The organism is Bordetella hinzii LMG 13501 (assembly GCF_001548475.1).
GTDB classification, from domain to species: domain Bacteria; phylum Pseudomonadota; class Gammaproteobacteria; order Burkholderiales; family Burkholderiaceae_B; genus Bordetella; species Bordetella hinzii.
The window spans coordinates 56,946-102,707 of record NZ_LRUJ01000016.1 but is presented as its reverse complement, the minus strand read 5'-3'; the positions used below and the strand labels follow the sequence as shown (position 1 = coordinate 102,707).

The 45,762-nt window shown below is 66.5% G+C and carries 40 protein-coding genes and 1 tRNA gene (1 of these 41 cut by a window edge); 28 read left to right on the top strand and 13 right to left on the bottom strand.

Features of this window, described 5'->3' with window-relative positions; genetic code table 11:
- The 7 genes from AXA74_RS12625 to AXA74_RS12595 form a co-directional block, all read left to right on the top strand.
- Positions 1-785, top strand: a 785-nt coding sequence (locus AXA74_RS12625; protein ID WP_282956251.1) for a DNA polymerase III subunit gamma/tau C-terminal domain-containing protein, incomplete at its 5' end; no start/stop codon positions are given.
- 37 nt (positions 786-822) lie between these two features.
- Positions 823-1,149 carry a YbaB/EbfC family nucleoid-associated protein gene (locus AXA74_RS12620; protein ID WP_029577483.1) on the top strand — a complete coding sequence of 109 codons (327 nt, stop codon included), beginning with the start codon at positions 823-825 and terminating at the stop codon, positions 1,147-1,149.
- 14 nt (positions 1,150-1,163) lie between these two features.
- On the top strand, positions 1,164-1,772 hold the full coding sequence (gene recR, locus AXA74_RS12615) for a recombination mediator RecR (RefSeq protein WP_029577482.1): 609 nt from the start codon (positions 1,164-1,166) through the stop codon (positions 1,770-1,772).
- Positions 1,773-1,867: 95 nt separating this feature from the next.
- On the top strand, positions 1,868-3,118 hold the full coding sequence (locus AXA74_RS12610; protein WP_032979802.1) for a CaiB/BaiF CoA transferase family protein: 1,251 nt from the start codon (positions 1,868-1,870) through the stop codon (positions 3,116-3,118).
- A gap of 91 nt (positions 3,119-3,209) precedes the next feature.
- Positions 3,210-4,250: an ABC transporter substrate-binding protein gene (locus tag AXA74_RS12605; RefSeq protein ID WP_029577480.1), complete on the top strand. Its 1,041-nt coding sequence runs from the start codon at positions 3,210-3,212 to the stop codon at positions 4,248-4,250.
- Positions 4,243-5,052 (top strand): ABC transporter ATP-binding protein, encoded by an 810-nt coding sequence (locus tag AXA74_RS12600; RefSeq protein ID WP_029577479.1) that lies wholly within the window; start codon positions 4,243-4,245, stop codon positions 5,050-5,052. The genes AXA74_RS12605 and AXA74_RS12600 overlap by 8 nt, the downstream gene beginning before the upstream one ends.
- 5 nt (positions 5,053-5,057) lie before the next feature.
- Positions 5,058-5,852: an ABC transporter permease gene (locus tag AXA74_RS12595; RefSeq protein ID WP_029577478.1), complete on the top strand. Its 795-nt coding sequence runs from the start codon at positions 5,058-5,060 to the stop codon at positions 5,850-5,852.
- Positions 5,853-5,934: 82 nt separating this feature from the next.
- Here AXA74_RS12595 and tal read toward each other — a convergent pair whose 3' ends face one another.
- A complete protein-coding gene (tal, locus tag AXA74_RS12590; protein ID WP_029577477.1) occupies positions 5,935-6,891 on the bottom strand; it encodes a transaldolase in 957 nt (318 codons plus the stop codon).
- Between the two features lie 232 nt (positions 6,892-7,123).
- Here tal and carA point away from each other — a divergent pair, with 232 nt between their 5' ends.
- The 4 genes from carA (at position 7,124) to AXA74_RS12570 (ending at position 13,315) form a co-directional block, all read left to right on the top strand.
- On the top strand, positions 7,124-8,278 hold the full coding sequence (carA, locus tag AXA74_RS12585) for a glutamine-hydrolyzing carbamoyl-phosphate synthase small subunit (RefSeq protein WP_029577476.1): 1,155 nt from the start codon (positions 7,124-7,126) through the stop codon (positions 8,276-8,278).
- 10 nt (positions 8,279-8,288) lie between these two features.
- Positions 8,289-11,528 carry a carbamoyl-phosphate synthase large subunit gene (gene carB / locus AXA74_RS12580; protein ID WP_029577475.1) on the top strand — a complete coding sequence of 1,080 codons (3,240 nt, stop codon included), beginning with the start codon at positions 8,289-8,291 and terminating at the stop codon, positions 11,526-11,528.
- A 64-nt stretch (positions 11,529-11,592) separates the two neighbouring features.
- Complete coding sequence (lpxO, locus tag AXA74_RS12575) at positions 11,593-12,489, top strand: lipid A hydroxylase LpxO (RefSeq protein ID WP_029577474.1); 897 nt, start codon at positions 11,593-11,595, stop codon at positions 12,487-12,489.
- A 67-nt stretch (positions 12,490-12,556) separates the two neighbouring features.
- Positions 12,557-13,315, top strand: a complete 759-nt coding sequence (locus tag AXA74_RS12570) for an SDR family oxidoreductase (protein ID WP_029577473.1) — start codon at positions 12,557-12,559, stop codon at positions 13,313-13,315.
- Positions 13,316-13,320: 5 nt separating this feature from the next.
- Here the strand turns inward: AXA74_RS12570 and AXA74_RS12565 are convergent, their stop codons facing one another.
- From AXA74_RS12565 to AXA74_RS12540, 6 genes are all read right to left on the bottom strand, one after another.
- Positions 13,321-13,959 (bottom strand): histidine phosphatase family protein, encoded by a 639-nt coding sequence (locus tag AXA74_RS12565; RefSeq protein WP_032979800.1) that lies wholly within the window; start codon positions 13,957-13,959, stop codon positions 13,321-13,323.
- On the bottom strand, positions 13,952-14,860 hold the full coding sequence (locus tag AXA74_RS12560; protein WP_032979799.1) for a LysR family transcriptional regulator: 909 nt from the start codon (positions 14,858-14,860) through the stop codon (positions 13,952-13,954). The genes AXA74_RS12565 and AXA74_RS12560 overlap by 8 nt, the downstream gene beginning before the upstream one ends.
- Positions 14,861-14,873: 13 nt before the next feature.
- Positions 14,874-15,959: an ABC transporter ATP-binding protein gene (locus tag AXA74_RS12555; RefSeq protein WP_029577470.1), complete on the bottom strand. Its 1,086-nt coding sequence runs from the start codon at positions 15,957-15,959 to the stop codon at positions 14,874-14,876.
- Positions 15,960-15,962: 3 nt separating this feature from the next.
- A complete protein-coding gene (locus AXA74_RS12550; protein ID WP_029577469.1) occupies positions 15,963-17,654 on the bottom strand; it encodes an ABC transporter permease in 1,692 nt (563 codons plus the stop codon).
- Positions 17,655-17,722: 68 nt separating this feature from the next.
- Positions 17,723-19,045: an ABC transporter substrate-binding protein gene (locus tag AXA74_RS12545; protein ID WP_029577468.1), complete on the bottom strand. Its 1,323-nt coding sequence runs from the start codon at positions 19,043-19,045 to the stop codon at positions 17,723-17,725.
- Between the two features lie 104 nt (positions 19,046-19,149).
- On the bottom strand, positions 19,150-19,431 hold the full coding sequence (locus AXA74_RS12540; RefSeq protein ID WP_029577467.1) for a hypothetical protein: 282 nt from the start codon (positions 19,429-19,431) through the stop codon (positions 19,150-19,152).
- 132 nt (positions 19,432-19,563) lie between these two features.
- On the opposite strand from AXA74_RS12540, the gene AXA74_RS12535 reads away from it, so the two are divergent.
- The 3 genes from AXA74_RS12535 (at position 19,564) to greA (ending at position 22,326) form a co-directional block, all read left to right on the top strand.
- Positions 19,564-20,880, top strand: coding sequence for a solute carrier family 23 protein (locus AXA74_RS12535; protein ID WP_029577466.1), 1,317 nt, complete (start codon positions 19,564-19,566; stop codon positions 20,878-20,880).
- Positions 20,881-21,063: 183 nt separating this feature from the next.
- A complete protein-coding gene (locus AXA74_RS12530) occupies positions 21,064-21,543 on the top strand; it encodes a helix-turn-helix domain-containing protein (protein ID WP_029577465.1) in 480 nt (159 codons plus the stop codon).
- A 306-nt stretch (positions 21,544-21,849) separates the two neighbouring features.
- On the top strand, positions 21,850-22,326 hold the full coding sequence (gene greA / locus AXA74_RS12525) for a transcription elongation factor GreA (RefSeq protein ID WP_029577464.1): 477 nt from the start codon (positions 21,850-21,852) through the stop codon (positions 22,324-22,326).
- Positions 22,327-22,568: 242 nt separating this feature from the next.
- Here greA and AXA74_RS12520 read toward each other — a convergent pair whose 3' ends face one another.
- Entirely contained in the window at positions 22,569-23,174 is a 606-nt protein-coding gene (locus AXA74_RS12520; protein WP_032979791.1) for a YhbY family RNA-binding protein, read from the bottom strand.
- Positions 23,175-23,192: 18 nt separating this feature from the next.
- On the opposite strand from AXA74_RS12520, the gene AXA74_RS12515 reads away from it, so the two are divergent.
- The 5 genes from AXA74_RS12515 to AXA74_RS12495 all read left to right on the top strand — a co-directional run bounded on the left by AXA74_RS12515 (position 23,193) and on the right by AXA74_RS12495 (position 29,137).
- Complete coding sequence (locus AXA74_RS12515; RefSeq protein WP_029577462.1) at positions 23,193-23,864, top strand: RlmE family RNA methyltransferase; 672 nt, start codon at positions 23,193-23,195, stop codon at positions 23,862-23,864.
- 174 nt (positions 23,865-24,038) lie between these two features.
- Positions 24,039-25,925: an ATP-dependent zinc metalloprotease FtsH gene (ftsH, locus tag AXA74_RS12510; protein WP_029577461.1), complete on the top strand. Its 1,887-nt coding sequence runs from the start codon at positions 24,039-24,041 to the stop codon at positions 25,923-25,925.
- Positions 25,926-25,955: 30 nt separating this feature from the next.
- Complete coding sequence (gene folP, locus AXA74_RS12505) at positions 25,956-26,798, top strand: dihydropteroate synthase (RefSeq protein ID WP_029577460.1); 843 nt, start codon at positions 25,956-25,958, stop codon at positions 26,796-26,798.
- Complete coding sequence (gene glmM, locus AXA74_RS12500) at positions 26,795-28,138, top strand: phosphoglucosamine mutase (protein ID WP_029577459.1); 1,344 nt, start codon at positions 26,795-26,797, stop codon at positions 28,136-28,138. The genes folP and glmM overlap by 4 nt, the downstream gene beginning before the upstream one ends.
- A gap of 183 nt (positions 28,139-28,321) precedes the next feature.
- Positions 28,322-29,137 (top strand): GNAT family N-acetyltransferase, encoded by an 816-nt coding sequence (locus tag AXA74_RS12495; protein ID WP_029577458.1) that lies wholly within the window; start codon positions 28,322-28,324, stop codon positions 29,135-29,137.
- 65 nt (positions 29,138-29,202) lie between these two features.
- On the opposite strand, the gene ppx is transcribed toward AXA74_RS12495, so the two are convergent.
- Positions 29,203-30,684, bottom strand: a complete 1,482-nt coding sequence (gene ppx, locus AXA74_RS12490; RefSeq protein WP_029577457.1) for an exopolyphosphatase — start codon at positions 30,682-30,684, stop codon at positions 29,203-29,205.
- A gap of 198 nt (positions 30,685-30,882) precedes the next feature.
- Here ppx and ppk1 point away from each other — a divergent pair, with 198 nt between their 5' ends.
- The 6 genes from ppk1 (at position 30,883) to AXA74_RS12460 (ending at position 37,227) form a co-directional block, all read left to right on the top strand.
- Complete coding sequence (gene ppk1 / locus AXA74_RS12485; RefSeq protein ID WP_032956170.1) at positions 30,883-32,961, top strand: polyphosphate kinase 1; 2,079 nt, start codon at positions 30,883-30,885, stop codon at positions 32,959-32,961.
- A 234-nt stretch (positions 32,962-33,195) separates the two neighbouring features.
- A complete protein-coding gene (gene pstS, locus AXA74_RS12480; protein WP_029577455.1) occupies positions 33,196-34,233 on the top strand; it encodes a phosphate ABC transporter substrate-binding protein PstS in 1,038 nt (345 codons plus the stop codon).
- 128 nt (positions 34,234-34,361) lie between these two features.
- Complete coding sequence (gene pstC, locus AXA74_RS12475; RefSeq protein WP_029577454.1) at positions 34,362-35,375, top strand: phosphate ABC transporter permease subunit PstC; 1,014 nt, start codon at positions 34,362-34,364, stop codon at positions 35,373-35,375.
- A gap of 14 nt (positions 35,376-35,389) precedes the next feature.
- Positions 35,390-36,247, top strand: a complete 858-nt coding sequence (gene pstA / locus AXA74_RS24165) for a phosphate ABC transporter permease PstA (RefSeq protein WP_029577453.1) — start codon at positions 35,390-35,392, stop codon at positions 36,245-36,247.
- 27 nt (positions 36,248-36,274) lie between these two features.
- Positions 36,275-37,051: a phosphate ABC transporter ATP-binding protein PstB gene (gene pstB / locus AXA74_RS24160; protein ID WP_029577452.1), complete on the top strand. Its 777-nt coding sequence runs from the start codon at positions 36,275-36,277 to the stop codon at positions 37,049-37,051.
- Positions 37,052-37,150: 99 nt separating this feature from the next.
- A tRNA-Pro gene (locus AXA74_RS12460) sits at positions 37,151-37,227 on the top strand.
- A gap of 357 nt (positions 37,228-37,584) precedes the next feature.
- On the opposite strand, the gene AXA74_RS12455 is transcribed toward AXA74_RS12460, so the two are convergent.
- Positions 37,585-38,664 (bottom strand): permease, encoded by a 1,080-nt coding sequence (locus tag AXA74_RS12455; RefSeq protein WP_029577449.1) that lies wholly within the window; start codon positions 38,662-38,664, stop codon positions 37,585-37,587.
- A gap of 810 nt (positions 38,665-39,474) precedes the next feature.
- On the opposite strand from AXA74_RS12455, the gene AXA74_RS12450 reads away from it, so the two are divergent.
- On the top strand, positions 39,475-39,873 hold the full coding sequence (locus AXA74_RS12450; protein ID WP_029577448.1) for a hypothetical protein: 399 nt from the start codon (positions 39,475-39,477) through the stop codon (positions 39,871-39,873).
- A gap of 40 nt (positions 39,874-39,913) precedes the next feature.
- Here the strand turns inward: AXA74_RS12450 and AXA74_RS12445 are convergent, their stop codons facing one another.
- On the bottom strand, positions 39,914-40,840 hold the full coding sequence (locus tag AXA74_RS12445) for a LysR family transcriptional regulator (protein ID WP_032979787.1): 927 nt from the start codon (positions 40,838-40,840) through the stop codon (positions 39,914-39,916).
- Between the two features lie 107 nt (positions 40,841-40,947).
- On the opposite strand from AXA74_RS12445, the gene AXA74_RS12440 reads away from it, so the two are divergent.
- Positions 40,948-41,865 (top strand): alpha/beta hydrolase family protein, encoded by a 918-nt coding sequence (locus AXA74_RS12440; RefSeq protein WP_407060210.1) that lies wholly within the window; start codon positions 40,948-40,950, stop codon positions 41,863-41,865.
- A 32-nt stretch (positions 41,866-41,897) separates the two neighbouring features.
- Positions 41,898-42,872 (top strand): Bug family tripartite tricarboxylate transporter substrate binding protein, encoded by a 975-nt coding sequence (locus AXA74_RS12435; protein ID WP_048939959.1) that lies wholly within the window; start codon positions 41,898-41,900, stop codon positions 42,870-42,872.
- 21 nt (positions 42,873-42,893) lie between these two features.
- Here AXA74_RS12435 and AXA74_RS12430 read toward each other — a convergent pair whose 3' ends face one another.
- Both AXA74_RS12430 and AXA74_RS12425 read right to left on the bottom strand, forming a co-directional pair.
- Positions 42,894-44,366: an aldehyde dehydrogenase family protein gene (locus tag AXA74_RS12430; RefSeq protein ID WP_048939960.1), complete on the bottom strand. Its 1,473-nt coding sequence runs from the start codon at positions 44,364-44,366 to the stop codon at positions 42,894-42,896.
- A 33-nt stretch (positions 44,367-44,399) separates the two neighbouring features.
- On the bottom strand, positions 44,400-45,762 hold the 3' portion of the coding sequence (locus tag AXA74_RS12425) for a thiamine pyrophosphate-binding protein (RefSeq protein WP_032979783.1). It continues 419 nt past the right edge of the window; only the last 1,363 of its 1,782 coding nucleotides appear in the window; its start codon lies off the right edge, out of view — the gene reads right to left on this strand; it ends in the stop codon at positions 44,400-44,402.

Sequence of the window (45,762 nt, the reverse complement as noted above, 5' to 3'; positions counted from 1 at the left end):
AGCCTCCCGCCGAACCCCGTCCGCCGGCCGCCGCCCTGGCGCGCAGTGTCCCGGCGACCGCGACACCCGTGCCGCCCTGGGAAGACAGCCCCGAACAGGCGGCCCAGGCCGCCATCGCCAAGGCCAGCGCGTCCGCCGAGCCGCCGCGGCAGGCCGCTCCGCCGCCCGCGCCCACGGATGAGCCGGCGGCCGAGGCCGCCCCGCCCGACGACGGGCCGCCCTCCTGGGTCGATGAAGCCATTCCCGACGATGCCGAAGGGGCGGGCTCCCAGGCCTATATGCAAGACCCGGACGACGATTTCGAGACCCTGGCGACCGAAGCCGCGCCCGCGCCCACGGTGCGCGCCATGGCCGAGCCACGCGCGCCGCGCCAGCCGCGCGCCCGCCTTGCCGATATGTCGGCCCAGAACTGGCCGGAGCTGGCTGCGCGCCTGCCTGTCACCGGGCTGGCCGCCGAACTGGCCCGCCAGAGCGAATGGGCCGGCGTCCAGGGCGATGCGGTGGTGCTGCGCGTGGCCGTGCGCACGCTGGCCGAGAGCGAAAGCCGGGTGCGCCTGCAGACGGTGCTATGCGAGCATTTCGGCCAGAGCCTGCGCCTGGAGATCGAAGTGGGCGTGACGGGCGACGCCACCGCCCATGCGGTGGCGCGCATCGAGCGCGCCGCGCGCCAGCAGGCCGCCGAGGAGGCCGTCGCCGCCGATCCTTTCGTGCAGGCGCTGGTCAATGATTTTGGCGGGCATGTCGTGCCGAATTCGGTGCGCGCCGTCGAGCCGCCGGCCGCCTGAGGCCGGCGTTTCCCTTATTCCCCAAGGAAGACACATCATGATGAAAGGACAACTGGCCGGCCTGATGCGCCAAGCCCAGCAAATGCAGGAAAACATGAAAAAGGCCCAGGAAGCCTTGGCCGACATCCTGGTCGAGGGCGCCGCCGGCGGCGGCCTGGTCAAGGTGACCATGTCCTGCCGCAACGACGTCAAGCGCGTGGCCATCGACCCCAGCCTGCTGGCCGACGACAAGGACATGCTCGAAGACCTGGTGGCCGCCGCGTTCAACGACGCGCTGCGCAAGGCCGAGGCGACCTCCCAGGAAAAAATGTCCGCCCTGACCGCCGGCCTGCCGCTGCCCCCGGGCATGAAACTGCCGTTCTGAGACCGCCTGTCCTGATGGACAACTCGCTTCCCGAACCCGAACCGCTGGTCGCCCTGATCGAGGCCCTGCGCCGCCTGCCCGGCGTGGGCGTGCGCTCGGCCCGGCGCATGGCCTACCATCTCCTGCAGCACGATCTGCAGGGGGCGGACCTGCTCGGCCGCGCGCTGGCCGGCGCGGTGCAGAACCTGCGCCACTGCGCGCGCTGCAACAGCTTCACCGAGGACGACATCTGCGTCATCTGCGCCAACCCCAAGCGGGATGCCACGCAGTTGTGCATCGTCGAGACGCCGGCCGACCAGAATGTCATCGAATCCAGCCATGGCTATCGCGGCCTTTACTATGTGCTGATGGGGCGGCTGGCGCCGCTGGAGGGGGTGGGCCCGCGCGAGCTGGACTTCCAGCGCGTGCTGGACCGCGCCTGTGACGGCGTGGTCCAGGAGGTCATCCTGGCGACCAACTTCACGGCCGAAGGCGAGACCACCGCCCATTTCCTGGGCGAGGCCCTGGCCGAGCGCGGCCTGCGGGTCACGCGGCTGGCGCGCGGGGTTCCCGCCGGCAGCGAGCTTGAATACGTGGATGCCGGCACCATCGCCTGGGCACTGATGGAACGCCGCTCGACCTAGGGCCCGGGCCCCGGGGTCTGCCTTTGCCTGACCATGACCGTCGGCCCGCTGGGCGGTCATGGCCACAGTCATAAACAGCCGGGGGGAAGAGACAAATGTCAGCCTTGCAAGGCCTGAAGGTGCTCGAACTGGGCACGCTCATCGCCGGCCCTTTCGCCGCGCGCATGTTCGGCGAGTTCGGCGCCGACGTCATCAAGGTCGAGACGCCGCCCGGTCCTCAGGGGCAAGGCGGCGGCGGCCCCATCCGCAGTTGGCGCCATCTGCACGAGGGCAACTCCCTCTGGTGGACGGTGCAGGCGCGCAACAAGCAGTCCATCGCCTTGAATCTCAAGGATGCGCGCGGCCGCGAGATCGCGCGCCAGCTGGCGCTGCAGGCCGACATCATCATCGAGAACTACCGGCCTGGCGTGCTCGAAAAATGGGGCTTGGGCTATGAGGATCTGCGTGCCGTCAATCCGGCCACCATCATGGTCCGCCTCTCGGGTTACGGGCAGACCGGCCCCATGCGCGACCAGCCCGGCTTCGGCGCGATCGGCGAATCCATGGGAGGCCTGCGCTATGTGTCCGGCCATCCGGACCGCCCCCCCGTGCGCGTGGGGATTTCCATCGGCGATTCGCTGGCGGCGCTGCATGCCGTGATCGGCGCGCTGATGGCGCTGCGGCATCGCGACGCCACCGGCGGACGTTGGAACGGCAAGACGGGCGAGGCTTGCCAGGCCGGACAAGGCCAGATGGTGGATGTGGCCTTGTACGAATCGGTGTTCAACGTGATGGAAAGCCTGGTGCCGGAGTTCGACGTGGCCGGCGTGGTGCGCGAGCGCACCGGCGGGGCCCTGCCGGGCATCGTGCCGTCCAATACCTACACCACCTCCGATGGGCAGAACATCGTCATCGCCGGCAATGGCGACGCCATCTTCCATCGCCTGATGCTGGCCCTGGGCCGTGAAGACCTGGCGCACGATCCGGACCTGGCGCGCAATGATGGCCGGGCGCGCCGCGTGGCCGAGATCGACGGCGCCATCCAGGCCTGGTGCGACGGGCAGACCATAGACAGCGCCTTGCGCGCGCTGCGCCAGGCCGATGTGCCGGTAGGCAAGATCTACAGCGTGGCCGACATGTTCGCCGACCCGCAGTTCCTGGCGCGCGGCATGATAGAGCAGCATTATTTTCCGGATGGCAGCCCCGTCAAGCTGCCGGCCGTGGTGCCCAGGCTGTCGGCCACGCCGGGCGGCACGCGCTGGCTGGGCCCGCGTTTAGGGGAACATACCGAGGCTGTCCTGAAGTCGCTAGGGTATGATGCAGCGGCGATTGAACAGCTGGCGCAGACCGGCGCAATCAGTACCTGAGGCGCTGGGAAGCGGACCGGCCCCGGAGACAGGCGGCCATGCCGGCTGCCCGTCCTTTCGCCGCCCGCGGGCGGCATACAGGAGACAACCGATGTCAGTCACTCGTCGTGATCTGCTCAAGCTCGCCGGCGCGGCCGGTGCCATGAGCATGGCGCCGGCCATCGTGCGTGCGCAGAAACTCGAAAAAGCCAAAGTCCAGATCGCCGTGGGCGGCAAGCCCCTGATCTACTATCTCCCGCTGACCATCGCCGAAATCAAAGGCTACTTCAAGGATGAAGGCCTGGACGTCAGCATCGCCGACTTCGCGGGCGGCTCCAAGGCCCTGCAGGCCGTGGTGGGCGGCAGCGCCGACGTGGTGTCCGGCGCCTTCGAGCACACCATCGCCATGCAATCCAAGGGCCAGGCCTATCGCGCCTTCGTGCTGCAGGGCCGCGCGCCCATGATAGGCGTGGGTGTTTCCAAAAAGGCGCTGCCCAACTACAAGGGCGCGGCCGACCTCAAGGGCAAGAAGATCGGCGTGACCGCGCCGGGCTCCTCGACCAACATGGTCGTGAGCTTCTTCCTGGCCAAGCATGGCCTGAAGGCCAGCGATGTGTCCTTCATCGGCGTGGGCGCCGGCGCCGGCGCCGTGACGGCCCTGCGCAGCGGCCAGGTCGACGCCATGTCCAACACCGATCCGGTGGTGTCCATGCTGACCTCGGGCGGCGACATGCAGATCATCGTCGACACCCGCACCCTGAAGGACACCCGGGAAATCTTCGGCGGCAACATGCCGGCCGGCAGCCTCTATGCGCCCCAGGCCTTCATCGACGCCAACCCGAACACGGTACAGGCGCTGACCAACGCCATCGTGCGCGCCGACAAGTGGATACAGAAGGCCGGCGCCGAAGAAATCGCCAAGACCGTGCCGGCCAGCTATCTGCTGGGCGATCCGGCCATCTACAAGGCGGCTATCGCGGCCAGCCTGGAAGGCCTGTCGCCCGACGGCGTCATTCCCGAGGACGGCGCGGCCACCGCGGCCAAGGCCCTGGCCGCCTACGCCGGCGAGATCGACCTGGCCAAGATCGACACCGCCAAGGTCTGGACCAACGATTTCACCCGCCGGGCCAACGAGAAGTATCCCAATGGCTGAAGCTGCACTCTCGCTGGAAGGCATCACCTGCACCTTTGTGTCGCGCGATGACCGCAAGCAGCGCTATACCGCGGTGGCCGATACCACGCTGGCGGTCGCCCCCGGCGAATTCGTCTCCGTGGTCGGCCCCACGGGCTGCGGCAAGTCCACCCTGCTGAACGTCGGCGCGGGCTTGCTTGCGCCTTCGTCGGGGCAGGTGAGGGTATTCGGCCAGACCTTGTCTGGCATCAATGCCCGAGCCGGCTACATGTTCCAGGGCGAGGCGCTGCTGCCCTGGCGCAATGCGCTGGACAACGTCATGGCCGGCCTGGAGTTCGCCGGCATGCCGCGCGGCCAGGCCGAGACCCAGGCGCGCGAATGGCTGCGCCGTGTCGGCCTGGGGGGATTCGAACACCGCTATCCGCACCAGATGTCCGGCGGCATGCGCAAGCGCGTCATGCTGGCGCAGACCCTGATCCGCGACCCCGACATCATCCTGATGGACGAGCCGTTTTCCGCGCTGGACATCCAGACCCGGCAGCTCATGGAAAACGAGGTGCTCGATCTTTGGATGGCGCGGCGCAAGGCGGTGCTGTTCATCACGCACGACCTGGACGAGGCCATCGCCATGAGCGACCGCGTGGTGGTGCTGTCGGCCGGGCCGGGCACGCATCCCATCGGCGAGTTCATCATCGACCTGCCCCGTCCGCGGGATGTGGCCGAAGTGCGCATGCACCCCCGCTTCGTGGAATTGCACGCGGCTATCTGGGGCGTGCTGCGCGAAGAAGTCTTGAAAGGCTATGCCCAGCAGAAGCGAGCCTGAAAACCATGTCTAAGTTGATCAAACCCGGTTCGGCCAGCCTGCGTTTCTGGCAGTTGCTGCTGCTGGTCGTCATCCTGCTCGCCTGGCATCTGGCCTCGCGCGACAGCAAAGTGGCCTTCTTTTTCGGCGAGCCCCTGAAGGTCGCCGACCGCATCTGGTCCTGGTTCGTGACGGCCGGCGACATCTACAAGCATCTCTGGGTCACGCTGTCCGAAACCGTGCTGGCCTTCGTGATCGGCACCGTCGCCGGCCTGGGCTGCGGCCTGTGGCTGGGCCTGTCGCCCACGGCCAGCGCCATCCTCGACCCCTATATCAAGGCGGCCAACTCTATGCCGCGCGTCATCCTGGCGCCCATCTTCGGCATGTGGTTCGGCCTGGGCATCTGGTCCAAGGTGGCGCTGGCGGTGACGCTGGTGTTCTTCATCGTGTTCTTCAACGTCTACCAGGGCGTGCGCGAGGTCAGCCCGACCTTGCTGGACAACGCCCGCATGCTGGGCGCGCGCCGCCGCCAGCTGCTGCGCCACGTCTATCTGCCCTCGGCCACCAGCTGGGTCTTCTCCAGCCTGCACACCTCGGTGGGCCTGGCCTTCGTGGGCGCGGTGGTGGGCGAGTACCTGGGCTCGGCCAGCGGCGTGGGCTATCTCATCCTGCAGGCCGAGGGCACTTTCGACGTCAATACGGTGTTCGCCGGCATCGTGGTGCTGACCGCCTTCGCCCTGGTGCTCGACTACCTGGTGGGCCTGGGCGAAAAACGCCTCATGAAATGGCAGCCGCGTTCGGGCGAGACGGAAAAGCTCTAAGAAGCCGTCCTGCCCGTGCAGGACGCCCGCGTCAACAGAAAGGCCCCGCGGCCGCCGGCAGGCGGCTGGGCCGCGCCGCCTCTCAGGCGGCGGCCTGGCTGATCAACTGATCCAGCTTGCGCGCATCGGCCACGAACAGCCGTATCCCTTCCGACAGCTTCTCGCTCGCCATGGCGTCCTCGTTGAGCAGGGTGCGGAAGGCGATCTCGCCGTCCGGCACCCGCGGCGGCGCAGCGCTGCCTTCGGCGGGCAGGGCCAGCCGCGCCGGCACATCGCCCTCGGTGGCATCGAGCTGGGCCAGCAGCTCCGGGCTGATGGTCAGCAGGTCGCAGCCGGCCAGCGCCAGGATCTGCCCCACGTTGCGAAAGCTTGCGCCCATGACTTCCGTGGTGATGCCGTAGGCCTTGTAGTAATCGAAAATGCGGGCCACGGACTGCACGCCCGGATCGTTGGCGCCGGATTGCGCGGCCTCGTCCCACTGAGCGCCGGCCGCTTTCTTGTGCCAGTCGTAGATGCGGCCGACGAAGGGCGAGATCAGCTGCACGCCGGCTTCGGCGCAGGCGGCGGCCTGCACCAGCGAAAAAAGCAGGGTCAGGTTGCACTGGATGCCTTCTTCTTGCAGCAGCCGGGCCGCCTGTATGCCTTCCCAGGTCGAGGCGATCTTGATCAGCACGCGCTCGCGCGGCACGCCGGCCGCCTCATACAGGGCAATGATGCCGCGGGCGCGCTCCACGGTGGCGCGGGTGTCGAAGGACAGCCGGGCATCGACCTCGGTGGAGACGCGGCCGGGGACGATGTCCAGGATCTGGCGGCCGAAGGCCACCAGCAGCCGGTCGGTGATGTCGCTGGGCGCGGCGCCGCGGTGCTCGCGGGCCGTCCGTTCGAGCAAGGGACGGTAGGCGTCTTTCTGCACCGCCTTCAAAATAAGGGACGGATTTGTGGTGGCGTCGGTGGGACGCAGCGCGCGCATGGTCTCGAAATCGCCGGTGTCGGCGACAACAATGGTGTGGCGGCGCAGGGCTTCAAGCTGAGAGGGCATGGGCATTGCAAGTCAGGGGTTGATCTTGACCCCTAGGGTAGCATCCGCCGCTTACCGGGCGCCGCGTCGCCGCGGAGGGCGCTTTTCCGCGGGCCGGGCGCCAGCGGACAAAAAAGACGGTTCGATGATTTCGGCCATGATTGGCGCGGTTTTTCACCGAAAAGAGCCGGAAATTGGCCGTTCAGGGTATAATCTGAAAGTTTGATTATCGATTCTGAAACCGGGGTTTACTGTGCTGCCGCAACTTTTTCCCGAGGGGATCAACCGCTTCCCTCCTGCAATTCTGGCTTTGGCGGACGGTACCATTTTTCGGGGCGTATCGATAGGCGCGCCGGGTCATACGGTAGCCGAGCTGGTGTTCAACACCGCCATGACGGGCTACCAGGAAATCCTCACCGACCCGAGCTACAGTGGTCAGATCGTGACCCTGACCTATCCTCATATTGGCAATACCGGCGTCAATGCTGAAGACGTCGAGGCCAATCGTGTCTACGCCTCTGGTCTTGTGGTGCGCGACTGTCCCGCGCGAGTATCCAATTTCCGTGCCACCCAATCCCTGCCCGACTACCTGACGGCGCAAGGCGTGGTCGCCATCGCGGGTATCGATACCCGCAAGCTGACCCGCATCCTGCGCGAAAAGGGCGCGCAAGGCGGCTGCATCCTCGTGGGCGAGGATGCCGACCGCGCCGTCGAGCTGGCGCGTTCCTTTCCCGGCATGTCCGGGCAGGACCTGGCCAAGGTCGTCTCCCAGAAGGAAACCACCTCCTGGACCCAGGGCACCTGGCAACTGGGCGAAGGCTACACCCAGCCTGCGCAAGATCGCTTCCACGTCGTGGCCTATGACTTCGGCGTCAAGCACAACATCCTGCGCCTGATCGCCGACCGTGGCTGCCGCATCACGCTGGTGCCGGCGCAAACGTCCGCCGAAGACGTCCTCAAGCTCAATCCGGACGGCGTCTTCCTGGCCAACGGCCCCGGGGATCCCGAGCCCTGCGACTACGCCATCGCGGCCACGCGCACCTTCCTGGAGCGCAAGCTGCCGGTATTCGGCATCTGCCTGGGCCACCAGATCATGGGCCTGGCCGTCGGCGGCAAGACCGTCAAGATGAAGACCGGCCACCATGGCGCCAACCATCCGGTGCAGGACCTGCAATCCAAGCGCGTCTTCATCACCAGCCAGAACCACGGCTTCGCGGTCGATGCCGCCAGCCTGCCGGCCAATGCCCGCGCCACGCACATTTCGCTGTTCGATGGCACGCTGCAGGGCTTCGAGCTGACCGACCGCCCGGCTTTCTGCTTCCAGGGCCACCCCGAAGCCAGCCCGGGCCCGCACGACATCATCGTGCTGTTCGACAAGTTCATCAGCCTGATGGCCGGCCAGAAATAAAGATTCCACCATGCCCAAGCGTACAGACATAAAAAGCATCCTCATCATTGGCGCCGGCCCGATCATCATCGGACAGGCTTGCGAGTTCGACTATTCGGGCGCGCAGGCTTGCAAGGCGCTCAAGGCCGAGGGCTACCGCACCATCCTGGTCAACAGCAACCCCGCGACCATCATGACCGACCCGGAGACGGCCGATGTGACCTACATCGAGCCCATCACCTGGCAGGCGGTCGAGAAGATCATCGAGCGCGAGCGTCCCGACGCCCTGCTGCCCACCATGGGCGGCCAGACCGCCCTGAATTGCGCGCTGGACCTGGCGCACAACGGCGTGCTGGCCAAATACGGCGTCGAGCTGATCGGCGCCAACGAGCACGCGATCGAAAAGGCGGAAGACCGCCAGAAGTTCAAGCAGGCCATGACGGACATCGGCCTGGCCTCGGCCAAGTCGGGCGTGGCGCACAGCATGGACGAGGCCTGGGAAGTCCAGCGCCGCATCGCCGCCGAAATCGGCACTTCGGGTTTCCCGGTCGTCATCCGCCCCAGCTTCACGCTGGGCGGCACCGGCGGCGGCATCGCCTACAACGCCGAAGAGTTCGAGACCATCTGCCGCCGCGGCCTGGAAGCCTCGCCCACCAATGAGCTGCTGATCGAAGAGTCGCTGCTGGGCTGGAAGGAATTCGAGATGGAAGTGGTCCGCGACAAGGCGGACAACTGCATCATCGTCTGCTCGATCGAGAACCTCGATCCCATGGGCGTGCACACCGGCGACTCGATCACGGTCGCGCCGGCGCAGACGCTGACGGACAAGGAATACCAGATCATGCGCGACGCCTCCATCGCGGTGCTGCGCGAGATCGGCGTGGACACGGGCGGCTCGAACGTGCAGTTCGCGGTCAACCCCAAGAACGGCCGCATGATCGTCATCGAAATGAACCCGCGCGTCTCGCGTTCCTCGGCGCTGGCCTCCAAGGCCACGGGTTTCCCCATCGCCAAGGTCGCGGCCCGCCTGGCCGTGGGCTACACGCTGGACGAGCTGCGCAACGAGATCACCGGCGGCGCGACTCCGGCCTCCTTCGAGCCGACCATCGACTACGTCGTCACCAAGGTGCCGCGCTTTGCCTTCGAGAAATTCCCGCAGGCCGATGCCCGCCTGACCACGCAGATGAAGTCGGTCGGCGAAGTCATGGCCATGGGCCGGACCTTCCAGGAGTCGTTCCAGAAAGCCCTGCGCGGCCTGGAAGTCGGCGTGGACGGCCTGAACCAGAAAACCACCGACCGCGAGAAGCTGCAGGTCGAACTGGGCGAGCCCGGTCCCGAGCGTATCTGGTATGTGGGCGATGCCTTCGCGCAGGGCTTCACGCTCGACGAGGTGCACAACCTCACCCACATCGATCCCTGGTTCCTGGCCCAGATCAAGGAAATCGTCGACATCGAGCTGGCGCTCGAGCAGAAGACGCTGTCCGACCTGGACTACGCCACGCTGTTCGAACTGAAGCGCCGCGGTTTTTCCGACCGCCGCCTGGCCTTCCTGCTGGACTCTTCCGAATCCGAGGTCCGCAAGCTGCGCCACCAGCTCAACGTGCGCCCGGTCTACAAGCGCGTGGACACCTGCGCGGCCGAGTTCGCCACCCGTACCGCCTATATGTACTCCACCTACGAGGAAGAGTGCGAGGCGCAGCCCACCGACCGCAAGAAGATCATCGTGCTGGGCGGAGGCCCGAACCGCATCGGCCAGGGTATCGAGTTCGACTACTGCTGCGTGCATGCCTCGCTGGCCCTGCGCGAAGACGGTTTCGAGACCATCATGGTCAATTGCAATCCGGAAACCGTCTCCACTGACTACGACACCTCCGACCGCCTGTATTTCGAGCCGCTGACGCTCGAGGACGTGCTGGAGATCGTGCACAAGGAAAACCCGGTCGGCATGATCGTGCAGTACGGCGGCCAGACGCCGCTGAAGCTGGCGCGCGCCCTGGAGGCCAACGGCGTGCCCATCATCGGCACCAGCCCCGAGTCCATCGACGTGGCCGAAGACCGCGAGCGCTTCCAGAAGCTGCTGAACAAGCTGGGCCTGCGCCAGCCGCCCAACCGCACCGCCCGCACCGAGGCCGAAGCCCTGGCGCATGCCGCCGAGATCGGCTATCCGCTGGTGGTGCGTCCCAGCTACGTGCTGGGCGGCCGCGCCATGGAAATCGTCCATGAGCAGCAGGACCTCGAGCGCTATATGCGCGAGGCGGTCAAGGTGAGCAATGACTCGCCCGTGCTGCTGGACCGCTTCCTGAACAACGCGACCGAAGTCGACGTGGACTGCCTGGCCGATGGCGAGACGGTCTTCATCGGCGGGGTGATGGAACACATCGAGCAGGCCGGCGTGCATTCGGGCGACTCGGCCTGCAGCCTGCCGCCTTATTCGCTGTCGGCCGATATCGTGGCCGAGATCAAGCGCCAGACCACCACCATGGCCCGCGCCCTGAACGTCAGCGGCCTGATGAACGTGCAGTTCGCCGTCCAGGGCGGCGACGTCTACGTGCTCGAAGTCAACCCGCGCGCCTCGCGCACGGTGCCCTATGTGTCCAAGGCCACCGGCCTGCAGCTGGCCAAGATCGCCGCGCGCGCCATGGCCGGCCGCACCCTGGCCCAGCAGGGCGTCACCGCGGAAGTCGTGCCGCCGTATTTCTCCGTCAAGGAAGCCGTCTTCCCCTTCGTGAAGTTCCCGGGCGTGGACACCATCCTGGGCCCCGAGATGAAGTCCACCGGCGAAGTCATGGGTGTGGGCCGCAGCTTCGGCGAAGCCTTCGTCAAGTCGCAGCTGGCTGCGGGCGTGCGCATGCCGGAATCGGGCACGGTGTTCATCAGCGTGAAGAACCAGGACAAGCCGCGCGCCGTCGAAGTGGCCCGCGGCCTGCACAACCTGGGCTTCAAGCTGGTCGCCACGCGCGGCACGGCCGCCGAGATCGAGGCGGCGGGCATTCCGGTCCAGGTGGTCAACAAGGTCACCGAAGGCCGTCCGCACATCGTCGACATGGTCAAGAACGGCGAAGTCTCGCTGGTGATCAACACCGTCGAAGAGCGCCGCAACGCCATCGCCGACTCGCGCACCATCCGCACGCAGGCGCTGGCCAACCGCATCACCTTCTACACGACCATCGCGGGCGCCCGCGCGGCGGTCGAAGGCATGCAATTCCTGCGCCAGGGCCTGGGCTTCCAGGTCTACCCGCTGCAGGAGCTGCACGCCTCCTTGCATCAATAAGTCCCTATCGGGACAGTGTCCAGACGGGGTCCGGAGCCATCCTCCGGACCCGGGGGGATCCGGCATGAAGTGGTTCATACTCGCCTTGTTCATCGTCACCGCCATGGTGGTGCACTACCGCGGCCGCGTGCGGCACCGGTTCTCGCGCCAGGTCCTGGATCATTCCACCTTCACGGCGCCGATCAATGTCTTCATGTACGCCTTTTCCGGCGTGCCCAACCAGCCCTACCTCGACCTGAAGAATTTTCCGCAGGTCAAGGTGCTGATGGACCGCTGGGAGGACATCCGGGCCGAGGCCGAGCAGCTGTTCGGCGAGGGCCATATCAAGGCCTCCGACAAATACAACGATGCCGGCTTCAACTCTTTCTTCAAGAGCGGCTGGAAGCGCTTCTATCTCAAGTGGTATGACACCGACCATCCCTCGGCCCGGGCCCTGTGCCCGGTGACGACGGAGCTGGTCAGCAATATCCCCGGCATGAAGGCCGCCATGTTCACGGCGCTGCCCCCGGGCAGCCGCCTGCCGCGCCATCGCGATCCCTATGCCGGCTCACTGCGCTTTCACATGGGCTTGATCACGCCCAACAGCCCGGATTGCTATATCAACGTCGACGGCCAGGACTACTACTGGCGCGACGGCGAAGCCGTGGTGTTCGACGAGACCTTTATCCATTACGCCGAAAACAAGACCGAGCAGAACCGCATCATCCTGTTCTGCGACCTCGAGCGTCCCATGAAATACCGCTGGGCGCAGGCGGTCAATAATTTCTTCGGCACCATCCTGCTGCGCGCGGCCACGTCTCCCAACCAGGAAGGCGACCGCACCGGCGGCATCAACCGGATTTTCGGCGGGGTGTACGCTGTCCGCCGTTTCGGCAAGAGCATCAAGAAAAAGAACAAGACGCTTTACTATGTCTTGAAGTGGCTGCTCGTTCTCGGTATCTTCGCGCTGATCTTCCTTTGATCGGCCCCACCGGCGACCACACCCAGCGCCCGCCTTGCCGCGGGCGTTGCCTTATCTGGAGTCAGCGATGCATGTCTTTATCACCGGCGCGAGTTCCGGCCTGGGCCTGGCGCTGGCCGAGCAGTATGCCCGGCATGGCGCGCGCCTGGGGCTGGTGGGGCGCCGCAAGGCGGCCCTGGAGGCGCTGGCCGCCCGCCTGCCCGGCGAGCATCACGTCTACGCGCTCGATGTCCGCGACCGCGCCGCGCTGCATGCCGCCGCGCGGGATTTCCTGGGCCATTGCGGCGGCGTGGATGTCGTCATCGCCAGCGCCGGCATCAGCGCCGGGACCCTGACCGAGGCGGACGAGGATTTCGCGGTCTTCAAGGCCATTTTCGACACCAATGTGATGGCGACCGTGGCCACCTTCGAGCCCTTCATCGAGAACATGAAGCAGCAGGGCGGCGGGCGCCTGGTCGGTATCGCCAGCGTGGCCGGCATCCGCGGGCTGCCCGGGGCGGGCGCCTATAGCGCCTCCAAGTCGGCTGTCATCACGTATTGCGAGAGCCTGCGCCTGGAGCTGGCCGCCAGCGGCATCAAGGTGGTGACGATCGCGCCGGGCTATATCGATACGCCGATGACGCGGCACAACCCCTATGGCATGCCCTTCCTGATGCCGGCGGGAGAGTTTGCCCGCCAGGCCAGGCGGGCGATCGCTCGCGGCGTTTCCTATCGGGTCATCCCGTGGCAGATGGGGGTGGTGAGCCGCTTGATGCGGCTCATTCCGAATGGGCTCTATGACCGCCTGGCGCGCAATGCGCCGCGCAAGCCGCGCGCCGGCGCCTGAAACGCTCAGGGCTGGATGTCGTTGCCGACCTCGTCGGCCACATGGCTGACATCGCCCCAGTCCAGGATGCGCCAGGCGCGGCCTTCGACGGCGACGCGATTGATGCTCACATTGAGCAGGCTGGCATAGCGCGGGGCGTCCAAGGGCACGCCGCTGGCCTGGCGCCAGATGATGTCCAGCGCGCCGCCATGGGTGAAAGCCAGCAGGCGCTGGCCTGCATGGCGCTGCGCGATGTCTTCGACGGCCGCCACCACGCGGGCATGGAACTGCCCCAGGGTTTCGCCGCCATCGAGCGCGCGCCCGGGTTCGCGGCTTTTCCAGGCGGCCGCGGCCGCCGGGGCCAGTTCGTCGATGCGGTCCAGGTCCAGGCCTTCGAGCACGCCGAAGCCGCGTTCGCGGATGCCGGGCTCGGGCCGCACGCGCAAGCCCAGGGCCTGGCCGACCGGCTCGGCCGTGGCCAGCGCGCGCCGCAGGTCGCTGCTGTAGAGCGCGTCAAAGGGCAGGCTCTCGCCGCGCAGCCTTTCGGCCAGGGCCTGGGCCTGCGTCAGGCCGGCGGCATTGAGCGGGATATCTTGCCAGCCCTGCAGGCGGCGTTGGCGGTTCCAGTCGGTTTCGCCGTGTCGGATGAACCAGATTTCAGTCATGTGTTGCGGTGGCGGGAGCGCCGGGTTTCCAGATTTTCTGCACCAGCGAGCTTAGCGCGACCAGCAAGGCTTCGCCAGCGCGCTCGGGCGATTGAATAAAGCCCAGCGTGGCGTCGGCGCGGGCTTGTCCCCACACGATGAAGTCGCCCGCCGCCGCGCTGGCCAGCGCGGTCTCCTCGCGCAGCAGGGCGCAGCCGGCGCCGGCGCGCACCATGGCGTCCAGGTTGGCCTGGTCATCGTTCTGCATGACCACGCGCGGGGCCAGGCCGTGGCGCTCGAACATATCGCGCAGCAGCAGATGGGTGTGGCTGCCGGCCGGCCCGTCCAGCCAGGGCAGCTGCGCGATGTCGCGCCAGCCGGCCCGGGTCAGGGCGTCGCGCATGGGCTTGGGCACGGCAATGCGGTAGCGCACGCTGCGCAGCGGCCGCCACTGCACCGCCCGGGGCGGATTGGCCACGATGAGCAGGGCGGCGGCCAGCCGTCCGCCCTGCACCTGCTCCAGCAGGGCGTCGGCGGCCAGCACATGGGTCTTGAGTTCGACCAGGGGCAGGCTTTGCATCAAGGTCGAGGCCAGGTCGCCCAGGCGCAGGAATTCCGGGCGTTCGCTGGGCACGCCCAGGTCGAGCGCGCCTTGCAAGGCGCCTTGCAGCTGTTGCGCCTCGGACTTGAGCTGGGCGCCCAGGACCAGCAGCGCCTCGGCCGTGGGCAGCAGCGCCTCGCCCGAACGGGCCAGCACCATGCGGCCGGCGCTGCGCTCGAACAGCGCCACGCCCAGGCTCTGCTCCAGCGCCTTGATCTGGGCGCTGACCGCCGGCTGGGTGAGCGACAAGGCTTCGGCCGCGCGCGTCAGGTGGCCCAGCCGGGCCACCGTGACGAAAGCGCGGATCTGATAGATTTCCATGTCCGCCGGGCGCTCAGGCGGCCAGCAGGCGGATCTGGCTGGGTTCCAGGCCGACCGAGACCGGCGCGCCGATGGGGAAGGCAGACAGGCCTGCCATATGCGTCTGGTCCGCGGTCAGGCGCTGCTCGCCCACCGACAGCTGATAGCGCGTGAACTCTCCCAGGAATTCGCTGGCCTCCACGACGGCGGGCAGCCAGACATAGCGCGCATCGCCCATGCCGTCGGCCATTTCGATCTGCACGGTATGCGGCCGGAAGCTGGCCGCCAGCCGCGCCGACTCCGGCACGTCGCCGGTGACCGGCAGCTGCAGTTCGCCCACGCCGTCGACCGCCAGCAGCACGCTGTCGCTTCTGCGCTCGCGCACCTCGCCTTCCAGCACGTTCATGGTTCCCACGAAGTCGGCCACGAAACGGTTGACGGGATAGTCGAACAAGGTGGTCGGCGTGCCGATCTGCTGCACCACGCCCCGGTCCAGCACGGCCATGCGGTCGGCCGTGGTCATGGCCTCCTCCTGGTCATGGGTGACGAAGATGGTGGTGATGCCCAGCCGGCGCTGCAAGGCCAGCAGGTCCTGGCGCATCTGCACGCGCAGCTTCTTGTCCAGGTTGGACAGCGGCTCGTCCAGCAGCAGCACCTGCGGCTCGATGACGATGGTGCGGGCCAGGGCCACGCGCTGCTGTTGGCCGCCCGAGAGCTGGTTGGGACGGCGCTTGGCAAACTGCGCCAGCCCCACCAACTCCAGCGCGTCCTGCACGCGCTCCTGGATCTGCGCGCGCGGCAGCTTGCGCTCGACCAGGCCGAAGGCCACGTTGTCCCAGACGCTCATGTGCGGCCAAAGCGCATAGTTCTGGAACACCATGCCGATATTGCGCTTCCAGGGCGGGGTGCCGCTGATGTCCTTGCCGTCGATGAGCAGCTGGCCGTGGCTGTGCTGGTTGAAGCCGGCGATCAGGCGCAGCAGGGTGGACTTGCCCGAGCCCGAGGGCCCCAGCAGGGCGAAGAATTCACCGGGCTCGATGTGGATGTTGATGTCCTTCAGGACTTCGTTCTTGCCATAGGAGAGCCGGATATTGCGGCACTCGACGCTGATTTTCTTCATGGTTCATTCCTGCGCCGGACGCTGGCGGGCCGACGCCCGCTCGACCAGCAGATGAGAAACATAAGTGCCTATGCCCACGGCCACCACGGCCAGCACGCCCAGCGCGGCGCCCGGGCCGCGGCCGGCCGCGCTTTGCATATAGAGATAGATGCCGTAGCTCATGGGCGCCTGGCTGTCGCGCGTGACCAGCATGATGGTGGCCGACAGCTCGACGGCGGCCGTCACGAAGCTGGTGACGAATCCGGCCAGCATGCCGCCGGCCATCAGCGGCACGACGACGCGGCGCAGCGTGCGCAGCCGGTTGGCGCCCAGCGACTCGGCGGCCTCTTCGAGCGAGATATTGATCTGCTGCAACGAGGCCACGCAGGCGCGCAGCGCATAAGGCAGGCGCCGCACCGAGTAGGCGATCATGATGAGCACCCAGGACGAGGTGAGCAGCACGCCGCCGATTTCCACGCCCCGGAAGGTGCGCAGATAGCCAATGGCCAGGACGATGCCCGGGATGGCCAGCGCGGCCGAGGCCAGGAAGTCCAGCCATTGGCGCGCCGGCAGCCGGGTGCGCAGCATGAGGTAGGCGATGGCCGTGCCCAGGATGACGTCCACGCCGGCGGCCAGGCCGCAATACAGCAAGGTGTTGGCGATCATGCCCTGCGATTCGGAAAACACGGCGCTATAGTGCGCCAGCGTATAGCCGTCGGGCAAGGGGGCATAGCTCCAGACGCTGGCCAGCGACAGCAGCAACACGCCCAGATGCGGCGAGAGCACCAAGGCCAGCACCAGGATGATCCAGCCATAGGCCAGCACCGACTCGGCCGGGCGCAGCTTGCGCTTCTGTATCGAGCTGCCGCCTTTTTGCAGCGTGGAGTAGTCCTTGCCGCCCAGCATGCGGGCCGACAGCCAGAGCGCGAGGATGGAAAAGCCGATCATGATGACGCTGATCACATAGCCCAGCGGATCCTCCAGGCCGACCTGGGTGATGCGCAGATAGGCCTGCGGCGCCAGCATATTGGTCGTGCCCAGCACCAGCGGCGTGCCCAGGTCGTCGAACACCTTGACGAACACCAGCGAGGTGCCCGCCACATAGCCGGGCAGGGCGAGGGGGAAGATCACGCGGCGAAACAGCCGGAAGCCGCGCGAGCCCAGGTTAAAGGCCGCTTCTTCCATCGAGCCGTCGATATTGCGCAGCGCCACCACCAGGTTCATCAGGATGAAGGGGAAGTAGTGCAGCGACTCGACGAAGATGACGCCGTTGAGCCCTTCCATGAAGGGGATGGTGAAGCCGAACCAATCGTCCAGCAGCAGGTTCACCGAACCCGAGCGGCCGAACAGCAGCTGCATGGCGACCGCGCCCACAAAAGGCGGCATGATCAGGGGCAGCACGCCCAGCGTCTGGATGAGCAGCGCGCCGCGGAAATCGAAGCGCACGGTGAAGTAGGCCAGCGGCACGGCGATCAGGGAGGCCAGCAGCGCCGACCAGCCCGCGACGTAGAGGCTGTTGAAGAAAGCCTCTTTCATCAGTGGCTGCGCGAAGAAAGCGCCGAAATGGCCGAGCGTGAAGCTGCCGTCCGCATTCACGAAGGCGGTATAGAAAACCGTGCCGACCGGAAAGATCAGGAAGAGCACCAGAAAGGCCAGCACCAGCAACGCGGCCAGCAGCGGCCCCGCGGGCAGGCGGGATCGACCCGTGAGCATCATGAGGGTTCCTGCGCAATGAAGAAAAGGGCGCCGGCTCGCCCGAGCCGGCGCATGCCCCTGCGGGGCGGTTACAGCGCGGCGGCTTCGCGGGCCAGCTTCACGGCCTGCTCATAGTTGGCGCGCGCCTTGCCGTTCCATTCACCTTCGAGCTGGGTGATCTTCTGGTTGACGGCCGCATCCTTCTTGTTGCCGGCAAAAAGCTTGAGGAACTCGGGGTCGGACGCGGCCTTGCCATCGACCACGGGCGACCAGGTCAGCTTGCGCGCCTGGGCCAGCAGCTCGGCGGCCTTGCCTTCGCCGGCGCGCTTGCCCAGCTTGGCTTCGGCGTCGTAGATGGCCTTGGTCGCGGCCTGCAGCTCCTTCAGGCGGAAGGTGATGGTCTGGTCATACACGCTTTGCACCACGTAGTAGCGCGTCTGCGAGAGGTCGGCGTCGAAGTGCACCTTGCTGCGCCGGGCGATGTCGGCCGGATCGGGATAGCCCTCGGGGATCTTGCCCTTCATATCGGCATAGGGCAGCACCGGCAGGCGCGAGATCTTGGGTTCGAGCAACAGCTCCTGGCCGGCCTGGCTGAGGGTGAAGGCGATGAATTTCTTGCCTTCCTCGGTGTTCTTGGCCCCCTCGATCAGCGCGATGTTGGCCGGCACGATGGCCGTCTCGGTCGGGTAGACGAATTCCACCGGGAACTTGGAATACTTGCTCGACAGGCCGAAGAAGTCGATGACCGGGCCGGCGCCGAACTGGCCGTTGTTCACGCCGTCGGGCACGCCGAAGGAGCGCTCGGTGACCGCGCTGCTGTTGCCCGACATGCGCAGGATGGTCTGCCAGCCCTGGTCCCAGCCTTCGCCCTGCAGAATCGTCTCGACGGTCAGGTGCATGGTGCCCGAGCGCGACGGGGCGGTGATGCCGACATGGCCGAACCATTGCGGGGCCAGCAGGTCTTTCCATTCCGCCGGGGCCGGCAGTTTGTTGGCCTTGATGTAGCGGGTGTTGTACATGATGCCGTAGCCGGCCAGGGCCTGGCCCATATAACGCCCGGAAGGGTCGTTGATCGGGTAGCTGCCGATCTTGTCCGGCACGGCCTTGTTCAACACATCGGGCGCCTGCGCCAGCAGCTTGTCGCGCGCCAGGACCTCGAAAGCGTCCGGCGCGCTGGCCCAGAACACTTCGGGACGCTGGCCCGCCGGCGTTTCGCGCACGAAGGCGATGCCCGAGACAGTGTTCTTGTTGAGGATCTCGAGCGTGATGCCGGGATGGGCTTTCTCGAAGGCGGTCTTGTAGACCTGGGTCAGGTCCTTGGGAAAGGACGTGATCACGGTCACGGTGCCGGCAAGGGCAGGGGCGGTGGCGGCCAGGAGGGCGGCCGCCAGTGCGGTGCGCACGGCGTTCATGGTCTGTCTCCTCGGTGTTTTTTATGTGCCACAGACCATAGACGCGCCCGGAGGGCGCGTCCAATCAGAAATTTTGATATGCCCGATCAGCGCGGGCGCCGCGGCTAGCCCTGCAGTTGCTTGAGCTGCTCTTGCAGGACCTTCTGGATCTGGCCCTGCAAGGCGGCCGCCTGGCTGTTCAGGGCCTGCAGCTGCTGGGCCTTCTGCTCGGCCGTGGCATTGCTGTTGCGCACGCGCTCCATCTGTTGCAGCACCAGGCGCAGCTGCTTCTGCAGTTCGCGCAGCGTCTGCTGCACGGCGCTTTCGCTCTTGCCGCTGGACGCCGCGGGCGCGCTGCGCGACAGGATGGAGGCATAGGCGCTGGAACCGACTGAAGAAATCGCCACGGGTTGTCCTTTGGAAGGGGTGAGGGTTACTCCTAGTACGGCAGCCGGCGAAGAAAACTTAAACCCGGTTGCCCCTGGCCTGACCGTGCCCTTACACTTCGCCCCGGATCCCTTCACCCTCTCCCGATTCCCATGTCCAACTCCTATTTCCCGCGCTGGCGGCTGGCCGATGATGCCGTGCCGGGCGCCCTGATCGCGCCCGATGAACGGCTGTCCTGGCCCAAGAACATCGCCATGGGCGCGCAGCACGTGGTGGCCATGTTCGGCTCGACCGTGCTGGCGCCGCTGCTCATGGGCTTCGATCCCAATGTCGCCATCCTGATGTCGGGCATCGGCACGCTGATCTTCTTCCTTTTCGTCGGCGGCAGGGTGCCCAGCTACCTGGGGTCCAGCTTTGCCTTCATCGGCGGGGTGATCGCCGTGACCGGTTATGCCGGATCGGGGCCCAATCCCAATATCGGCGTGGCGCTGGGCGCCATCATCGCCTGCGGCCTGGCCTATACCCTGATCGGCCTGCTCGTCTGGGCGGCCAATGCCCGGGGCGGAGCTGGCGCCAACTGGGTCGAGGCCCTGATGCCGCCGGTGGTGACCGGCGCGGTGGTGGCGGTCATCGGCCTGAACCTGGCGCCCATCGCGGCCAAGGGGGCCATGGGGGCCTCCGGCTTCGATGCGTCCATGGCCATCGTCACCATTCTCTGCGTGGGCGGCATCGCCGTATTCACGCGCGGCATGGTGCAGCGCCTCTTGATCCTGGTGGGGCTTATCCTGTCCTGCGTCATCTACGCCCTGCTGGCCAATGGCCTGGGCCTGGGCAAGCCCATGGACTTTGCCGGCGTGGCCGCGGCTCCCTGGTTCGGCCTGCCGCAATTCGCCGCGCCGGTCTTCAAGGCCCAGGCCATGGGGCTGATCGTGCCGGTGGCCATCATCCTGGTGGCCGAGAACCTGGGCCACCTCAAGGCCGTCAGCGCCATGACCGGCCGCGACATGGACCGCTACCTGGGCCGGGCCTTCGTGGGCGACGGCGTGGCGACCATGGTGTCGGGCGCGGTGGGCGGCACCGGCGTGACCACCTATGCCGAGAATATCGGCGTCATGGCCGTCACCCGCATCTATTCCACCCTGGTCTTCGTGCTGGCCGCGCTGATCGCCATCGTGCTGGGTTTTTCGCCCAAGTTCGGCGCCTTGATCCAGACCATCCCCGGTCCGGTCCTGGGCGGCATGTCGGTGGTGGTGTTCGGCCTGATCGCCATCGCCGGCGCGCGCATCTGGGTCGTCAACCAGGTCGATTTCAGCGAGAACCGCAACCTCATCGTGGCCGCGGTCACCCTGGTGCTGGGCGCGGGCGACTTCACCGTCAAGCTGGGCGACTTCACGCTGGGCGGGATAGGCACGGCCACCTTCGGCGCCATCATTCTCTACGCCATCCTGGGCCGCAAGCGGCGCGGCTGAGCGTCGCCCGGCCGGCGCGCCGCGGTCCCGTCGGGGCCGCGTTTTTTTTTGCGCGCTTGCCTTGGCGCGACTGGAATTTCCCGCGACTTTTTGTTACTTAAGGGGAAGGCCCCGGCCATCGAGGCCTCTGGCGCCCACGCGCCATCCAAATTGTGGGATCACCAAACGAGGTGTGGTGCCGACATGAACAGCCACGAAGAATTCAGCAAGAGATTGGGCCGCTCGATCGCCGATCATCGGCGTCTTCGAGGCCTGACCCAGGAGCAGGTGGCCGAGCGCCTCGGCGTGGAGCAGGAAACCATCTCGCGCTTTGAGCGCGGCGCGACCCTGCCGCCCTTGAACCGCCTGCTGGACCTGACCGAAGTGCTGGGCGTATCGCTGGATGCGGTGCTGGCCGGCGGGCCGGCGCGCCAGACCGACCAGGCCAGCGACATCGCCGCCCGCCTGTCGCAGTTGTGCGAGGAGGACCGCGAGTGGGTGCGGCGCTGGGTGGTGGACCTCTGCCAGCGCCTGGCCCGGCACCGGGCTGGCCTGCCCGCGCCGGAGGGCCAGCCGTCCGCGGCCGCGGCATCATCCTGTGCGCCGCCTCATGGCGTGGTCCGTGTCGATAACGTCGGTTTTTTTGCCGAAACTGGCGCCCAAATGGCGCCCAACAGCCGATAAATCTGGGCCGCTCCCAGGGGGCTTGCTTTTCCCCGGGAGTTTGACCACAATGACACCTTGACTGCCCCGGTTCCGACCCGAGCCGGGGTTTTGTTTTGGCTTTGAGCCACGCTTTCCGTCTGGGGCGTGCCGCGGTCCGGCCTTGCTGTGTTTGGCTGGCCGCCAACATTCTGGAAGATCACACGCCAAACTGCCCCGGGGCGACCCCGCCAGGGCAGCGACGGCGTACTGTCTTTTGGCAGCGTGGCTTGGGCCTTCACCGAAACGCCTCTACGGGGCGTTTTCTACTTTTGCTGGGATAACGACATGTCTGCCATTCCTTTGACAGTGCGCGGGGCCGAGCGCTTGCAACAAGAGCTGCACCGGCTGAAAACCATCGAACGTCCGGCGGTGATCAATGCGATCGCCGAGGCCCGGGCCCAGGGTGATCTGTCGGAAAATGCCGAGTATGATGCCGCCCGCGAGCGCCAGGGTTTTATCGAGGGACGCATCGCCGAACTCGAAGCGACGCTGTCCAACGCGCATTTGATCGATCCGACCGCGCTTGACGCGGAAGGCCGCGCCGTATTTGGCGCAACCGTCGAAATCGAAGACCTGAATTCGGGCGACCGCCTGACCTATCAGATCGTCGGCGACGTGGAGGCCGATATCAAGTCCAACCTGATTTCGGTGTCCAGCCCGGTGGCCCGTGCCTTGATCGGCCGGTCCGAGGGTGACGTAGTGGAAGTGAAAGCACCCTCGGGTGTGCGCGAGTACGAAGTCATCGGCGTGCGCTACCTCTAAGCGCCAAACCGCCCCCCTTCGTGGACTTCACCGGTCAATGCATTGCCCGCCAGGGCGGCCGGCTCATCGTCCCGAGTCCAGGGGGGCGCGGTTTTATCCGGAATTTGCGCGCCACGCGGCCGGACAGGGCGGCGAGGCGCAAAACGCCCAGAAAGGGCGATTGTTGTCCGCCCAGGGCAAACAAAAAAGGAGCCGGGCGGCTCCTTCGGAATCGGGAGCCCGAAGGCTCCCGGCAAGACGATTTATTTGCTCTTGATCACGCGCGCGCGCTGCAGGCCGCCCCGGGCGCTGCCGCTGCGGGCGCCAGCGCGCAGCGACAGGGCGCTGCCGGCGCGGCGCGGGATCCCGTGGCCGGCGGCCTCCTTGGGCTTGCGCGTCGAGGGACGCATCGGGCGGCCCTTTTCGTTCAGGGGCACCGAGCGCGGCGCCGCCGTCTTCGGCGTCTCTCCCTCGGCGGGCTTGCGTGGGCGGCCCTTGGCCAAGGTCTTGCCTTCGGCGGCCAGCTTCTTGGGCGTGTGCGGCTCGCTGGCGCGGCGCTTGCCCGAAGCCTCGGCGGCTTGCGCCGGCGTCGTGGCCGAGGGGCGGAACAGGATCAGGATCTTGCCCAGGTGGTGCACCGGGGCGCAGGAAAGCGTATCGCAGATGCTGGCCAGCATGGCCTCGCGCGTGCCGCGGTCCTCGCCGCCGGCACGCACCTTGATCAGCTCGTGCGAGGTGAGGGCGCGGTCGATTTCCTTCAGGACGGCGTCGGTCAGGCCCGCGTCGCCGATAAGGACGACAGGCTTCAGGGGGTGGGCGGCGGAACGAAGATCGCTACGCTCGCGTGAGGTGAGTTCTAATATAGGCATGCGTGGAATTGTACGGTAATGGCCAAAAAGAAATTCTCCAAAGATTGGATTCATCAGCACATCAACGACCCTTATGTGAAGCTGGCGCAACAGAAGGGCTACCGGGCGCGCGCCGCCTTCAAGCTGATCGAAATCCTCGAAACCGAAAAACTGCTCAAAAAGGGCGATGTGGTGGTCGACCTCGGCTCGGCGCCCGGCAGCTGGTCGCAGGTCGCGCGTGAACGCCTGGCCGGCGCCGGCGGGGTGATCGACGGGCGCATCATCGCCCTGGACCTGCTGCCCATGGAGCCCATCGCCGGGGTGGAGTTCTTCCAGGGCGACTTCCGGGACGACGAGGTGCTGCGCGAACTCGAAGAAAGGGTGGGAAATCACGCGGTGGACCTTGTAATTTCGGATATGGCCCCCAACCTGTCCGGGGTGGGGGCGGCCGACTCGGCCCGGATCCAGCATGTCTGCGACCTGGCCCTGGAATTCGCCTGCGCGCATCTGAAGCCCAACGGCGCCCTGATCGTCAAGGCGTTCCACGGCAGCGGGTTTTCGCAGATCGTCCAGTCCTTCAAGCAGCGTTTCAAGCGGGTGGTCGAGCGCAAGCCCAAGGCTTCGCGCGATAAATCCTCTGAAACTTTCCTGGTGGCGCGTGATCTCAAGGACCCCGTGGTGAGGGATTCGAAAAACAATCCAACGGAATAACACAAAAGGGGTAACACCCCTGAACAGCCCGGGCGTAACAGGCCGCGGGGCGCCAACCGGCGCAATCTGCCTTGTCAGGGTAGAATGGGCCATTGACTTTACATTGCAGGCCGGGCGCTGTTGCGCGCGGGAGCGCCGGGTCTGCCGGTCGGAATCGAGAGCAGGAGATCGACCTTGAACAATTCGTTTTCTAAAGTTGCGGTCTGGATGGTGATCGCGCTGGTGCTGTTCACGGTATTCAAGCAGTTCGACGGACGTGCACAGAGCCAGGATGGCGTCACCTACACCCAGTTCATGGATGATGCCAAGGCAGGCCGCATCCGCAAGGTCGACGTCCAGGGCGATGTGCTCTACGTCACGCCGGACACCGGGCGTTCGTACACGCTCACTTCGCCGGGCGACCTCTGGATGGTCTCGGATCTGCTGAAGTATGGCGTGCAGGTTTCCGGCAAGGCGCGCGAAGAGCCGTCGCTGCTGATGAGTATTTTCGTGTCCTGGTTCCCGATGCTGCTGCTGATCGGCGTCTGGGTGTTTTTCATGCGCCAGATGCAGGGCGGCGGACGAGGCGGCGCGTTCAGCTTCGGCAAGTCGCGCGCCCGCATGCTGGACGAAAACACCAACCAGATCACCTTCGCCGACGTCGCCGGCTGCGACGAAGCCAAGGAGGACGTCCAGGAGCTGGTCGACTTCCTGCGCGATCCCAGCAAGTTCCAGAAGCTGGGCGGCCGCATTCCGCGCGGCGTGCTGATGGTCGGCTCGCCGGGTACCGGCAAGACGCTGCTGGCCAAGGCCATCGCCGGCGAAGCCAAGGTGCCTTTTTTCAGCATCTCCGGCTCGGACTTCGTTGAAATGTTCGTCGGCGTGGGCGCGGCCCGTGTCCGCGACATGTTCGAGAATGCCAAGAAGCACGCGCCCTGCATCATCTTCATCGACGAAATCGACGCGGTCGGCCGCCAGCGTGGCGCCGGCCTGGGCGGCGGCAACGACGAACGCGAACAGACCTTGAACCAGATGCTGGTCGAAATGGACGGCTTCGAGTCGGGCCAGGGCGTCATCGTCATCGCCGCGACCAACCGTCCCGACGTGCTGGATCCCGCGCTCCTGCGTCCGGGCCGCTTCGACCGCCAGGTCGTGGTGCCCCTGCCCGATATCCGCGGCCGCGAGCAGATCCTGAAGGTGCACATGCGCAAGGTGCCGCTGTCGCCCAATGTCGACGCCACCATCCTGGCCCGCGGCACCCCCGGTTTCTCGGGCGCCGACCTGGCCAACCTGGTCAACGAAGCCGCGCTGTTCGCCGCCCGCCGCAATGGCCGCACGGTGGATATGTCCGACTTTGAAAAAGCCAAGGACAAGATCATCATGGGCGCCGAGCGCCGCTCCATCGTCATGCCCGAGGAGGAGCGCCGCAATACCGCCTACCACGAGTCCGGCCATGCCATCGTGGCGCGCATGCTGCCCAAGACCGACCCGGTCCACAAGGTCACCATCATCCCGCGCGGCCGCGCGCTGGGCGTGACCATGCAGCTGCCGGAAAGCGACCGCTACAGCATGGACAAGGATCGCCTGCTGAACACCATCGCGGTGCTGTTCGGCGGCCGTATCGCCGAAGAGGTCTTCATGAACCAGATGACCACCGGCGCTTCCAACGACTTCGAGCGCGCCACCGCCATCGCCCGCGACATCGTCACCCGCTACGGCATGACCGACGAGCTGGGTCCCATGGTCTATGCCGAAAACGAAGGCGAGGTCTTCCTGGGCCGCAGCGTGACCAAGACCACCCACGTCTCCGAGGCGACCATGCAAAAGGTCGACAACGAGATCCGCCGCATCATCGACGAGCAGTACGGCGTGGCCCGCAAGATCCTGGAAGACAACCGCGACAAGGTCGAGGCCATGACCCGCGCGCTGCTCGAATGGGAAACCATCGACGCCGACCAGATCAACGACATCATCGAAGGCCGTCCGCCGCGTCCGCCCAAGACCCCCCAGGGTCCGTCGGACTCGCAGGACACGCCGGCCAGCGGCATGGCCGCCGGGGGCAATACGGCCGCCGCGGTGTAAACCACGGCCGTCGTTCCCCGAAGTTTTTACATGGCCAATTCTTTTTTGTGCGGGCGCTTCGAGCTGGATCTCGAGCGCCCGCTTGTCATGGGCATCGTCAATGTCACCCCGGATTCGTTTTCCGACGGCGGCGAGCACGATGATCCCGATGCCGCCGTCGCGCATGCGCGCAAGCTGATCGCCGAAGGCGCCCAGATTCTCGACCTGGGCGGCGAGTCCACGCGCCCTGGAGCGCCTCCCGTGCCGGCCGAGGAAGAGATGAAACGGCTGTTGCCCGTCATCGAGGCCTTGCGCGATTGCGGCGTGCCGCTGTCCATCGACACCTTCAAACCCGAGGTCATGCGCGCCGTGCTCGACGCTGGCGCCGACATGATCAACGACATCTATGGCTTTCGCCAGCCCGGCGCCATCGAAGCGGTGGCGCCGTCGCGCTGCGGGCTGTGCGTCATGCACATGAAGGGCGAGCCGGGCACGATGCAGGACGCGCCGGAGTACACCGATCTGCTGGGCGAGATCGGCGTATTCCTGGGCGCGCGCGCCCAACGCCTGCGCGCGGCCTGGGTCGATCCGCGCCGCATCGTGCTGGACCCGGGCTTCGGCTTCGGCAAGACCATGGACCAGAATTTCCAGTTGCTGCGCAGGCTGGCCAGCCTGCGCGCCTCCAGTTATCCGCTGCTGATCGGCGTGTCTCGCAAATCCATGATAGGGGCCGCCACCGGACGCCCCGTGGGCGAGCGCCTGCCCGGCAGCATTGCCGCCGCCCTGGCCTGCGTGGCCCGTGGCGCGTCCATCGTGCGCGTGCACGATGTGGCGGCCACGGTCGACGCCCTGAAGGTCTGGCAGGCGGCCGAACAAGGAGCCATCCTCACATGAGTCAACGCAAGTATTTCGGCACCGATGGGGTGCGTGGTGAAGTCGGCGGTCCGGTGATCAACGCGGCGTTCGCGCTGCGCCTGGGCTATGCCGCCGGCCGGGTGCTGGTGCGCCGCAATGCCGGCCGCCTGGGGGGACGTCCCCAGGTGCTGATCGGCAAGGACACCCGGATCTCGGGTTATATGCTCGAGTCGGCGCTCGAGGCCGGCCTGTCGGCCGCGGGCATCGATGTGCTGCTGGCCGGTCCCATCCCGACGCCGGGCGTGGCCTATCTCACGCGCACCCTGCGCCTGGTGGCAGGCATCGTCATCAGCGCCTCGCACAATCCCTACCAGGACAACGGCATCAAGTTCTTCTCGGCCGAGGGCACCAAGCTGCCCGACGAGGTCGAGGCCGAGATCGAGGCCGCCCTGGACGAGGAGTTGGGCTGCGTCAAGTCCGAAGAGCTGGGCCGCGCCCGGCGCATGTCGGATTCGCAGGGCCGCTATATCGAATTCTGCAAGAGCACGGTCCCGCACACGCTGGACCTGCATGGCATGAAGCTGGTGGTCGATGCCGCCCACGGCGCGGCCTACAACATCGCGCCGCACGTCTTTCGCGAGGTGGGCGCCGAGGTGCATGCCATCGGCGTGTCGCCGGACGGCTTCAATATCAACAAGGGCGTGGGCGCCTTGCATCCCGAGTCGCTGGCCGCCGAGGTCAAGGCGCGCGGCGCGCATTACGGTATCGCCCTCGATGGCGATGCCGACCGCCTGCAGATGGTCGATGCCAGCGGCCGTATCTACAACGGCGACGAACTGCTCTATGCCATCGTGCGCGACCGCATGCGGCATGGCCGGGTCGAAGGGGTGGTGGGCACGCTCATGACCAACTACGGCTTCGAGCTCGCCATGCAGCGCCTGGGCGTGGCCTTCGAGCGCGCCAATGTAGGCGACCGCTATGTGCTCGAACAGCTGCTGGCCCGGGGCTGGCAGTACGGTGGCGAGAGCTCCGGCCACCTGTTGTGCCTGGACTGCCACACTACCGGCGACGGCACCATCGCGGCCTTGCAGGTGCTGGCCGCGCTGCAGGGCAACAAGACGCAGCTGGCCGAATGGGTGTCGGACCTGCGCATGTACCCGCAGGTCATGATCAATGTGCCGCTCAAGCCGGGCATGGACTGGAAAACCCACGCCGGGCTGGCGTCGGCGCGCGAGGCGGTCGAGGCCGAGCTGGCAGGCCGGGGCCGGGTGCTGATCCGGGCCTCGGGCACGGAACCGAAACTGCGCCTGATGGTCGAAGCCGAAGACGAAGCGCTGGCCCGGGCCAGCGCCGAGAAGCTGGCTGCCAGCCTGAACTGACCTCTCTGGAGCACCCCGACAAACGGCCCGCCATGAGCGGGCCGTTGTTGTAACCATATGAGAACAAGCCGTTTTCTGCGCAGTTTCCGCGGGCGGCGTAAACTTCACAGTCAAGTAACATTTTGGTCAGACTACTGACATGACGCGCGTCCACACTTGCTGCAAATTTAGGAGCCCCGCGCAATGCTTGAACTAGCCCGCTTGGATAAAGTGACCGATGGCAGCGGCAATTGGGCCGGCACGGGCCAGCGCACCTTGGCCGTGGGCCTGGCTCGCACGCCCGAGGAGGTCGAGCAGATCCAGCGTCTGCGCTACCAAGTCTTTACGCATGACATGGGGGCGGTGTTTCCCGATGCCCACGACGGCATAGAGCAGGACAGGTTCGATCCCTGGTGCGAGCACCTCATGGTGACGGAGCTGGACACCGGCCGCGTGGTCGGCACCTACCGCATCCTCACCCCCGAGAAAGCCCGCGAGGCCGGGGGCTATTACTCCGAGTCGGAATTCGACCTGGCCGGACTGGGCGCCTTGCGCAACGAAGTGGTGGAGCTGGGCCGCTCCTGCACCGACGCCGAGTACCGCAGCGGCGCGGTCATCATGCTGCTGTGGTCGGGCCTGGCCGAATATCTGCGCCGCGGCGGTTACCGCTACGCGCTGGGCTGCGCCAGCGTCAGCCTGCGCGATGACGGCGTGACCGCCGCCGAAGTGTGGCGCACGGTGTCCAAGAGCCTGCCGCGCGAGGGCGAGCCGCGCGTCACGCCGCTGCACCGCTACCCGGTGGAGCGCCTGGACAGCACGCTGCCGGCGCGCGTGCCGCCGCTCATCAAGGGCTATCTGAAGCTGGGCGCCCGGGTCTGCGGCGAACCGGCCTGGGATCCGGATTTCAATGCCGCCGATTTCCCCGTCCTCATGGACCTCGAAATGATGGACGAGCGCTACAAGCGCCATTTCGGGCTGGCCGAACCTCCGGCCGAACTGCGCCCCACGGGGACGCGCTGATCATGCGCCGGGTATTGCGCCGCTGGAAAATCCGCTTCGTGCGGCGCGCTACCCGGCCCGTGAGGCTAGCGCTCAAGCAGCTCGAACGCGAAACCAACCTTGCGCCATTCTGAGACTTCACCCTGAAGCGTGAAGTCCGTCAGGGGGTGGCTGTCGAGCCATTCGCGTGGGATTTCCACCTGGATATGGGTGCCTTCGATCTTCAGCTTGAAGGGCAGGGGCGTGTCTTCGCGCCGGCGCAGCAACAGCACCGCCATGCGCAGGCACAGGATGGCGATCCACTGGCCGCGGCTGCGCACCAGGGCCTCGGCCTTGGTCAGCTTGCCCTGGCTGGCCAAGGCCAGCATGGCCATGAGCTGCTGGTCGGCGCGCGAAAACCCCGGCATGTCGGCGTTTTCCAGCACATAGGCGCTGTGCTTGTGATACGCATTGTGCGCAATGGACAGGCCGACCTCGTGCAGGTCGGCCGTCCAGCCGATGGCGTTGCGCAGTTCGGCGCGCTCGGCGCCCTCGGGCATGAGCTCATCGAACAAGGCCAGCGCCGTCTGGCGCACGCGGCGCGCCTGGTTGACGTCGACGTGATAGCGCTTCATGAACTGGCGCACGGACTCGTCGCGCTTGTCGTGCCGGTCGTCGCGGCCGATCAGGTCATACAGCACGCCCAGCCGCAGCGCGCCATCGCCGGTGTGCATGACCTCGATGCCCAGCTCGTCGAACAGGGCGCTCATGATGGCCAGGCCGCCCGGCAGCACGTCGGCGCGCTCCAGCTTGATGCCGGGCAGTTCCGAAGGGATGACCTTGCCTGAGCGGATGATGCGGTCTTTCAGCTTGGCCATGCCGGCCGCGGTGATGGCCCTGGCAAAGCCGCATTCGGTCAGGATGGCGAACAAGGCCTTGGCCGTGCCCGAGGAGCCGTAGGCCTCCTTCCAGCCCATCTTGCGGTATTGCTTGGCGATGACTTCGATCTCGCGGCGCGCGGCGATCTCGGCCTGTTTCATGGCAGTGCCGTCGACCCGGCCATCGGGAAAGAACTGGCGGCTGTAGCTGACGCAGCCCATGTACAGCGAAGACATCAGGTTGGGATCCAGGCCCTTGCCGATGATGACCTCGGTGGAGCCGCCGCCGATGTCGATGACCAGACGCTTGTTGGGCGAAGGCGGCAGGCTGTGGGCCACGCCGGTGAAGATCAGGCGGGCTTCTTCGCGCCCGGCGATGACCTCGATGGGAAAGCCCAGCGCCGCCTCGGCGCGCGGCAGGAAATCGGGGGTGTTGCGCGCGACCCGGAAGGTGTTGGTGGCCACGGCCCGCACCCGGTTGGGGTGGAAGCTGCGCAGGCGTTCGCCAAAGCGCTCGAGCACGCCGACAGCGCGGTCGATGGCCTCGTGGCCCAGGATCTTGTCCTGGCCCAGGCCCGCGGCCAGCCGCACGGTCTCTTTGAGGCGGTCGATCTGGTAGATCTGCGCCACGCCATCCTGCTGGACAACGCGGCCGATGGATAGGCGGAAACTATTGGACCCCAGGTCCACGGCGGCCAGAAGATGATCCATGTGCTCGCAGGTGTGACGGTAATCGCCCCGATTATAGAGACCCGATATGACAATGCTGGCAGACCGGGCGTTTTCTTGGGCGCAACGCCGGCTGTCATGTGTCCCGCTTTTGACGTACGCTATGACATCACCCGGCGTCACGGAACCGTCACGATTTTGCAGTAAAACCAGAGGCTGTTGATTTGCATGGAAACCGGTATGTCCATCCGTTCGGTTGACGAACCCCTGCTGCTTAACCGCGAGCTGTCGCTGCTCAAGTTCAATGAGCGCGTGCTGGCGATGGCCGAGAGCCCCAATACGCCCCTGCTGGAGCGCCTGCGCTATGTGTGCATCGTGAGCTCCAACCTGGATGAATTCTTTGAAATCCGCATCTCCAGCCTGAAAGAACAGCAGCGCCAGAGCCCCGGCGTCGTGGGACCGGACGGCCGCACGCCGGACCAGGCCTTCGAAGAAGTGCAGCAGGCCGTGCACGCCCTGGTGGCGCGCCAGTACGATCTGCTCAATGACCAGATCCTGCCGCGCCTGCACCAGGAGGGCATCGCCCTGCACCATGCCTCGGAATGGAACGAAGCGCAGCAGGCCTGGGCCCACGACGTGTTCACCCGCGACGTGATGCCGCTGCTCACGCCCATCGGGCTGGATCCGGCGCACCCCTTTCCGCGCGTCTACAACAAGAGCCTGAACTTCATCGTCGCCCTCTCGGGCGCCGATGCCTTCGGGCGCCAGGCGTCGATCGCCGTCGTGCAGGCGCCGCGCGCGCTGCCGCGCCTGATCAAGATGCCGTCCGAGCTGTCCGGCCAGCCCGAAGGCTATGTGCTGCTGACCTCGCTGCTGCGCGCCTTCGTGGGGGAGCTCTTTCCGGGCCTGGAAATGCTGGGCTGCTATCAGTGGCGCGTCACACGCAACAGCGACCTGTTCGTGGACGAGGAAGAAGTCACCAATCTGCGCCACGCCTTGCAGGGCGAACTGTCGCAACGCAATTTCGGCGCCGCCGTGCGCCTGGAAATCGACAAGCTGACGCCGCCCGAGCTGGAGACCTTCCTGCAGCGCGAATTTTCGCTCACGGCCGCCGACACCTACCGGGTCAGCGGCCCGGTCAACCTCTCGCGCCTGATGCAGCTGTGCAACGTGGCCACGCGCCCCGAGCTGCTGTTTCCGGCCTACCAGGCGCCGGTGCCCGCTCCCTTTGACCGGCTGGGCGACAAGCCGGCGGAACTCTTTGCCGCCGTGGCCGAGCGCGACTGTCTGCTGCATCATCCCTATCAGTCCTTCCAGCCGGTGATCGACTTCCTGACCGCCGCCGCGCTGGACCCGGACGTCATGGCCATCAAGCAGACCATCTACCGGACCGGCGAGGACTCCGAGCTGATGAAAATCCTGCTGGCGGCCGCCCGCGCCGGCAAGGAGGTCACGGTGGTGGTGGAGCTGATGGCCCGCTTCGACGAGCAGACCAACATCAACTGGGCCGCGCGCCTGGAAGAGGTGGGCGCGCATGTCGTCTATGGCGTGGTGGCGCACAAGACCCACGCCAAGATGGCGCTGGTGCTGCGCCGGGAAAGCGGCCGCCTGCGCCGCTACGCCCACCTGGGGACCGGCAACTATCATCCGCGCACGGCCCGCCTCTATACCGACTTTGGCCTGCTGACCGCCGACCCGCGGCTGTGCGAAGACATGGACAAGGTCTTCGGCCAGCTGACTGGCCTGGGCGCGCGGCGCGAACTCAAGGCGCTCCTGCAGTCGCCCTTCACGCTGCACCAGGGCATGGTGGACCTGATCCGCGCCGAAGCCCGTGCCGCCAGGGCCGGGCGCCGCGCCCGCATCATGGCCAAGATGAACTCGCTGCTCGAGGAGCAGGTGATCGAGGAGCTTTACAAGGCCAGCCAGGCCGGCGTGAAGATCGACCTCATCGTGCGCGGGGTCTGCGCGCTGCGCGCCGGCGTGCCCGGCCTGTCCGAGAACATCCGCTTGCGCTCGGTGGTGGGGCGCTTCCTGGAGCATTCACGGGTGTTTTATTTCTATGCCGACGGCGAGGAGACCACCTATCTGTCCTCGGCCGACTGGATGGACCGCAACTTCTTCCGCCGCGTCGAGGTGGCCTTCCCGGTCTACGACAAGGCCCTGAAAAAGCGCGTCATCGATGAAGCCTTCACCTATGCCCTGCGCGACAACCAGCTCGCCTGGCAGCAGCGGCCCGACGGCGATTACACGCGCGTGCAGAACCGGCGGCCGGCATTCAATGTGCACCAGTACCTGATGGAAAAACTGGGCCATCCCTGAGCCGCGGGTCCGCCCCGGCGGCGGGCGGGCGTTGTGGGACGGCAGGGGAAGGGGGCGCGCAAGCGCCCCTTTGTCATGGCTGGCGGCATATATGGGGAACGACCCTGCATGTGACAGAACAAGGATTATGACTGTCACTATCTTGTCATTTTGGGTGCTTAAGATTCGCCCTGTCAGCCAAGAACGGGCAGCCAGCCCGCAGGTCTTTTCCCAAGAGCACAGAAGGAACCAGCAATGTTCAAACGTGTCTTCAAGCAAGTTTCCATCGGCGTGGCCCTGAGCGCCGCTGTCTTTGCCGCGCATGCCGCCGACATCACCGGCGCCGGCGCCTCCTTCCCCTATCCGATCTACGCCAAGTGGGCCTCCGACTACAAGGCCGCCACGGGCAACACCGTCAACTACCAATCCATCGGTTCGGGCGGCGGCCAGCAGCAGATCAAGGCCAAGACCGTCGATTTCGGCGCTTCGGACGATCCCCTGAAGGCTGAAGACCTGGAGCAGAACGGTCTGCTGCAGTTCCCGGCCGTGATCGGCGGCACCGTGGCCGTGGTGAACATCGACGGCGTGGCCCCGGGCCAGCTGAAGTTGTCGGGCAAGGTCCTGGCCGACATCTACCAAGGCAAGATCAAGAAGTGGGACGACGCCGCCATCAAGGCCCTGAACCCCGACGTCAAGCTGCCCTCGGCCGACATCGTCGTCGTGCACCGCTCGGACGGCTCGGGCACCACCTTCGGCTGGACCAACTATCTGTCCAAGGTCTCGGCTGACTGGAAGAACAGCGTCGGCGAAGGCAAGGCCGTCAAGTGGCCCACCGGCCAGGGCGGCAAGGGCAACGAAGGCGTCGCCGCCTACGTCGGCCAGCTGAAGAACTCCATCGGCTACGTCGAATACGCCTACGCCAAGCAGAATAAGCTGGCCTGGACCCAGCTGCAGAACAAGGACGGCAAGTTCGTCCAGCCCGAGCAGAAGGCCTTCGCCGCCGCGGCCGCCAACGCCGACTGGAAGAGCGCGCCCGGCATGGGCGTGGTGCTGACCGACGAGCCGGGCGCCGATTCCTGGCCCGTGACCGCCGCCACCTTCATCCTGGTCCACAAGACCCAGGACAAGCCCGCCCAGGGCAAGGCCGTCCTCGAATTCTTCGACTGGGCCTTCAAGAACGGCGCCAAGTCGGCCGAGGCCCTGGACTACGTGCCCCTGCCCGACGCCGTGACCAATGAAATCCGCAGCGCCTGGAAGACGGTCAAGGGCGCCGACGGCAAGGCTGTCTACTGATCCAGCAAGCACCCGGGCGCGGGTGCCCGCCCACCGGGCGGGCCCCGCCGGGTCTTCCCGGCGCCGCGCCCGGCCTTGTCGTTTTCGCTCCCCCTGTCCCGTTGTGGCGTCAAAAGGAAAGCCTCTCCATGAGCGCGGTAATGGATAATAGTGTGCCGCTGCCGACCGGCAAGGCGGAACCCACCACCGGCACGCCTTCGCCTATGAAGCAAAACAACAACGCGCTGATGGATGCGCTTTTCAAGAACCTGACCCGCCTGTTCGCCTTCCTGGTGTTCATCCTGCTGGCGGCGATCATGGTGTCGCTTATCTACGGCAGCCGCGAGTCGCTCGCCAAATACGGCCTGTCCTTCCTGTGGCTCAATGACTGGGATCCGGTGCAGCAGAACTACGGCGCCGTCGTCCCCATCATCGGCACGCTGCTGACCTCATTCATCGCGCTGGCCATCGCCATCCCCGTGTCCTTCGGCATCGCCATCTTCCTGACCGAACTGTCGCCGACCTGGCTGCGCCGCCCGCTGGGCACCGCCGTCGAAATGCTGGCCGCGATTCCGTCCATCATCTACGGCATGTGGGGCCTGTTCGTCTTCGTGCCGGTCTTCCAGCAGTATGTGCAGCCGCTGCTCATCGCCACGCTGGGCAACGTGCCCTTGATCGGCGGGCTGTTCGCCGGCCCGCCCTTCGGCATCGGCATCTTCACCGCCGGCCTGATCCTGTCCATCATGATCATCCCCTTCATCGCGGCGGTCATGCGCGATGTCTTCGAGCTGGTGCCCGCCATGCTCAAGGAGTCCGCCTACGGCCTGGGCAGCACGACCTGGGAGGTCATGTGGAAAGTGGTGCTGCCCTTCACCAAGTCGGGCGTCATCGGCGGCATCATGCTGGGCCTGGGCCGCGCCCTGGGCGAAACCATGGCCGTGACCTTCGTCATCGGCAACGCCTTCCGCTGGTCGGGCTCGCTGTTCTCGCCGGGCAACTCCATCGCCTCGGCCCTGGCCAATGAATTCAACGAAGCGGGCGGCATCCAGAAATCGGCGCTGCTGGAGCTGGGCCTGATCCTCTTTCTCATCACCACCGTCGTGCTGGCCCTGTCCAAGATGCTGCTGGTCCGCCTGTCGGCCGCCGAAGGCACCAAGACCTGATCGCGGGAATACACATGGCTCAATCCTTGCTCAACATGAACAACGGCGTCTACCGGCGCCGCCGCGTGATCAACCGCTGCATGCTGACCGTGTCGCTGGGGGCGCTGCTGTTCGGCCTGTTCTGGCTGTTCTGGATCATCCTCACCCTGCTGGCCAAGGGCGCGCCCGCGCTGTCCTATACGCTGTTCACGGAAATCACCCCGCCTCCCGGCCAGGGCGGCGGTCTGGTCAATGCCATCGTCGGCAGCCTGCTGATGGCCGGCGTGGGCACCCTGATCGGTACTCCCGTGGGCATCCTGGCCGGCACCTACCTGGCCGAATACGGCCAGCGCGGCTGGCTCGCGCCGGCCACCCGCTTCCTCAACGACGTGCTGTTGTCGGCGCCGTCCATCATCATCGGCCTGTTCATCTACGCCGTCTATGTGGCGCAGGTCGGCCACTACTCCGGCTGGGCCGGCGCCCTGGCGCTGTCCATCCTGGTGATCCCCGTGGTGGTGCGCACCACCGACAACATGTTGCTGCTGGTGCCCAACAGCCTGCGCGAAGCCACCGCCGCCCTGGGTTGTCCCAAGTGGCGCATGATCACCATGGTCTGCTATCGCGCGGCCCGCACCGGCATCATCACCGGCGTGCTGCTGGCCGTTGCCCGTATCTCCGGCGAAACCGCGCCGCTGCTCTTCACCGCGCTGTCCAACCAGTTCATGTCCTGGAACATGAACGCGCCGATGGCCAACCTGCCCGTGGTCATCTACCAATATGCCGCCAGCCCCTTCCAGGACTGGAACAACCTTGCCTGGGCCGGTGCGACGCTGATCACCCTGCTGGTGCTGGGGATTAACATTCTCGCCCGCAATATGTTCCGCAAGTCGTAAAACCGCGCATCGGCACAAGGAAAAAACATGGAAAACACCGCACAAGCCGCGAAAGCCAAGATCGAGGTCAAGAACCTCAACTTCTACTACGGCAAGTTCCACGCGATCCGCAACGTCAATATGTCGATACGCGAGAACAAGGTCACCGCCTTCATCGGCCCCTCGGGCTGCGGCAAATCCACGCTGCTGCGCACCTTCAACCGCATGTTCGAGCTCTACCCCGGCCAGCGCGCCGAGGGCGAGATCATGCTGGACGGCGAAAACCTGCTGACCTCCAAGACCGACATCTCGCTGATCCGCGCCAAGGTCGGCATGGTCTTCCAGAAGCCCACGCCTTTCCCCATGAGCATCTACGACAACATCGCCTTCGGCGTGCGCCTGTTCGAGCGGCTCTCCAAGGGTGAAATGGACGAGCGCGTCGAATGGGCCCTGTCCAAGGCGGCGCTCTGGAACGAGGTCAAGGACAAACTGCACCAGAGCGGCAACAGCCTGTCGGGCGGCCAGCAGCAGCGCCTGTGCATCGCGCGCGGCGTGGCCATCAAACCCGAAGTGCTGCTGCTGGACGAACCCTGCTCGGCCCTGGACCCCATCTCCACGGCCAAGATCGAAGAGCTCATCGCCGAACTCAAGCACGAATACACCGTCGTCATCGTCACCCACAACATGCAGCAGGCGGCCCGCTGCTCCGACTACACGGCGTATATGTACCTGGGCGAGCTGATGGAATTCGGCGCCACCGACCAGATCTTCGTCAAGCCGGCCCGCAAGGAAACCGAGGATTACATCACCGGCCGTTTCGGCTGATCCCGCCGCCGTCCGCGGCGCTGCTTTCGGCCCGATCCGGCAGAAAGCGGGCCGATTCCGGCCGGCGGGACGCCGGCTTCTGTTATAGTCCTGATCCTTCGGGGCGTAGCGCAGCCTGGTAGCGCATCTGCTTTGGGAGCAGAGGGTCGCGAGTTCGAATCCCGCCGCCCCGACCATATAAAACAAGGCCTTACAGAGATCGATCTGTAAGGCCTTTGTCTTTGAGGGGGTTTTACCCCGTCGGCCGGCTCGGTTCGAGGCCGGATCGCCTCCAGCTCGGCGTCCCGGGACGCCATCTCACGCGGGGTGAAGCGCTTGGCCAGCGCGCCCCGATTCGGCACGAAGTCGACCATGCCTTCGGTGGCCAAGCGCCGCAGGGCCTCGCGGACGGGAGACGCCATATTCCCGCGTGAGATCGGCCTCGATGAGGCGCGGGCCCGGCGCGTAACGGCCTTCGTGGACTGCCTGGCGCGACCGGTCGAACAACAGGTCGACGCTCGTGCCGCTGCGGCGCTGGGCGGTGGCCGTCATTGTCAGAATCCCAGGGCGATGGCCAATCCCGCGGCGGCCAGGGCCATGACCAGCACGCCCGCGACCAGGGTGGCGAGTTCGGCGGGGCGGAAGGAGCGGGCGACCATGGCCAGGGAGGGCAGGCTGACCGGCGGCAGCGTCATCAGCAGGGCGGCCGCCGGCCCGGCGGCGATGCCCAGCGAGAGCATGGCCTGCACGATGGGCACCTCGCCGGCGGTGGGAATGACAAATAGCAGCCCCGCCACCGCCAGGCCGACGATCCATGCCAGTTCGTTGCCGATGCCGGCGTCGACGTGGGGGAAGAGCCAGGCGCGGGCCGCGCCCAGCAGCAGGACCAGGACGATGTATTCCGGGATCAGGCGCAGCGCCATGCGCGCGAACAGGCGCAGCCAGCGCGCGAAGGGATGCGCCTCGTCTTCGCCGCTGTCCACGGCGCCCACCCGCATGGCCCGGGCTTGGGCCTCATCGAAGCCGCGGGTCTCGCCGCGGCTCATGCGGTTAATCAGCCAGCCCAGGCCGAACACCATGACGATGCCCAGCGCCAGGCGCAGTCCGGTCCATTGCCAGCCCAGGACGAAGCCCATGAAGACCAGCGTGGCGGGATTGAGCATGGTATTGCCCAGCCAGAAGGCGATCGCGCTGCCGGGCGCGGCCTGGCAGCGCCGCAAGCCGGCCACCACTGGCGCGGCGCAGCAGGTGCACATCATGCCGGGCACGGACAGCAGGCCGCCGGCGACGACGCTGCCCAGCCCCGTGCCGCCCAGGGCCCGTACGATCCAGCGGCGCGGCAGCAGCGCCTGCACGGCCGAACCCAGCAAGAGGCCCAGCACCATGGCTTGCCAGATGGCCTTGCCGTAGGCTAGGGCATAGTCCAGGGCGGCCGCCAGCGAAGGCGCCGGCGGCGCGGCGTCGGCGCCCATCAGGATGGACGCGCCGATGGAGTGGTTCTCGGCCGCCACGAAGGCGCGGTGGTAATAGGGCGACCATTTCACATAGAACAGGCCCGCGACGGCCAGCAGGACGAAGACGGCAATACCCAGTCCGGGACGGAAGGCGCGGCGTTGGTCGGAGGTAGGGGTCATGGTGGGAAACCGGGGCCAGTAGAGGGGCTCATCCGTCCGAAGCATGGACCGGCCGGATGTCCGCTGGCATTGTAAACATGTCGCCCGGGCCAGACCGCTTGCCAGCCATATCCCATCATCGTCGCCCTGTGCGGGGCGAGGGATCTTGGCTCGTGGCGCGGCTCCCGTTCAACGTATGGGCGGGCGCTTCATGCACTGGCGTTGCGGGTGCCTGACGTATTGATACGCATACGTCTTTATTTTGAACCGTGAGCATAGATTTGGCGTGATGCGATGTCAACGGAAGCAGCGCGCTGACGCATAGAGAAATATCCTTGGTATATCCATCCATGAAGTGTCGGTCGCCCTCTTGTCCGGCCCATAAAGGGATCTGTGAGATGTCAGAAAATTTATACGTAGACGTATCAATGCGTCGTGCCAGCATGTGAGTATCCCGCCGCAGGCCGCGGCAGCGCGCAGCGGCTTCCCACAGGGGTGTTACGAACGATGTTGCCGGCCGGCGCCCTGCCCGAATAGACGCGCGATTGCTATCATCGGGCATGCGTTCGATGCTTCCGGGGAGGAGACGGTATGGACATGGGCACCACGGTGATGCTCTCGGTTCTCGCGGCCGTGATCGGATTCGGTCTATGGGTGGCGAATAATGTGACGCGCGCCGAGGGCGCCGACAAGCCGGCGCGTCGCGACTGAGGCGACGGCCGCCGCGTCCTTGGCAGGCACGGCAGCGAAATGAGGAAATATCTCCACTCGCGGCGATCGCCAGTAGAATCTTGCGCGTTGGGGCGGCTTGCGCCCTGGTCCTGAGGCGCCATGACTTCGCCCATCCTCCGTCAATCCTGTCCGCCTGGCGCCTGTGTGTGCGATCGCGATCGCCTGCAGGCTGATCCGCAGGGCGACCTGCGCATTCTCAAGCTCACGCGCGAGGAGGAGCGCCGGCTCACTGAGCGTCTGGAGAACCTGACCGGGCTGGACGACCTGCGGGCCATGCAGGGACGCATGTATGCCCAATTGGGCCTGGTGGTGCGCATCGTGCCCAGCGCCCGGGGCGTGCGCACCCTGCGCGGGATCGCCATCGAGGTGGACGAGCAGCCCGGCCTGTGCCGCAAGACGCGCGCGGCCATCCCCGCCGCCCTGCGGCGAGGCTTTGAGCGCAACCCCGAGATCGTCTATGCCTTGCTCAACGAGCGCGATCTGCTCGCGGGCGCCTGATCTTCGGGCGGCGGCGAGCCTGCCGCGCCAAATACGGCATTCAGGGCCTGTCGATCGTCGGCGCGCCCCGGCTGATGAGATCGCAATGATCGCGGATCAGGCCGACCAGGCAGCGGGCCGGTGACGACAGGCTGATGTCGGTGCGGTGCACGATGTAGAAATCCCGGGTGATGTCCGGCTGCTTGATGCGCGCCACGCTCAGGCCCTGGTCGCGCACGTCGAACAGGGTCGGCATCACGGCGACAAAGGCGCCGTTGCGCACCAGGCTGAGCATGGTCGCGAGTTGGTCGACTTCGAGTTTCCAGGGGCGGGGGATGGCGTTGGCGTGCAGCACGCTGTCTATCTGCAAGCGGGTCGAGCTCAAGGGGTGCAGGCCCACGACGGGCAGGCCGCAGAGGTCTTGCCAGCTCAGTTCGGCCGGTAGCGAGGCCAGCGCGCCGGTATCGCGGTAGACCAGGTTGTAGTCGTAGGTGCCGAGTTTCTGCACGTTCAGGGACTGGGGAAAGCTCACCGAGGTCGTGACCGCGAACTCCACTTCGCCTTGTTCCACCAGTTGGGTGACGACGGTGGCATGGGAGTCGCGGATGCTCACGAACACGCCGGGGTATTCGGCGTAGAGCGCCGGCAGCACCTTGGGCAGGACCGAGTAGCCCACCGACGCGACGGCGCCCAGTTTCAGGGTGCGCCCGTCGCCTTGCGCGGCGCGCGCGGCCTCGGCGACCGAGGCATCAAGCTGGCTGATGGCGGGCAGCACCCGCTCATACAGCATCACGCCCAAGGGCGCGACTTGCAGACGGCGGGTGGTGCGTTCGAAGAGCTTGCCCCCGATCTCGGATTCCAATTTGGCGATACGCCGGCTGAGCGCCGAGGGGGTGATGCAAAGCACTTCGGCCGCGGCGGTGTACTGGCCGCAGCGCACCAGGCAGCAGAAGGCCCGCAGGTCTTCGATGTCGTAATTTATTCTCATGAATCAACAATCGTTGATATTTATTCGATTGACGAAAATATAGCGCGGAACGCATGCTTCGCTCCACAAAAAAGCGGAAGAAAAGCATGCAGTCAGAAGAAATTTGCTTGAAGTCGGTCAGCTCGTTTTTCGTGGAGGGCAGGACGGCGGTGCTCGAAGGGCTGCCCATCGAGCACCGCAGCATGGTCCTCAATGGCTATCCGCGCGAAGTCGATCCCAATGGCGAGCACGTCTATGGCCAGATGTATGTGCAGGCCTATCGTCTGGCGCGTCCGCGCCATCGCCATCCCGTGCTGCTCTGGCACGGCGGGGGCATGACGGGCTGCACCTGGGAAACCACGCCGGACGGCCGGCCAGGCTGGTTGATGCGTTTTCTGCAGGCCGGCTATGACGTGATGGTGAGCGATGCCGTCGAGCGCGGCCGTTCGTCATGGGCGCGTTTTCCGGAGATATACCGGACCTCGCCCGTTTTCCGGCCCAAGAAGGAGGGCTGGATCAATTTCCGGATCGGGCCGGAATATGGCGCGGCCGGACGGGTGGCCCATCCCGGCCAACTGTTTCCCGTCGAGGCCTTCGATACGTTCGCGCAGCAATGGGTGCCGCGCTGGCCCCAGCACGAGCCCATGATCCTGGCCGCCTATGAGGCGCTGGTCCAGCGCGTGGGGCCTTGCCACATCGTGGCCCATAGCCAGGGCGCGGGCTTCGCGGCCGAGATCGCCCGCCGCCGGCCCGGGTGTGTCGCCTCCGTGGCCGCGGTCGAGCCCGGCGGCATGCCCGAGCCGGGCCCGGCGCCGCGCCTGCCTCGCCACCTCGTTGTGTGGGGCGACTACATCGCGTGCTCCGGCCCGCATTGGCAGACCTATCGCAGGCAGGCCGATGCCTATCTGGCCAGCATCGCGCCGGCCGCCGAGGTCGCCGTCCTCGATCTGCCCGAGCACGGTATCCGGGGCAATTCCCATCTGCCGATGATGGACCGCAACAGCGACACGGTTTTCGAGCGTGTCCGGGCCTGGATCGAGCAGTAAGCCACATCAACACCGACAATATGGAGACGCTTATGACCCGTTTTACCTTCGCTTCGCTCGCCTTCGGCATGGCGCTGGCGGCCCCGGCCGCCGGCGCGGCCGGCGACTATCCTTCGCAGCCCATCAAGATGATCGTGGGCTATGCGCCGGGCGGTTCGGTGGACACCTTTGCGCGCATCGTCGCGCCCCGGCTGGGCGCGGAACTGGGCCAGACGGTGATTATCGAGAACACGCCGGGCGCCGGCGGGGTGATCGCCGTCACGCGCGCCACGACGTCCAAGCCCGATGGCTACACGGTGTTGATGGGCATTGTGTCGGATGTGGTGCTGGCTCCCTTGGTGCAGAGCGCCGCCCGCTACACCTACCAGGACTTGACGGCGGTCGCGCCGCTGGGCACCAGCGGCGTGGGCCTGGTGGCCAATCCGCAATTGGGCATACGTTCTTTCGGCGACCTGATACAGCGGGCCAAGGCGCAGCCGGGCAGATTGACCTATGGCGCCACGGGCGTGGGGTCGCTGCCGGCCATCGCCATGGAGAGCTTCAAGAAAGTGACGGGCACGGACATCACCTTCATTCCGTACGCCAGCGCCTCGAAGATCGCCACCGACGTGATCGGCGGCAATATCGACCTGGCGATTTCGGGCCTGCCGGCCCTGCTGGAAATCATCAAGAGCGGCAGGGTGACGCCTATCGGCGTCATGAGCCATGAGCGCGATATTGGCAATCCCGACATGCCCTCGGCCGGCGACACCCCTGAACTCAAGGGCATGGATTACTACTTCTGGACCGGGATCTTCGCGCCCAAGGGCACGCCAGAACCCGTCGTCGAGACGCTGAACCAGGCTTTTGCCCGCGTGATGGCCCAGCCCGATGTGCGGGAGCGCTTCACCACCCTGGGGGTGAAGGTCAGCGCGGCCAGCCCGCCCGCGCAATTCGGGCGCTTCGTGGCCGACAGCCATGCGCAATGGGCCGCGGCCATCCGAGAGGCGGGTATCCCGCGCCAATAGGCCGGGCCGGGTCCGGCCGGGCTAGCCGAACTTCAGGTTGACGTTCTTGGTGTAGGTGAACTCCAGCAGTTCGGCGAAGCATTCTTCGCGCCCGATGCCGGATTGCTTGACGCCGCCGAAGGGCGCGCCCAGGAAGTGCTGGCTGGAGTTGTTGATCCAGACGTAGCCCGTCTGCATGCGCTGGGCGGCCCGGTGCGCGGTGTCGAGATCCCGGGTCCAGATGGAGCCCGTGAGGCCGAAGTCCACGCCGTTGACGGCCTCGAAGAGGCGGTCTTCATCCGACCACTTGAACACCGACATGATGGGGCCGAAGACTTCTTCGCGCGCCAGCCGCATCGAGGGCTGCATATCGGCAAAGACCGTGGGTTCATAGAAGAAGCCCTCCCGCAGGGCGGGGGCGTCGGGGCGCTTGCCGCCGCACACGAGTCGCGCGCCGTCTTGCAGGCCCATCGCCACATAGCGCTCGACTTTTTCCAGCTGGGCCCGGCTGACGAGCGAGCCCATGGTGGTGGCCGGGTCGGTCGGGATGCCGGGTTTATGCCGTTGCGGCAGCGCTTGCGCGATGCGCGTCAGGACCTCGTCGTGGAGGGATTCGTGCAGGAAGACCCGGCTGGTGGAGCCGCAGCTCTGGCCCGACCAGGTGAAGTTCATGCCGCCGATGATGCCGTCGATCAGGCGTTCGCGGTCGGCGTCGGGATAGGCGATGAGGGCGTTCTTGCCGCCGAGTTCGAGCAGCACGGGCTTGAGGCTGTCGGCCGCGGTTTTCATCACCGCGCGGCCGGTGGGAACGCCGCCTATCAAGGTGACTTTGCGCACCAGCGGATGTCTGGCCATGGCGTCGCCGCATTCCGCCGTGCCGCAAAGGAAGTTGACCACGCCCGCCGGGAACAGCGGGCCGACCAATTCCGCCAGCCTCAGGATGGACAGCGGCGCCTGGTCCGGCGCCTTGATGACGACGGTATTGCCCGCGGCCAGCGGGGCGGCCAGGCGGGCCGCCGCGAACATCAGGGGATGGTTGTAGGCGACGATGCGCGCGATCACGCCCAGGGGCTGCGCGCTCGTGTAGTTAAGATTGCCGGGACCCAGGGGGATGGTCTCGCCCTTGATCTCGGTGGCCAGGCCGGCAAAGTAATCGAGGCAGTCGGCGGCGAAGGCCGCATCGTGCGCCAGCGCGGAGACCGGGTTGCCGTTGTTGAGCGAGTCCAGGCGGGCCAGCGGCATGGCGTGCTCACGCAGGATGGACGCGGCTTTGCGCAGATAACCGGCGCGCTCCCTCGGCGGGAGGGCGGACCAGGCCGGGAAGGCCGCATCCGCGGCCAGGACGGCGGCGTGGACGTCGGCCGCCCCGGCCACCGGCGCGGCCATGATGACTTCGTTGTAGCAGGGGTTGATCGTGTCGGCGTAGGTGCCGGCCAGCGGCGCGTGCCATTGGCCGCCGTAATAGAGTTGGGCGTGGCCGGGCAGGATGCCGGCGGGGATGTCCTGAGTGCGCATGGTGTGTCCTGTGGCGGAAAGAGGGGCTGGCTATCAGTTGTCCGACCGGGTCAGGCCGGCGGTCATCGCGGGGCTGTAGCCGGTCTGCACGATGACGTCCAGCACGATCGCCTGGCCGTTCCTGACGGCGTCGATGGCCGCCGGCAGCGCGCGGGCCAGTTCCTCGATGTCCTCGATCGGGCCGATGCCGGCCAGTCCCTGGGCGCGCGCCATGGCGGCCAGGTCAGGCTCGGGGTTGGCGATGCGCTGGCCGATCCAGCGGTTTTCGACCGGGCGCTTGCGTTGCCGCGCCATGCGCTCCTGGTGCAGTTCGTCATTGAAGAAAGAGCGGTTGTTGCAGACGATCATCAGCAGGGGGATGCCGGCATTGGCCGCGGTCCACAGGGCGTTCACGCCCATCAGGTAGTCGCCGTCGCCAATGATGGCCACCGGCAGCCGGTCGGAGCCCTTGAGCGCCAGCGCCGAGCCTATCGCCATGCCGGGCCCCGATCCTATGCCGCCGCCGCCGTCGTAGCCGAGGAAGTCCAGCGGATGCCGGAAATCCCACATCTCGCCGCTCCAGCTCAAGGGCAGGCGCATGAGGCAGGTTTTCTGATCGCCGATGGCCTGGCGCAGCGTGGCGGCCAGGGTGGCGACGGTCAGCGTGTCGGCGGCAAGGCCGCCGCTGGCCTGGGGCGGGCGGGGCGGGGGCGTGCAGGCGCGGGAGCGCACGCGCGCGTTGAGCAGTTCGACGGCGGCTTCGGGCTCGCTCAGCAGGAAAACATCCACCGGGGGCAGGCCCTGGTGATCCATGCTCCAGCCATTGTGGCTGTAGTGGTCAACGGAGACCTGGATGATCTTGCTGGCTATCGTCCCGTCTTCCCAGGCCTGCTTGAGAGTGCCGGCGAGGTCCAGCCAATCGAGGCTCAGCACGACGTCCGCATCGCGCAGCACTTCCTTGGCGCGGGCGCTCAGGAAGTGGCCGGCCGGCGCGGCATGCAGGCGATGGTCGGTGGGAAAGGCGCAGCCGACTTTCAGGTCGGTCAATACCTCGGCATTCAGGGTTTCCGCGAGTTGGATGCGCTGCTGCCAGCCCGCCTCATCCCGGCTGACCCGCCCCGCGAGGATGACGGGCCGCCGCGCGCCGCACAGCAACGCAGCCGCCTGCGCGATCACGTCATCCGCCGGCCGCGCCGGCGGCGGCGGCAGGTAGCGCGAGGGGTCGAGCCGCAAGGCTGGCTGGTCGAGGCGCGACTCTTGCAGCGCGGCATCGAAGCAGACATAGACCGGGCCTTGCGGCGCGGTGGACGCGATCTGCCGCGCGCGCAGGATGGCTTCCTGCGCCGCGCCGATGGACGCCGGCTGGGCATCCCATTTGATGAAGTGACGCACCAGGGCCGCCTGGTCCTGCGCGGTA

Coding starts and splice junctions, on each gene's coding strand:
- AXA74_RS12620 (WP_029577483.1), top strand. CDS start 823: ATGATGAAAGGACAACTGGCCGGCCTGATGCGCCAAGCCCAGCAAATG.
- recR (WP_029577482.1), top strand. CDS start 1,164: ATGGACAACTCGCTTCCCGAACCCGAACCGCTGGTCGCCCTGATCGAG.
- AXA74_RS12610 (WP_032979802.1), top strand. CDS start 1,868: ATGTCAGCCTTGCAAGGCCTGAAGGTGCTCGAACTGGGCACGCTCATC.
- AXA74_RS12605 (WP_029577480.1), top strand. CDS start 3,210: ATGTCAGTCACTCGTCGTGATCTGCTCAAGCTCGCCGGCGCGGCCGGT.
- AXA74_RS12600 (WP_029577479.1), top strand. CDS start 4,243: ATGGCTGAAGCTGCACTCTCGCTGGAAGGCATCACCTGCACCTTTGTG.
- AXA74_RS12595 (WP_029577478.1), top strand. CDS start 5,058: ATGTCTAAGTTGATCAAACCCGGTTCGGCCAGCCTGCGTTTCTGGCAG.
- tal (WP_029577477.1), bottom strand. CDS start 6,891: ATGCCCTCTCAGCTTGAAGCCCTGCGCCGCCACACCATTGTTGTCGCC.
- carB (WP_029577475.1), top strand. CDS start 8,289: ATGCCCAAGCGTACAGACATAAAAAGCATCCTCATCATTGGCGCCGGC.
- lpxO (WP_029577474.1), top strand. CDS start 11,593: ATGAAGTGGTTCATACTCGCCTTGTTCATCGTCACCGCCATGGTGGTG.
- AXA74_RS12570 (WP_029577473.1), top strand. CDS start 12,557: ATGCATGTCTTTATCACCGGCGCGAGTTCCGGCCTGGGCCTGGCGCTG.
- AXA74_RS12565 (WP_032979800.1), bottom strand. CDS start 13,959: ATGACTGAAATCTGGTTCATCCGACACGGCGAAACCGACTGGAACCGC.
- AXA74_RS12560 (WP_032979799.1), bottom strand. CDS start 14,860: ATGGAAATCTATCAGATCCGCGCTTTCGTCACGGTGGCCCGGCTGGGC.
- AXA74_RS12555 (WP_029577470.1), bottom strand. CDS start 15,959: ATGAAGAAAATCAGCGTCGAGTGCCGCAATATCCGGCTCTCCTATGGC.
- AXA74_RS12550 (WP_029577469.1), bottom strand. CDS start 17,654: ATGATGCTCACGGGTCGATCCCGCCTGCCCGCGGGGCCGCTGCTGGCC.
- AXA74_RS12545 (WP_029577468.1), bottom strand. CDS start 19,045: ATGAACGCCGTGCGCACCGCACTGGCGGCCGCCCTCCTGGCCGCCACC.
- AXA74_RS12535 (WP_029577466.1), top strand. CDS start 19,564: ATGTCCAACTCCTATTTCCCGCGCTGGCGGCTGGCCGATGATGCCGTG.
- AXA74_RS12530 (WP_029577465.1), top strand. CDS start 21,064: ATGAACAGCCACGAAGAATTCAGCAAGAGATTGGGCCGCTCGATCGCC.
- greA (WP_029577464.1), top strand. CDS start 21,850: ATGTCTGCCATTCCTTTGACAGTGCGCGGGGCCGAGCGCTTGCAACAA.
- AXA74_RS12520 (WP_032979791.1), bottom strand. CDS start 23,174: ATGCCTATATTAGAACTCACCTCACGCGAGCGTAGCGATCTTCGTTCC.
- AXA74_RS12515 (WP_029577462.1), top strand. CDS start 23,193: ATGGCCAAAAAGAAATTCTCCAAAGATTGGATTCATCAGCACATCAAC.
- folP (WP_029577460.1), top strand. CDS start 25,956: ATGGCCAATTCTTTTTTGTGCGGGCGCTTCGAGCTGGATCTCGAGCGC.
- glmM (WP_029577459.1), top strand. CDS start 26,795: ATGAGTCAACGCAAGTATTTCGGCACCGATGGGGTGCGTGGTGAAGTC.
- AXA74_RS12495 (WP_029577458.1), top strand. CDS start 28,322: ATGCTTGAACTAGCCCGCTTGGATAAAGTGACCGATGGCAGCGGCAAT.
- ppx (WP_029577457.1), bottom strand. CDS start 30,684: ATGGATCATCTTCTGGCCGCCGTGGACCTGGGGTCCAATAGTTTCCGC.
- ppk1 (WP_032956170.1), top strand. CDS start 30,883: ATGTCCATCCGTTCGGTTGACGAACCCCTGCTGCTTAACCGCGAGCTG.
- pstS (WP_029577455.1), top strand. CDS start 33,196: ATGTTCAAACGTGTCTTCAAGCAAGTTTCCATCGGCGTGGCCCTGAGC.
- pstC (WP_029577454.1), top strand. CDS start 34,362: ATGAGCGCGGTAATGGATAATAGTGTGCCGCTGCCGACCGGCAAGGCG.
- pstA (WP_029577453.1), top strand. CDS start 35,390: ATGGCTCAATCCTTGCTCAACATGAACAACGGCGTCTACCGGCGCCGC.
- pstB (WP_029577452.1), top strand. CDS start 36,275: ATGGAAAACACCGCACAAGCCGCGAAAGCCAAGATCGAGGTCAAGAAC.
- AXA74_RS12455 (WP_029577449.1), bottom strand. CDS start 38,664: ATGACCCCTACCTCCGACCAACGCCGCGCCTTCCGTCCCGGACTGGGT.
- AXA74_RS12450 (WP_029577448.1), top strand. CDS start 39,475: ATGACTTCGCCCATCCTCCGTCAATCCTGTCCGCCTGGCGCCTGTGTG.
- AXA74_RS12445 (WP_032979787.1), bottom strand. CDS start 40,840: ATGAGAATAAATTACGACATCGAAGACCTGCGGGCCTTCTGCTGCCTG.
- AXA74_RS12435 (WP_048939959.1), top strand. CDS start 41,898: ATGACCCGTTTTACCTTCGCTTCGCTCGCCTTCGGCATGGCGCTGGCG.
- AXA74_RS12430 (WP_048939960.1), bottom strand. CDS start 44,366: ATGCGCACTCAGGACATCCCCGCCGGCATCCTGCCCGGCCACGCCCAA.